Below are 57671 nucleotides of genomic sequence, written 5' to 3' on the forward strand. Positions count from 1 at the left end.
TCACACGGCGGCCATTCACTCTCTTTTAATATTTGATTTTGAATAAGACGTTGACGCTTACTTTCAATAACCTGTTTTAATTCATCTCTAATTAATCTTACCGCTGGCGTAATAAGATGCCGGCTAGGCAGCATGAGCCACATTTCAGTTAGCGGTACGTGGTAACCAGTCAAAATACGCTGCAGCTTTGTGCTCAGTAAATCCCCCGCAACGTCTATACATGACTTTTTAGCTATCCCCTCTCCATCTACGCACCAGCGCCGAACAATATCACCGTCATTCACAGCGCGATTACTGTTCACTTTCACTTTAACTCTCTCGCCCTCGTTGATAAGTTCCCACGTATTGTGGGTTTGGTCGTAGAGCTTATAAAGAAGTGCGTTGTGCTGCGCTAAATCAGTCAAAGTTGTAGGCTCACCGTTTCTTTCTAAATAATCGGGAGACGCGCAAATCACATGCGGAATATTGCACACTTTAAAACCATACATCTCCGATTCTTTAACCGCTTCTTTTGTCATGGCTCTAAGTGCTACATCTACACCATCGCGGTAGAAGTCCACCCGACTGTCGCTCACATGTAATCGCAATGAAAGTTCTGGGTTTTCGCGTTGCACTTTATTTAGCAGTTCACGCATTAAGTTGCGACCCATTTCCGAAGACATCGCCATGCGAAGCTCACCATGAATACTCTGCTTCTGCTCTGTTACTAATGCGAGGCCCTGCTGTAAGGTGTCGAGTGCCTGCTTTGCCATAGGCAAATATTGCTCTCCTTCAGGTGACAATCGAATTTTGCGTGTACTTCGCACGAATAGCGCTACGCCAAGCTGCTCTTCTAGACGTTTAACCGCCATACTTGCAGCAGATGAGCTAATATCAAGTTTTATCGCAGCAGTGGTTATCGAGCCCACTTCAGCCACCTTTACGAACACAGACAGGTCTTCGGTTTTCATACTTCCCTCAACGTTTATTTCACTCTTTTGATTTCATGGCAAGAAAGACAAAGCAAAATGGATCACCTCTATTATCCACATTTTCAGGAAAGTCTTTATTGATTTTGGTCGTTTATGAGACTTATTCGAAATAATAGACTGTGCCTGTCTGTTAAATAAAGCCTACGACCAACAATTAGGAGGTTTGAATGAAACCAACGAACCGAAACAAACTTACAATAGCATCGCTATTATTGAGCACCTGTTTTCTTCTTGTACCCGGCGCACAAGCACAAGACAAAGTTATTGCAGCCAAGGATGTAGAATGGGGTTACTTGAACCCAGCCCGTGGCGACAAAAGCCCCGGGGCAGCAGACTTGTGGGGAGACAGAACAAAAGACACGGCAACGGGGATGTTAGTGCGATTTAACAAAGGCTTTGAATCGCCACCGCACATTCACAACATAACCTATAGAGGTATTGTGATTGAAGGTGAAATGCACAATGACGATCCAAACGCAGCAAAGATGTGGATGCCAACAGGTTCGTTTTGGACCCAGCCAGCAGGTGAAAATCACACCACTGCAGCAAACGACAAAACCAACCTGATTTACCTGGAAATTGATGAAGGCCCATACCTTGTAAAGCCATCAAGAGAACATTTTGACAACGGTGAAAGGCCAATCAACGTTCACGCAGACAATATGGTGTGGCTGCAAAAAAGCGACCTTGTAAATATAGCGGCCGACGGTGTTTCTATTGCCTATTTGTGGGGCGAGACAAGTAGTGTATACGGCACCCTTATCAAGCTTCCAAAAGGATTTAAAGGTTCAATAAAATCTAATGGTGATGAATTCAAGGCAGTGGTTATCAAGGGTAGTCTCAATTATACCCAAAACAATACCTCCAGACAGATTGAATTAAACGCAGGAAGTTATATTGAATCATCAACTGCCGCACACCATTCTGTTGAAAACGCAAACCAGAGCGAAACCATTGTATACGTAAGAACGTCGTCAAAATTTAGCGTTGCAGATTAGTACGCTTTTTTCAGCTCACTTACGCGGGGCATTTCCACGCTTGCTTCGCGTATTTTCTAGGTATTCAGCAATCATAGAATAACCGTTTTGCCTTGCAAGCTGCTCTGGTGTATTGCCATCGTAACCTTTCAAATCTAACCTAGCTCCTGCTTCCACCAATACTTTCGCTGCCTCTAAATGCCCATGCCACACTGCGTCATGAAGCGGTGTATACCCGTTGTTAGGACCTTGCGCGTTAAGCACTTCCTGAAAGCCAGGATATTGACTAAGTAACGTCAGCATGTCTGCACGCCCAAAATATGCGGCTTTGTGTAAAGCAATTGCGGCCATGTAGGCGCCGGTAAGCGTTTGATCTGCGCCGTTATCTAGCAACAGCTTTGCTACTTTCAGGTAGCCTTTCATCGCTGCAAGCAGCAGCGCGCTATGAAAATCACTGCCTTGTTTCAATACAGGCGCAACCGCATTAACGTCATACCCTTTTTCTAGCAGCACTTTTATTTCAGCTACCATTTCTTCTTCAGACAGCGCTTGGTTAGCAACGATCATATAAATGGCTGCTTTTTCTTGCGCTTGCTGCAGCGTTTTCTCTTTATGAGCCGCAAATAGCGCGTTAATAGTGGCAACATCTTCATTTAACGCTTTATCGTTTGCTTTTGTACCGTTTCGATTAAACCCAAGAGCTGTAGCGCCTGCCGCTGAAATAACGGTGGTATCGATGTCGGGCAAACTTAATAAATATTCCACTGCGGGAATATTTCTGTGCCACACGGCCAATAGCAGTGGCGTTCCGCCCAGGCGTACTGACTGCAAGTTTACGAATGCTCCCTCTGTCACAAGCAGTTTAACAAGGTCTAAGTTCCTTCCTTGAACAGCCAGATGAAGCGGTGCTACCCCCATTAATCTATCGAGTCCGTTAACATTTGCGCCGCTATCTATAAGGGCCTTAACACGTTGTATATCGTTATCCCACACTGCTTTGTGCAGCGGTGTTAGGTTCTGATTTATGTTGCTTTCAAACTTACTTGAATAGAGCGCCCCTATTGCTTCGTTTGCCACGGCTTCGCTAAACGAAGCGGTAATGCCCATGCCAGAGAGCACAATTAACGCCAGAGACTGATACGCTTTTCTTGTATTTGGGATAGGTTTATTCATTGTCTCGCCTAACTTTTTAAATGCTTTTTGTATTGGTTTTAAATTCTGGTTTTGAGTTTTTAGCACGTTGTTAATCCCTACAAAGGGCTAACAACGTAACTGTCGATGATTACTTTACCTTCGGTATCAATATGCACTTGCCAGCGCTCTTTTACCTGTACCTCAACCGATTCCCCTTTAAAGTCAGACGATTCAAATGTGTCAGCGCGAAGGTTAATTCGAAGGTCTACTATAAACCCATTGGGCTTCGCTGAATCAGCATCGGGTTTGATATCAATTTGATCTACGCGGTGCTCACAGTTAGGTTTAAACGTCTTGCGTGCCCACGCGTACCAGTCGTTGAATCCAGCATGGCCTTGAAATCGTCCCTCTGGCGCTTGCCAGACAACCTCCTCGCTGAGATTCGGTAGAAACGCTTCACTTGACGCCGGTAATTGATCGAACTGCCCAAACCACGTCGTTACAAACTGTTTGATACGCAATTCTGGTGAGTTCATCAAAACATCAATAGCATCGGCTACCCGCTTACCATGTTGATCACCACGGGCCTGAACGTCTGAAAGCGTGTTGTAAACACCTTCAATGTACACCATGCGATGGCTGTAAATTGGCTTGTGGTACTGCATTTTTGCAAGGTAAGCGAGCTGTTCTAGCGGGCGTAAGAATTCTTCCACACTGAAATGGTTATAGCCTAGCGGTCCATAAGACTCTTTTGGACCACCTACCGAAATGGACAGTAAAAAATGTTTATTCGCCAGCTTGTCTCCTTCAGGGCCAAACGCAAAATTATAAGTAAATACTTGGTCAATCCAGCGCTTAAGTAAAGCTGGTACAGAATACCAGTAGAAAGGAAACTGCAGCACAATTACCTCAGCTTCAAGCAAGGCTTTTTGCTCTGCCTCTACATCAATTGGGTTGTTAGAATAAAGGGTGTCCAAACGTCTAACTTCAATGTCGTCTATGCGCTTAGTCAGGCTTTGCAAAATAGCGCTATTAGCATTGGACTGGTCTAAATTAGGATGGCCGGAGATAACTAATACTTTACTCATTACTTCTACCTTTGCGTGATAATTTTATGGTCGGTTCAAAGTGAACAGATAGAAGTTTATGCTTGAATGACCTTTAGTTTTAGATGATGATTAACTCAAAGATTATTAGTTTAAAACTAACAATTAAATTCTAGATATAATTTTGGGCTTGAAACCCTTCGACCAATTTGTCACTTAGACTTTCAAGAGGCGCTATAAGTGAACGGAACCACATTTCAACAACTTATTGTTTTTCATGCTATTGCCGATGAAGGCAGTATTAGTGGCGCTGCTCGTCAGTTAGAAATGGCACCGCCGTCTGTAAGCCACGCGCTTAAATCTCTAGAAGCAAGTGTGGGCGTTCCTTTGTTCAATCGAACCACGCGTAGAGTTGAATTAACCGATGCGGGAAAGTTACTTAAGCAGCAAACTCATCATGCTATCGACACGTTAGATATTGCATTTGAAGAGGTCAACGCCCTTAGCTATACCCCTAGGGGAACGGTTCGTATTACCACTCCCCGCTTCGCCTTCCAACAGCTTCTGGCGCCTTATTACCAAGAGTTTTGCGAGCGCTATCCAGACTTAAAGCTTGAGGTATCGATAAACGATGCAGCCGTAAATTTGATTACCGATGGGATGGATGTGGGTATTCGCTTTGGTGATAGGATAGAAGAAGGCATGGTGGCAAAGCGATTAACTAAAGCCACTAAAGAATGTTTGTTCTGCTCACCTCACTACGCTAAAAAGTATGGCCTTCCCTCGTCTATTGATAGCCTTCAGCAACACAAGCTCATTCAATATCGTTTTATTACCTCTAACAAACTTGCGCCACTTCATCTGTGGCAAAACCAGCAAGCTGTGAGTGTTTCAATGCCGATTGCTATGGTAGTCAACGATACAGATTTGATGATTGATGCTGCCAAAAAAGGGTTAGGTATAGGAAGAATTGTTGAACCTATGGTGGATGAATTATTTGAAACTGGCGAGCTTGTTCCCGTACTTAAAGAGAACTGGTTTCCTTATTCAGGGCTGTTTATGTATTTTCAGCAACATAGTCAAAAGGCCCAAAGAATTAGGGCCTTAATCGACTTTCTTGAAGAAAAACACGCCGTTTGACACTAGCCTGTTGTTCTTTACTGTGCATCAAATCTCAACAGGTGTTAGTAACTTGTTTGCTTTCAGTGCACTAGCGTATCGTTTTTAAGCTGCTGCAGATCCGCCAAGCGGTCTTTCGCATTTTCTGGCGCAATCGCTAAAATATCGCGACTGCCCACCTCCTCTCTTTTTTCTAATGTCACTGAAGTAATCAGCCATTGCCCTTCTATCTTTCTAAAAGTGAAGTGGTAGATGCCCGAAACTTGCCAAAAACCATCATGCCCTAGCCAATGACTGGCAGTAAAGGGCACGTTAGCAAACGCTATATCTTCTTTTCGATTAATACTTGGGTTTCCCAAGTTGTGGAATGTTTTGTCAAAGCCAGGCAAGAAAGCCGCCCAGTTTTGCATTAAGATCTCACGTTTTTGGGTTACCGCTTCGCCCCCAAACAAACTGGTGTAGTCTGTTGTTACATGTGGGGCAAACAGTAAGGTTAAGTATTCATAAGCATTGTTGTCAGCTAATGCTGAAAAGCTATTCAGGTTGCTGTGAATACTTGCAATGTCTTTATCACGGTTCGAATGGGATGTGGCGGCATGGCTCATAGTAAAAACTCCAACTAACATGACACAAATTATGGCTTTAAATTTCATTTCTGAGCCTTTAATAGGTAAACACTCGCCCTACAATGCGCTGTCGAAGTGAGAAACTGCGGCGTTAACGGCTTTTTCAACGGCTTCAGGTTGGTCGTAGAAGTCAAATTGATTGATGTTATCTAGCCAAATTGCATTTACCGAATCAGTCGCGTTTTCCAAATACTGATGTGCACCTTGTGGCAGCGCCATCGCTTCTGATGCAACCATTAAAACCGGTATAGTCTGTTTTGATGCACTTAACTGCGCATTATAATTAAGCCAACCGCTCCATGACGTCACGTTGAATTTGTTGTCGTAGGCAGGCAACAAACCTCGTGATTGCTCAGTGTAGTAAGGTGCGTTATACATCAAGGCGTTTTCATTGGTTAAACTTGCCGCTTCAATAACTAATGGCTCGGATTTGTCTTTCTCTGCCGCTGCTAACGCAAGTAATTGATTGCGATTTTCTTCACCGCCATAAATAGCTGTTGCCATTGCTTCATCGTGTAACCAGGGGGCCACTACTGCCACCGCACCTAACCGTGTATTTTGGCTTGATTGAGTATTTTGAACCGCAGCATCAAGCATATAGCCCGCTGAGGCACAAATGGCCAAGCCAGCAATACGGCTGTTGTCCACCTGCGCGACGTTTGATAGCGCTTTGATAACAGCCTGTATATCTTGCGTTTTACGAACAGGATCTTCAAGGTACGCGGTTTGGTTGTCATCAGTATCTCTTGACGCTCCCCAACCTCTAAAATCAAATGTAACAGCAGCGTAGCCTCGCTCGGCTAGTGCCTTTGCATAAACAGCTGGCATTTGCTCTTTTACTGATGTCCATGCACCTGTAACAACGACCACTGGTGGATTAGTAATACCTTTTGGCAGGTATAAATTTGCAGCCAAGTTGCCCACTTCTGTGTTTAACGTGATATTTTCCATTTGAAATCCTTGCTGGTTGTATTGACGATGACTATTTTTGTTTTCACTGCTTAACTGCGCGTGATTAGCGCTTAGTTGTTCAATGCCTGCTCGGGCTTGGTTTAACGCGTCTGTTTGCGATGGTTGTTGAGCGTGTGATACGCCCGGTTGTAATATGACCAGTGGCGATATCAAAAGTGACTGTGCAATTACTGTTATGGTAGGTTTAAGCATTTTTGCTGCGCTCTTTAAGTGAAGAATCAATGAACACAGAATATGAAATAGTGCGCCTTAGTTATTGCACATTAATGCTAATTATTTGTAGGTTATTGCTAAAGGAAACATAAAGCTTGAAGTCACGTTTAGCCTTTTTAGATCATGCGACACATCAACCTTCATCGTGCAAAGACGTACTAGATATTGCTTTTTCAAACGACGGTCTCGATTGGAATGGCATCATTTTAGAGAAAGGAAAGTCGCCTCACTTTTACCCTCAAAATGTGTATACCCCTTATTTCTATTTCGCACTCGCCCTTGAAAGCGACCTGAATTGGAACATAGAAGCGAATGGAAGTATGGTTTCTTTAAAAACCAGTCCGGGAAACATTTGGATAAATCCACCTAAAACGCCGTTTACACACGACATATCCGAGCCTTGTTATTTTGTTATTTTAGCGGTTGAAGAGCGTGTATTTTTAGACGCATGTCCGTTTAAGGTAGAACAAGATCAGCTGCAGTTTCTGAACAACTATAACGTGGAAGACGATACCATAAAGGGGCTAATTGAGCTTCTGTTATTAGAGACACAAGCAAAGGGTCGTAATGGGAAAGCCTATTTAAGTAACTTATTGTCTGCACTTTCTGCTCATTATATCCAAAATTATTCAAATTACCGCGACCTTCAAGATTCCTCAGCAAAGAGTGTCAAAATAGGCAAGTCACAGATAGATAAGATTGAGCAATACATTAAAGAAAATATAGGCAGTACCATTAGCGTAGATGCGCTGGCCGAACTCGTTTTTTGCAGCAAGTTCCACTTTTTAAGAGAGTTTAAAAAGAGTGTTGGGGAAACACCGTACCAATTTATTACCCAATACCGTGTTGAGCAAAGTAAAAACTACTTACTCGCGAATACTCAGTCCATGAGCGACATCGCGTTATTACTGGGATTCAATGACCAATCTCACTTCAGTCGTGTTTTCAAAAATCACGAAGGCATTACCCCAAGCCAATTCATTAAACAATACAGCACGTAGAATAAACTATTTTGGACACTACCTACTCAATAAAGCCCTTGCTAAGACTTTATGGGTAATTGCCCTAATGCCGCTGCGCATGCCAAACCAATGGCAAACGTCATCGCCACACTGGTGAAGGTGCCCAAAAGTACATATTCAGTTAGCTTTCTGTCTTGGTGTTTAGTGAGGTCGCCGAAGCGAAATATAGATTTAGCCGCAATAAGAAAACCTATGGCAGAAAACTGATTTAACAATACAAAGGTAAGCATGAGTACGCGCTCTAAATAGCCAATTCGTTGACCTGCCAGTGATAAAGTTTGTTGTGCCTCTGTACTTATTGTAGGCGGGTCATTGGGGTGAGAAGACGGCATTTTATTAGCTAATACTTCATCGCTCCAAGGCGACAGCAGCTGTTTAATAATAACTGAACTGGGCTTGAGTACCGCCAAATAGGCCAAGACCACCAATAGGTGCGTTGTACCTATCTGCTGAAGTAGTCCCACTGCCTCGCGCCACTGATTGGTGGCATACAAAAATACGCCTAAGATCACGACAATGTGCGCTATTTGATCGACAACAAAAGATGTAGTGTTTTGCTTACAATACGATTTAATCACGTCAATTTTGAAGTGAGAAACGGCGACTACAATTGCACCAACACCTATACTTGCGATACTTATCGTTGATGAAAACAAGAACATTGCTGCTGCCGCGAGTATACCGTGTATGATTGCGTGTAGGTATAAAGGCAAAGCCAGTGCGTGACGTTCGTTTCTTTGCTGTACCCAGGTAAACGGTTGAAAATAAAAGTCTGCTAATAGATGCGCTAACACGAGTGCCACCAGCAGTTGAGGTTCAGCAAGCATTTGGTTCTCCAGTCACAAGCATTATGTTTTTTGCATAACCCGTCATCACGTTAGTCTTCCTTGGTCAATTGTTCCGTTTTTAATGAGGTTCCACCTTGAACCCATAAAATGAGCGCTCTCTCCATATAGTCGAGATATTCTGCTATCAGTTTATAGTTACTGGCATTGAGGATTCGACTTACATTACTGCGATTTTTATCTAGTATGGCCGCTACACTTTCATGGCTCTTATCCGTGGCTTCAAGATACGCGAGTAAGGTTTGCGACTGGGTTTGTGTCAGTCCATTGATATGCGCGTCGGCAAAACGTGTTAAGAGCTGCGTTTTGTCGTCGAGTGTTTGTTCACCGCTACAAAAAGTAAGATGGTGCGGCTTTATGTTATCTAACCCTCGTCCTGACAACACAAATGCGTCTCCAGTGCCAGTTTTTACTTCTGAAGGGCGAAATTGCGCTTCTCCCACAGCAACACTCATTCGCACGTCCACACCTGAAGCGTGCGCCTTGAGTGCTAGCCGCAATCCAACTGCGGCTGCAATGCTATGCTGTGGTTGTGCAACAACTAGCTGGAATGCGTCTCCTCGATAAATATCAAAGTCTCCACCGTAGTACTCGGCGTAGTATGTTAAACGCTCTCTCAGCGTAGCAATTATCTCTCTGAATTCAGCATCAGAATAAGACTGAGAGTTGGAGACGTCACCGGTAATCACACCAGCGCGCTTTTTTGTATTGCTTGTTAAAGCACTCTTTCTTGTCATTTCACTATGCGCCGCGTTGTCTTTTCTACTTTCAATAGACACTTTTTTCCCGTTCAGGGGTCCACTATGACACGCTACCATCTCAAATTCAAAAACAATCACACAGCAAAATGTGATTATTATTAATCACAAATTCACATGTGACTAAATTGCGTAACGGAAAGCAAAATATAACAAAGAACGTATAGCGGCTGTTGATTAAGTAGAATACCTATTCTACCCTAGAGTAGAATATTCATTCTACTTAAAATCTGTTTAATTGGATAACAAGCGATGTGCCAAGCAGACGAAAATAACAAACGCTTTCGAGGAGACCCGGTATGACCGCGCCCAAACAATCTGAGTTAGCTTCGAAACTAGAGCAAGCTTTTGCCCTTTACGGATTCGCAGAGCCTAATGTGGCTAAACTCAAGGACTACACTGGCACCACACTTAAAACCTTGTACAAATACTTCCCTTCAAAAGAAGACATGATTATTGGCGCGCTTGACTATCGTCACAGCCGTTACATCGCGTTTCTGGAAGAAAACTGTCCCTCGACGCGTAACGAAGCAATTAACCACATATTTGAACGCTTGTCGGTGTGGCTAACGACATTCGCTCCCAGAGGTTGCATGTCATTGCAGGCTTTGGCGAGTTACCCCAATAACCTTCAAATTGAAACCGCTGTGAACAACCACAAACACGCGGTGCTAACGTGGCTGAATGAAAAGCTCGAAGACCCAGCCCTTTCAAACAGCGTGTTCCTGCTACATGAGGGCATGTCATCAGCATGGCCAACGATTGGTGATAAAGCGTTAACCGCAGCGAAAGGCGCACTAACAGTGCTACTTGATTAGCCCTTCTTAGCACTTGCATCAACCATTACCTTTCTCGTCTAAAGCAAAAATTCTGGAGGACAATATGAAATCATTGCCAAATGAAATGTACGGCGTGCAGTTAACCAAACATGGCGATCTCGACGCGCTTACATTTAACGAAAACATACCTTTGCCTACACTCAGCGACAACGATGTACTTATTGAAGTACGCGCTGCGGGGGTAAACAACACCGACTTAAATACGCGAAAAGGTTGGTATTCCAAAGGCGACAACAATGCAGAAGATGCTGGATGGGCCGGCAATGCGTTAAACCTACCTCTAATTCAAGGCGCCGACGTATGTGGCTATATTACCGCTGTGGGTAATAACGTGAGCAAAGAACGTATTGGTGAACGCGTCATCATTGAGCCTTGTTTGGTAGAAGTTGACAGTAAACCGCTAAGTACCCCTTGGTATTTCGGCTCGGAATGCAATGGAGGTTTCGCACAGTTTACTAAAGTCGCATCGCGCCACGCCCATGCAGTAAATTCAACGATGACAGATGTGGAACTAGCCTCGTTCCCCTGCTCTTACTCTACAGCCGAAAACATGCTGCACAGAGCAAACGTAAAAACAGGTGAGCGAGTATTTATAACCGGTGCCTCGGGCGGCGTAGGCTCAGCTGCCGTACAACTCGCTAAAGCACGTGGCGCCTATGTTGTTGCAGTAACCAGCGAACAAAAGCAATCAGCCATACAAGCATTAGGCGCCGACAAGACCGTTTTGCGTGATGAAGATTGGCAACACATGGCAGAAAGCGAGCCGTTCGACGTTGTTATCGACCTTGTTGCGGGCCCACGATGGCCTGAGCTACTTGAGATCCTAAAACCGTTTGGCCGCTATGCTACGTCGGGCGCAATTGCTGGTCACGACGTTTCTTTGGATGTTCGGACTCTGTATTTGAAAGATTTAACCCTATTAGGCTGCACTATTTTAGGACACGATGTATTTGCCAACTTAGTAAAACACATCGAAGCAGGCAATATTAAACCACTTGTATCGAGCACATTCCCACTAAGTGAAATACACCAAGCGCAGCAAGAATTTGAGCAGAAAAAACACATTGGTAAGATGGTATTGACGTTACAGCCCAAATAACGTCGATATGCCCGAAAGAACATAAACCAAAGTCCTTTGACGACGGGCGCTCCTATGAGCTTCGCCGAGTAAATGCTTGGCGAAGCTCTTAACACTAACTCTTACACAACTGAGCATAATTTTCTGCCAGCATATCTTGCGCGATAACGTGCTTCGTCAGCTTGTTCAACAAGCCAGGGCATTATAAGAAAAGCCACTGCTAATCGCGTTTTCAAACATAGGTATTTGTTTTTGTACTCTTTGTAACATTAGGTACTATTTCCTGACATTTTAGACCTGTACTTTGGTACAGCCTGTAAAACGCAGGCGTCTAAAAACAAAAGGAAATATAATGAAAAAGCTCATCGCGTTCACACTAACAATTTGCGCATTTAATGCGTTTGCTGATAACTGTGTTTACAACTGCCCCACTGGTCAATCTGGACAAACCATTACCCGTTCCATTTACACCCTAAACAATAATGCACAAACAAAGTTCGCCAACTGGGTGGCCTATCATGTAACCCCAAGCACTATTGACGGCCCATCAAGAAGTCGTAATTGGAAAGCTGACCCTTCAATTAACTCTGCGAATACTTTAGAGCCGAACGATTACAGCGGAGCATGGGCTACAATTGGCACTGACCGCGGCCATCAAGTTCCTCTTGCTTCGTTCAGCAACACAGCCGATTGGCAAATGCTAAATTATTTATCAAACATTACACCTCAAGATTCAGACCTAAACCAAGGTCCTTGGGTGGATCTAGAAAATGCGGTGCGTGATGTAGTGAGAACTGGGCAAGACGTCTATGTGGTTTCTGGGCCGTTATATGAGTGGTATTTCGCTACTCTGCCAGAGGCAGATGAGTCGCACAGCATTCCTAGTGGATATTTTAAAGTCGTCATTACCGATGTTAACGGCTGGGTGGAAGCCTCTGCTTTCATCCTAGAGCAAAACGCAGCTCGCAGTGATAACTTTTGCGCAACTGAGGTAACGGTTAATGAAGTTGAATCCAGAACAGGCCTAAACATTATGCCGTCACTACCAAGCTATAAAGAAAATGCTGTTGAAGGGGGATTAGGAGGCTTAACCGCTGCGCTCGGCTGTTAATAACCCATCTAAAAAGGCAGGGATGCCTACCTCTTTTTAAATGGCTGCTGTAAAAGCGCAATGATACTTGCGTTCTTCTTAGTGGCTGGCACGTCTTTTTGACCAATGGGCAATGTTTCGTCGCTAAACGCAGCGCGAGGCGTAAAACTATTAAAGAGCCTATCCCACCACGATACGCTAAAGCCATAGTTAGAATTAGATTCATTTTTAGCCTGGCTATGGTGAATGCGATGTAAGCGCTGTGTGATTAGCACAAGCCCAATTCTATCATCCCACTTTTGTGGCAACCTAATATTGGCATGATTAAAAAGGGCAAAGCCATTTAGCGCTACTTCAAAGATAACAATAGCAATAGCAGGCACGCCTAGTATCACTACCGCCGCGGCTTTAATCCCCAAGCTCATAGCAATTTCAACTGGATGAAAGCGAAGGCCTGTAGTGGTGTCGACATGACTATCGGCATGATGCATTTTATGAAAGCGCCACAACATAGGCACGGTATGAAAAAGTCGGTGCTGCCAATAGATAAGCATATCAAGTAGTAAAACACTTAAGGTTACGATGGCTATATGAACAAGATACGTTGAAGAATTACTGAGAGGCTCACCACTATTTAGCAGTTGATTAGAGCTTGAGGCATCAGCCGGCACGGCATCCAAAAAAACGTTGAACACACCTATGCCTTTCTGCTGCGCCCATAAAGACACACCAACGAGTGTGGCCGGAAGCAAAATACGCGATACCAACGCCCCCATTACCACCATGGACAAGTTACCCAACCAGCGTGTTTTCCTACTAAGCACGGCTTCACGCGCTGGCAACAGTGCTTCAAGTACTGCCATAAGCACAAAAACGCCAAGAAATACGCTTAAGCGAATAACCGCGGTATTATCCAAAGCAAATTACCTTTATCACGTTAATTACTTTCAAAACTCAGAATACTTTTACTGCTACGAGAACTTTCACCATCATTCATAACCTGAAGAAGGCACTGTACGTTCTGACTTAGCAGCGTCGCGCTCTACCCTATGAAGCGTAGAAAAGCCCCCTACTATGCGAGTAATGACTGTTACGGCACAGGCTGCAGCGAACACATAGGCAAGCGTTGCAAAATACTGCGGCCAAATACAGAACGCCAAAAACACCAAAATGGTTTCAGTGCCTTCGGTTAACCCCTGCATATAATAAAAGCTTTTGTTAGCAAACTGGGGCCTATCTATTTGAAACTTCTCTGCTGCAATGGCAAAGGCTAAAAAACTGCTGCCAGTGCCAATAAAGGTAGCTAACAGCACCATTGCTGGTATGCCCCACTCTTGAGGGTTAGCAATGCCAAACGCCAAAGGAATAGAAGCGTAGAATAGAAAATCTAAGCAAATATCTAAAAAACCACCCGCACTGCTGCTACTTTGCTGATAGCGCGCCAATTCGCCGTCAATTCCATCAAAAACACGATTCAATATGATGCAACCTAGCGCCATATTCCACCAGTTAAGAATAATAAAGGGAAACGCAAGAATACCGACGACAAACCCGGCAAGCGTAACCTGATTTGGGGTAACGCCCTTGCTGTCTAGCGCTTTTATCAACGGTTTTAAAAGTGGCTTTATAAAAGGGGTAACTTTGGCATCTAACATGACATGTCTCTTTACTCGCTCTGCAGTATTTTTTTACTATTTCAGTACTACCTTCGGCAGTACCTATGTAATACCGCTATAAAATTTCTATGACGTTGCCGCCTGCGGCTAGCGCATCATCTTTATCGTGTGTCACTAATACTGCGGGAATATTACGTGCTTTTAGCTGCGAAAACGTCCAGCTGCGAATTTGACTTCGAAGGGCTACATCTAGTTTGCTGAACGGCTCGTCAAGCAATACCACATCAGGCTCAGAAGCTAACGTTCTGATAAGGCTTACTCTGGCCTGCTGACCACCAGAGAGCGTATTCACAGTCCGGTCAGCGATGCCGTCAAGTTCGACGGCCACTAATAACGCGTTTATGGCGTCGTGTTTCAATTGCTTGTTTTTATATGCCTTATCAGGCATAGCGAACGCAATGTTTTCGCCCACGGTCATGTGTTCAAATAAAAGCGCATCTTGAAACATAATACCCACTTTGCGAAGGTGCGCATCGATTTCGTTTATCACCACGTGGTTAATTTTAATTTGTCCAGTAACGCTAAAGGGGGCCTGAAGCTGTCCGGCGATGGCTTGAAGTAAAGTAGACTTACCTGCGCCGCTAGGTCCCATAACGGTCAGCACTTCTCCCTTTGCTACCTCAGCACTTAACTGAAGCAGCGGCTTGTCATCGCGATAAATAACGATGTTTTCTAAACTAAGCACTATAAATTACGCCCTTGTAGTTTTTGTTCTTATGTTAGCCATGCGCTTTTACTGCACCGGGTCTGCGGAACGATTGCTGTGAGTATCTGATACCAGCATTTGCCTACTTCGTCTTCTCGTTGCAACTGAAGGCATGTACCAAGCGATCATAAAGCCAATTAACGGCATTACCGCTTGAATAATGACATACACCGCAGTAAGTCGCGTACTGCTCCCCGATACCGACGCTACAGCCTCGGTCGTAACAGTAGGGAGCGTCCCGCCAGACGCCAGCAAGGTAGGTAAATACTGGCTAAAACTAATCGCCAGCCCCAACGCCCATGCCACCATAATGGCGCTGAACAACGAAGGCAGCTTAACATGATAAAACACCTGCCACGGCGTTTTGCCCAAGCTCTGCGCCACCATGGCGTATCGGTTGTCGAACTTCCTATACGCCACCGCCATCGATAAAAACACGTAAGGCACAACATAAACCATGTGCGCTACATAGGTGTGAAACCATACGGCGTTTTGAAAAACAAGCTGCTGGAACCAGACCAGACCGTATAGGAAAGCTACGCCAGGTACCAATAGTGGCAAAAATAGAGAGACAGAAAATGCATTCGAAGCAACAACACGCGCTGGCTTTAACTGCTCGCTTTCCAGGGTAAATAAAACAAGTACCAATGAAGTTGTACTCACCAGCACGCCAAGTAATAAGGTATTAATAAGCGGTGTTGTCAGCGCACTTGTTGCCGTACTCCAGTGCAGTAGTGTTAGCCCCGATGGCAATAACAGCGGGAAATGCCATTGCTTAGCAAAGGAGTACACAACAACCGTGTATACCACCGCGCAGATCAAGATGATGTAAAACGCCATGATGACAAAGCCACACGCGCGTAACACTGCATCGGCAAAATATCGATTTCCACCTGAAAGGCTGCGCTTACCGGTGTATGCCACTAATCGCTCTATCCCCAAAAACAATACTACCGCCACCGCTGATACTGCCACTTGAACCACAGCAGCGCTACTTGCAAGCAGTCGCATGGACAAATCAATATGATTAAACCAGTGCATAATGGCGACAGCCAAAGTGCTCGGGTTATTTGGGCCTAGAATAAGTGGAATTTCTACATTTGAAGTGGCGAAAACTAGTACTGCTAAAAGCGGTAACTTTATCTGGGAAAAAATTGTCGGCAGCACCAGTTTAAAAAAGCTCGCAGTAGGCGAATAACCTAACGCTGTCCCCACCTTTACATACCCCGTGAGTTTCTTTTTCACCAGCGGCTGAGACATAACGCTTAGCGTCATTAACAAAATAAACGGCAGCTCTTTCAGGCTAAGCGCGATAAGTATACTTAGTCCTAGACCGTCATAAAGTAGCGTTCCATCATTCGCAGCGGGCAATGCCATTTCGCTGATTTCATTAACAAAGGGGGTTGTGAAAGCATGACTAAAATACGCATTCAAGCGCGTGGTAGTTGCTGCAAATATACCAGAAGGGCTAACTACAAATAAAAGGGAAATGGCCGCAGCCGCGTGGGGAAACACCAGAAACGGGCTTAACACACCCTGAATTTTTCCTAGCAGGGAAGATTGGTAAAACGTGGCGAGAATACAAAACGCTGCTATTACGGCTAAAAGGGTTGAGCCTACGCCCGTAAAAAGCGACAACCACATCATTTGCCAAATGTCTGGGAGGTCGAATAGCGTAGCAAACACTTGCGTTGAAAAGGCGTTTGCGCCGATAGCTGGGAAATAACCTAACGCAGGAAATATTACCCCTACCAGCCCTGCCAATACGGGAATACAAAGTAAAAGCAGCAAGCACCAGCGTGCAACAAGTGTAATGTGAGTAAACATTAGTAGCGAGCCCCGTAACGTTCATACCAGGCTTCGCGCAATTTATCAGTCCAGCTTGCATGGGGTTCGGCTAACAGCACCGCTGACTGAGATTTGTCGAGGGCAGATTTGTGCACAGACTCGTCTTTAAACAGCATAGCTTGTGCTTGTGTCAGCGATGCCATATCAAGAACCGTATCATCGCCCCACACCGTCAGCTTTTGCTTCTCGGCCTGAGCTTCTGGCGAAAGCAAAAAATTTACTACTGTCTTTGCTGCTGTTTTGTTTTTCGAATTGTAGGTCAGCCCCACAAAATGGACATTAGCAAGGCTACCGTCTTGCATGGCATAGGTGCGAACATCGTCGGGTAGATCAAAGCGATTTACCGCTGATGGAATTTCAGCGGCGGTAAATGAAAACGCGAGTGTTAACTCACCTGTGCCTACCAAGCGTTGAAGTTGTGAGGCTTGGCGAAGCATATACTTGCCTTGCTGCCACATAGTGGGATGCAATTGGTCCAAATAAGCCCAAAGTGCGGGCAATACAGCCTGAAGAGACGATTCGGTAACGGGTTGGTAAAACAAAGACTGCTTATCGCCGTTAAGAGCAATTGCTGCGTATTTTATAAAGCTAATGCCTAAATAATCGCTCGGCACTGGATAAGTGAAGCGTCCTGGCGCTTTTTGAGAGAACCGAAGCAGTTCATTAATGGTTTGCCCAGGCGCAGTGCCTAACGCTTTCATGTGCGCGCTACGATAATAAAACACCATCGACGCCTTACCCCACGGCGCTTCCATACCAAGCGTGGGTTCGCCAAAATCGGTTACCATGGCAGAGTTCTTTTCCGGGCGGGTTAGCGCGAAATGATCAAGTTCTTTAACCCAGTCTTTAGCGAGCAAGTTATGCTTTTTCATTGCCGCAAAGTTTTCGCCATTTATCCATATTAAATCTACGCTGCCGTTATCGTGATTACCGGCCGCTTTTTCTGCTAATACGCGTGACACGGCGTCACTGGTATCAGCAAGCTTAACGTGCTGCAGTTCAATGTTAAAACGCTGGCTAACTTGCGCCGCTACCCATTGCAAATAACCATTTACTTGAGCGCTTCCCCCCCATGCATGAAAACGTACCAGAGGTTTGCTTTGTGTGTCGTCTTTAGGCGATTGCGCTGAGGTGCGCTTGAGCACCGTTGACGCACGTGTTGGCGATTGAGGCTGGCTCTGTATTTCATTGCCAGAAACATCAACAATAGAGCTATCAACACTGGCAATATCAAACGGCACCGCAAATGAATGCGAAGCCGTGATTAGCTGAGAACTGAAAACAGCTGATGCCAGCGCCAGCCCCTTAACGAGACGACTAAACTTGCCAAAGCGGCGTAAACAAGCCGCTTTCGTGCTAACTAAAGCGCTATTGCGTGGCATTGAGTGCCCAGTCGTAATCTAAGAATTCTAACTCTGCGTTATCTTGCTCAAGCACTGAAACCTGCTGACTCGATAGGTTTAATGCATCTTTGTATAACAGCAAAAATTGGCTGATATTTTCCGTGTTTACGTTTTTAATACCTTGCCAACTTTCACTTTTCCGATTGGTGTTTTTTTCAAAATCTTCGCTGTACCAGTCGAATATTTTTGAAAGCTTCAAGGTGTTACCGTCCATTCTGTTGCGAGACGTATCGGCTAAAAAACGCTTGGTTTGTGCGTCAAGCTGGCTATCTAGCCTTGCGCCAACGTACGCTTCTTCTCGCAGCGCAGGGCAACCAATACTGGCACAGTTTACGGCGAAATGAATTCGAGGTTCGTTATATCCTTCCGTGGTTTTATTTTGTCCGCGAATAAGTTCGTGCTCTATTTCATCCAGCGTACGGGTTTTACCAAGTAGCGGCGCAATTTCCTTTTTCCATGGCGACGAGAAAAAGCTGCCTAAATCGCGAATAGAGTCTATGTCTGGGAATTCGGTGAGGATTAGCTCAACGGTATAAGCATTGTAAGCATTGATAAGAAATGCCAGTTGGTCGGCCTTGCTCCAGCCGTCAAAGGTACTTTTTTCTACCTTAGCTAAGCTATTTAAATACTGAGTTAAACGTTCCCTATCTTGTTTAAACCCATGGTAATCAACTTGCGTGCTGGCACCATTGTCTATGGTTTTCACATGCTCGCTTAGTAACGCACTAAACGGTTCGTGTAGCCTGTTCAATTGCTTTGGCACCGCTTCATCAGAGAGCGCTGAAAAGCTTACGCTTGCAGTAAGCAGCATGATGCTGCTTACTGCCAATCGACCAAATTTTCTAATAGTGATTCGTCTGGACATCGCGATTACTCTTGTCATTACTTGTTCGCTCGCCATCACCAATGCGTTTTTCACCGCAACTGCTTTTGTCACCGCTAATGCTTTTTTCACATTAACTATCCTCTGCGCCACGTGTGGAATTTCTCTACATAGCTGAGCAATTTTTCAGGCGCGTTTGCGCGCTTCCAATTCCCTGCTGCATACTTTGCGCCTTCAGCCCATGTTGGGTAAGCGTGGATAGTGCCAAGGATCTTGTTTAACCCCAGATCGTGCTTCATCGCAATAACAAACTCAGCCAGTAAATCTCCTGCGTGTTCCGAGACGATAGTGACGCCCAATATCTTGTCTTTACCCGGTGGCGTGAGCACTTTAATAAACCCTTTTCTGGCACTTTCCGCAACAGCACGATCTAACTCTGCAAACTCGTATCGCGTTACTTCAACGTCAATGTCTTGCTCGGCAGCGTCACGCTCGTTAATGCCCACCCGCGCTACTTCCGGATCGATGAAGGTTGTCCATGGAATAACGCGATAATCAACTTTGAATTTCTTAAACGTGCCGAAAAGAGCGTTGACTGCAGCGTACCATGCCTGGTGGGCGGCCACATGGGTAAATTGATAAGGCCCTACTACATCGCCAGCGGCAAAGATATTAGGCATCAGGGTTTGTAAGTATTCGTCTGTTTCAATTGTTCTATCAAACTGAATACCTAAGTCTTCCAGACCAAAACCATGTAAACGGGCTTTTCGTCCCACAGCCACAATGACTTCGTCGTAGGCAATGGTAGATTCAACACCCTCTTTCGCTACAACCAGTACTTTTTCACCGTCTTGTTGTTCAAAGCGAAGCGCATCATGGGACGTCAATACGTTTACGCCGCTCTCTCTAAGCACAGACTCAGCATACTCCGCCACATCCGCATCTTCCCGGCCCATTAAACGCGGGGCACGCTCAACTTGCGTTACGTCACTGCCAAGGCGTGAAAAGGCTTGGGCGAGCTCACAACCAATAGGCCCGCCACCTAATACGATTAAACGTTTTGGCGCGTCTTCAAGTTCAGCAAACTTGGTCCACAAGGTATCAGAGGTGACATAGCCGCTTTGCTCAATGCCTGGTAATTCGGGAATAAATGGTGCTGCACCTGTAGCAACCACAATATTTTTTGTGGTTAGTGTTTGGGTGCCGCCATCGTTCTTTTTGATTTCCACCGTCCAAGGGTCGATGATTTTCGCATAGCCTTTTACAACATCAACACCCAAGCTAGTGTAACGCTCTACACTGTCATTAGGCGCGATTGCCGCAATCACTTCGTGCACACGTGCCATCACCCTTTTAAACGACATAGCGGGTGTTACCGGCTCTAAACCATAGTTATCAGCATGACGCATTTGATTGGCCACTTTTGCCGTTTTTATAATGGCTTTGCTCGGTACGCAGCCGTAGTTGAGACAGTCGCCGCCCATTTCGCCGGCTTCTACCAGCGTGACTTTTGCTTTCACCGCAGCAGCAATATAGCTGGTAACCAAACCACCTGCACCCGCTCCAATAACCACTAAGTTGCAATCAAACTTCTTTGGCTTGCTGTAGCCTTTGTACACGCGACGGCGATTGACTACTGCTACGATAGCTTTAGCTATCCAAGGGAATATGCCTAAAAGTACAAATGAAAAGATAAGCCCAGGCGAGACAATGCCAGACAAACTGTCTATTTGGGCAAGTTGAGTACCCGCATTTACATATACCGCGGTGCCCGCAAGCATGCCCACTTGGCTTACCCAGTAGAATGTCCAGGTTTTAAGCGACGTTAGTCCCATCAACAGGTTGATCAGGAAAAATGGGAATACTGGCACCAAGCGCAGGGTAAATAAGTAAAACGCACCTTGCTTTTCCACGCCCTCATCAATCTTTTTAAGCTTTTCTTTAAACTTGTTTCGCACGGTGTCGCGTAATATGAAGCGTGAAACTAAAAACGCCAGCGTTGCCCCTACGCTCGAGGCAAACGATACAATAACTAAGCCTTGAACCAGGCCAAACAAAGCCCCTGCTGCCAGGGTCAAAATAGCCGCACCCGGCAAAGAAAGTGCAGTTACGGCAACATAAATGGCAAAGAACACACCTATACTTAATACCGGGTTTTGAGCAATCTGCGATTGAAACGTATCGAGTGAATCCTTCATACCTTGAAGGGTTAGATAGCTATTTAAATCAAAATAAAAAAAGCTAAATATGGCGGCAACAATAACCCCTAAAAGCGCTATTTTCTTAAACATAAATATCCTTAGCGCTTAAAACGCGTATTGCATGGTAACTTGAGCGTGACGAGGTACGTTTGGCATGACAAGTGTCGCACCGAAATACCCACCTTCAAACAGCGGCTGCCAGTTTTCTTCATCGGTCACATTAATGATATCTAAACGCAATCGAAGGTCATCTGTTACTTGATAGTCTGCATTTACATCAACCGTATATTGGTCGCGAATATGCACCGTTTGCAGAAAGTCTAGTGGGAATGACTTGGTATAGAGCGCACTTGCCCCCACTTGCAGGTCATCCGTAATTTGCCAGCCAGCGTTAATAGAAGCAATTTGTGGCGGGATCCCCTGAACGCGACTGTCTGATGCAGGGAACGCGGCAAAAGAAGGTGATCCTACTCCTGTACCTTCAATAATATCAGGACGACTATTATCAAACGCATCAATAACCTGCGCCGTACCTTGAAACGCCGCTGAATCATCAAAACGCGCGTCTAAATAGCTATACGCGGCATTGATCCAAACATCGTCTGCTTGATAGAACATTTGTAGTTCGAAACCTTGCGTTTTCACACCACTGTTACTGCCATCACGGTTACGTAGGCTTCGGGTTTGGTCAAACACAGCGGCCTCTGCATACCAGCTGCTGTTTGGCGCATATTTTACACCCACTTCGTACAGCGTATTTTCAGTAGCAAAGTTAAGCGGGTTAATCTCGTTATTACCGCCTAACACCGTGCCACCCGCCATGCTGTTCGATGTTGCGTCGTTTTCTGAAAACGCCGCGTAAACATTTACATCACCCGTTAATTTGTACACTGCACTTAACTGGTAGCTGGTTAATGTATCACTGTACGAATCTGAAGCTGCTTCAACACCAATCGGCGCTAGTGGGTCACGCGCGTCTACGTCATAGTAATCAACACGTACGCCAGCAATCGTTGAAAATTTATCGGTCCACGTCGAGCGCTGCTGAAGCGCCAGGCCTGTTTGCCATGCGGTAGAGTCGGTGGTGTCTGACAAGTTAAAATCGCCGTTACCATCACCGTCTACGTCGTATTGCGCCCCCGGTGAAACATATACGCCAGGACGCAGCTCAACTAATCGGGCTTTTTGGGCATCGGTAAGCGGAATAACGCGGTTTGAGATAGGCCCGGTTAAATCAATCGGATTATCGGCCTCAGTGGTAAACTGGCTATAGCCCAACACGTCGTTGTAGCGTAGCGCTAACCCTACAGTCGTGGTTTGGCTGTCGTTCCACTTATAATCTAGCTCAGTACGGTTTTCGAACGTGTCAGCCCCGTCAATGATCTCAACAAAGCTATTTTGCGCTATTTCTTCACGTTCAAGATATTGATAATAAGTAATGTTGCGAAGCGCCACGTTATCAGTCATTTTGTATTCGACACTGCTTCGAATAACCGTAGTTTCAGCACCGTTAATGTCGTCAGGATTTGTGAATACGCGGTTGCGAGGAATAACCACTTCTCCAGTAGGAGAAATGATAGCACCTGCCCCCGGTACTGTACTGCCATTCGGCTGAGTGCCTTGCCCAGTAATATAAATACCGTTATCGATAAGGTCTTGCGTTGGGCGGTTGATACCTGCGTTGTCTGGATAGTCTGTGTCATAATACTCCGCGCTGATATCCCACGTCAGTACATCGCTTGGCGTATAGCGATAGGCTACAAACAGGTTCGTGCTATCGCGCTCGGCAAAATCGTAGAAACTGCCATGGTCTAAGTACTCTGCACTAAAGCGAATACCACTTTTACCTTCTTCTATAGCTGTGCCGTAATCCACTTGCGCTGAATACTGATCCCAGCGCCCGGCGCGAAGGGTGACTTTCCCCTTGCTTTCTGTGGTCGGCGCAACCTTTGTTTGAAGGTTTACAAAGCCACCGTTGCGCTGCGTGCTACCAAACAACACTGGCGACGGCCCTTTCACCACGTCAATTTGCTCAACGCTATTGAACGACAAAGGCAAACCAAAGCCATTGTTGCCTGCTTGACGTCTTATACCATCTTGAAAAAGCTCACCTAATTGGCCGCGTATACTGGGCAGGCTTGGCGTGCCAAAGCCGCTAGAGGCGTACGCGTTGGGCGCCGCTTTTACGATGTCGTGTAAATCGTTAATGTTAAGTGCCTCTATCGCTTGTGCCGACAGTGACGTCACCGCTCTAGGTGTCTCAGCTGCACTTAAACCGCTACCGAAAATGCCTTTAAGTGTGTTATCACCAGGATTTAGCGTATCTAAACTCTGCTGGTTTCCGGTTACCTCAACCACTTCAATATCTGCCGCTTGTTGGGCATAGAGCGATTGACTGATGGCAAGTGCGAGTGTGCTAACGGCTAGGCCGATTACTTTTTTCATTAACAGATCCGTATTTTTAATTCTTGTTCGACAAGACCGATACGCGTCACAAAAAATTTCAGTACATTTAATTTTCAAAAAAATATTAAAAAACACAAAATTAATTGAAATTTTTATTTTGAACGGTCGTTCTAGTATGCTTGCACTATTATACTTTTGGAGCATGTATGCAAAACAACACCGATATTCAAAACCGACTACAATGGTCGTTACTCTCTCTTCGCGTAACAATATTTATCGTTATGTTCGTATGGACACTCGATAAGTTTGTTAACCCAGCCCACGGCATGGCCATTTTTGAAAAGTTCTATGGTATCGGCGGCGTGCCTGAAATGGCCGTTTACGTTATGGGCGCACTGCAGCTTGCGCTGGTTTTGGCATTCTTAGCGGGACTTGCGAAAAAATACACCTACGGTCTTATTTTTATTCTTCACGGTGGGTCTACTCTGTCTTCATTCCCGCAGTATCTAGATGCCTTTAATCACCTGCTGTTTTTTGCTGCATGGCCAATGTGGGGCGCGTGCTTTGCACTTTTCCTATTGCGCGATGCCGATACTAAATTTGCCTTTGGCAAGTAACAGCTATTCGTTAGCTAAACACGCTAGATACACAGCACGCTAGAAAGTTAGCGCATAGCGATAGCCCTTATATTTATCTTTAGCAAGCTAACAAGATATGACGGCTACGCTTTTTAGCATTTAACTTACTGTTTGGCAGCAGCATACAGTTGCTGCCATTCAGCCTCTTCTACAGGCATGATTGACAGTCTTCCACCTTTTTTGACCAATGGCAGTTCATTAATACCGTCCATCATTTTAATCACTGAAAGCGGCAGAACGCTTGAAAATTTCTCTACAAATTTCACGTCAACGCGATACCAGCGGGGGTTATCCTGACTTGATTTAGGATCGTAGTATTTTGATTCAGGGTTAAACTGCGTGGTGTCCGGGTAGCCGTCTCTTACCACTTCAGCAACACCTGCAATGCCCACCAGCTTGCAACTTGAGTGATAGATAAATACTTTATCACCCCGTTTAACGCCGTCTCGTAAAAAGTTACGCGCCTGGTAATTTCTTACGCCATCCCACGGTTCCGTTTGCTCTGGGCGGTTTGCCAAGTCATCGATTGAAAATGCATCAGGTTCTGTTTTAAATAGCCAATACGCCATAGTCGTCGTTAATTCTCTTCGTTGTAAATAGACAAGCCTGTCATTCGCTAAATGCGGGCATTTGAAGCGCTTATAAAAACCTGCGCTCATGGCTAGCTTTACAGCTTGTTGATTTAAGTGAGTATACAAAGCTCTTTAATTTAATGACAGTGCTATACCTTAGCTTGGCCAACACTGCTATAATTACGCACTTATTCTGAGCTACAGCCTAATTTAAGCTCAGCAACTCTCTGATTTATCTAGATGTGATTACTATGCAAGCCACCATTAAGGCCGATCGCGGTCTGTTTTCTTACCCTAAATATTGGCCACACTGCCTGGGTACTGCGCCGTTTCTCCCCATGTCGAAGGAAGAAATGGATGCCCTTGGCTGGGACAGCTGTGACGTTATTTTGGTAACGGGCGATGCGTATGTAGATCACCCTAGTTTTGGTATGGCGGTGATTGGCCGAGTACTTGAAGCACATGGTTTTCGCGTGGGAATTATTTCTCAGCCAGACTGGACCAGCAAAGACGACTTCATGAAGTTGGGTAAACCCAACCTGTATTTCGGCGTAACAGCCGGCAATATGGACTCTATGATAAACCGTTACACGTCTGACAAAAAGCTTCGTCACGATGACGCTTACACGCCAGGCAATGTAGGTGGCAAGCGCCCTGATCGTGCGGTTACCGTGTATTCACAGCGCTGCCGTGAAGCGTTTAAAGGTGTGCCTGTGATTGTGGGTGGCATAGAAGCCAGCTTACGTCGCATTGCGCACTACGACTATTGGAGTGAAAAAGTACGCCGCTCTGTACTGTTCGATTCCAAAGCGGATATGCTCTTTTTCGGTAACGCCGAACGTCCTCTTGTTGAAGTCACTCATCGCTTAGCGGCAGGTGAAGATATTGCCGATTTGCGAGACATTCGCGGTACTGCGATTATCGTTAAAGAAGCCTTGCCAGAGTGGCAAGGTGTTGACTCGACCTCTCTAGACAGGCCGGGCAAGATAGACGCCATTCCAAGCCCCTACCAGATGGAGCCCGAGTGCGATTCGCAGGATAAAGACGCCAAAAGCAGTGAAGCGCCAGAAGCCGCGCCCATTGTTATTCAGCCTGCGCAAAAAGAGAAAGAAAAGCGTAAGCCTTGGGAAAACGTGTACGTTAAGCTACCTGCGTACGAGACGGTGAAAGACAACAAGGTGTTATACGCACATACCTCTCGTATTTTGCACCAAGAAACCAATCCAGGTTGTGCTCGCGCGCTAATGCAGCGCCACGGCGACAGACACATTTGGATTAACCCACCGGCCATGCCGCTTGAAACCGAAGAAATGGACGCGGTATTTGATTTGCCCTATCAGCGTGTGCCTCACCCTGTGTATGGCGATGCAAAAATCCCTGCATACGATATGATCCGCTTCAGTATCAACATTATGCGCGGATGCTATGGTGGCTGTACTTTCTGTTCTATTACCGAACACGAAGGGCGTATTATTCAAAGCCGTTCTGAAGACTCTATTATTCGCGAGATAGAGCAAATACGCGATACGGTACCGGGCTTCACTGGTGTTATTTCAGACTTAGGCGGCCCGACGGCGAACATGTATCGCCTGCGTTGTAAGAGCCCTAAAGCAGAAGCTACATGTCGTCGTCCCTCTTGTGTGTACCCTAGCATTTGTGCGCACATGGACACGGACCATAAGCCGACTATCGATTTATACCGCCGTGCTCGTGAGTTGCCTGGAATTAAAAAGATATTGATTGCTTCAGGCGTGCGTTACGACCTAGCGGTAGAAGATCCGGAATACGTGAAAGAACTGGCCCTTCACCACGTAGGCGGCTACTTAAAGATCGCTCCAGAACACACCGAAGATGGCCCGCTTTCAAAAATGATGAAACCGGGCATGGGCAGCTACTACCGCTTCAAAGAGCTATTTGATAAGTACTCACAAGAAGCAGGTAAAAAGCAGTACTTAATTCCTTACTTTATTGCATCGCACCCGGGTACCACCGACGAAGACATGCTAAGCCTTGCGATTTGGCTTAAAGAAAACAAATTTAAGCTCGATCAGGTACAGAACTTCTATCCGTCGCCAATGGCAACGGCTACCACCATGTACCATACCGAGGTAAATTCCCTTCGCAAGGTCACTAAAGACAGTGAAGAGGTGCCTTCTGCAAAAGGTGAAATTCACCGTCGATTACACAAGGCGATGTTGCGTTATCACGACCCGAAAAACTTTGCGCAAATTCGTGAAGCACTTAAACGTATGGGGCGCGAAGATTTGATAGGCCGTGGTCCTCAGCACCTTGTTCCGCCAGAAACAGCAGATGAAAAACGCCAAAAAGCGCAAAAAGGCCGTCGTGGTGAACGCGCATTGACCAAACATACTGGGCTTCCTCCTACCTTTCAGGGCAAGAGCAGCAAAGGCGGTAACGGCGTAAATAAGAGCCGACGTAATTCCAACGCTAACAAGCAAGATCGTGGTAACACAGCACAGCAGCGTAACGACACCGGCGGGAATAAGAACAGAGGCAACGCTTCGAAAGGAAATAATAGCGGCGGCAACAGTCGCGGCCGCACGCAAAAGCAGCCAAGCATGCACAAACGATAGAAACAAAAACGCCCGGAGCTTGTAAACTCTGGGCGTTTTTTTAAGGCCTATTGTCAACGATGACATTGCGCTTTCGTCGATTTACCTCGACTTATGTCTCGTCCACTATATAACAGGTCACATTTTCAAGCTTGGTAAGTTCCCCACTTTGGTCGTTACGCAACACGCACTGTTCACCATCACTTAGCAGCGTAAAACTATAAACAGGGTTGTCGTGTCTTCCGTCAATAGGTAATCCCCTACTATCAACCTTTGCTTTACGCTCAATCGTTATGCTCGCGGTTTGACTGAATGCATCCTCGGCTATCGTTATGTTTAGACCACCAAACCAGTTGCTGATCTTACTTTCAATAGCTTGCTTTTGACTCACACTCATGGATTTGGTTACTGCCTCGTGTAACTCAGCCTCCTGCGTTGTCGCGCATCCGCTCGCCGAGAGCAAAAGTATGGCGAGAGGTGCAGCTAGCAGTCTTCCTTTTAGCAGTTTTCCTTTTTTATTAGGAAGCGACATTACTTGCGTTCCTGAATAACAGGCTGATTTATTTTGTTGTGTAAAATAAAGTTCTCTTTGCGTTGTTCAGGCTTGTCGATAGGAATGAGCTTTTCGCCCCCTAACGCACTTTGGTTACTGCGCAGTGCTTTGACATCCGCCACGCCGTTTGACGTGACAACTTCGGGACATGAGCCTGTAGCAGCATATTCCAATGCAGCTGACAGCATCCCTTCATTTGGATCACCCAAGCTTGCGGTAAAGTCATCTTCAACTTCACACCCCGGCAACTCAAAATCGAAATTAGGCGTGGTGGTAGGCATGAAACCATCAGCATAATCACCAAACCCTTTGTTATTCACCCCTTGGAACTGGATAGTAAAGTAGGTCTCACCGCAATTGTCTGTTGGGTAGAACCCATACGGCTTACCACAAGTAGTAGAGCCAATTTGCACTACTTCTACATCAATACCACGAAGTGCATTCATTACCGCTTCACTTGCTGAACATGTTGCACCCGTGGCTAAAACGTAAACCTTCGTCAGCGAAAGGCTAGGCAGAAGCGTGTCGGTAAGTTGCCCTGCGTTATAGTCAATAACATTGCGGTAAAACGGTGTTGGACGAATAGTCTCTCCGGTGACAGGGTTGGTGTTTGGGTTTTTATCGTTAAAACGCAATGTTTCAAAGGTTGCGTTATTGGTTTGGTTCGGACCCGCTATCATATAGGAAAGCTGTGAAGCTAGCGCCAAACGTCCTCCGCCGTTGTAGCGAAGGTCAATAACGAGCTCGGTCACATTTTCTTCAACAAACATATCGAACGCATCAATCAACCCTTCTTGCGCGGTAACGATAAAGGTATTGAATTGGAAGTAGCCCGTTTTGCCGTTTTCGGTATCGAGTACCTTTGCGTTTTGAACCGGCGTTACGCTGATATCGCCGGAGGTGATGTCTACTGAGAGAGTTGAACCATCAACCTGCACAAACTCAAAGCTTGTAACCGTACCTGCGTCTTCCGGAAACAGAGCAGCATTAATCGCGTTGACGCCCTGCTGCGTGTTGTCATTGACAAAGTCGACGCCGTTTATACGCGAAAGGGTCGCACCGCGAGGCACGCCAGCAGTAGCTGCAGGTGAACCCGGCTCAGTGAATCGCACTGTTAGTACTCTCGGCACGGTTGTTGAACCAAATTCCCAATCAAACCCATAGCCCGATGAAATCCCCGATTGAGACAGTTCGTTATATTCGGCAGTGTCTTGTGAAAAGTGGAAGTTATCTTTTGGCGTACCGCTTGGCGTTAGTTCATTGGTTTTAAGCTGATCAAAATATCCCAACACTGAGAAATTTGCAGGGTCATTGTCATCTACTTCGTCGTACCACAAGTAAGTGTCATTAGTCCAAGTACGTAGCCACAGCTTTTCATCCATGGCGGTACCTTGTGTATCTGGGTAAGCCCTATTAGTAAAAGGATCAATACCGCTTCTAGGAGTCTCACATTTCGCTAGATATTGAGATTGCGGTTCATACACCCCCGCTTCCCATTCTGGCTCTGTTGTTACAGGTGTCGTTGGCGTGGTAGGCGTTGTCACCACAGGAGGGGTATTAGACGAGCCTGAGCCGCCTCCACATCCAGCTAGAAGAGAAATCGTGACTGCAAGTGCAACAGAAGAATACGTATACGCTTTCATGATTTAGAAAATATCCTTTTAAAACGGCTAGCCCAAAACTACTAAACTTGTGCTAAAAACAACTTTTATTAGCATAGCCGATAGTGACATATCCTTCTAAGCGTAACTACATAACAAAAGTTTAAAATGTTTCGAAATGTAAGAAAACGTGTTGCAGAGTTGATGAGTAAGTTTCATTCGTGACGCGTATCGCTCTATCGCGGTAGAAAAGAAGACTACTTATTCTGCCGTAACAATATACTTATTATCGTCTCTAGTTTAACTGCAACACACCTACCGACCGTGCAGTTAAGCTACTCACATATACACCTTCATCTGTCTGTATTGCGCCTGTAACAAAGGGAAATGCACCACTAGGGTCTTGATAACTTTGTAAAACCTCTCCGCTTTCGCTTATTTTAACAAGGTGCCCGTATGCTTGGCCTTGTGGGCGCATGAACTGTGGCAGACGCTGTACAATTTTACGAATGAAAGGCTTGTCAGATAGAGCGTCAACGGGAGCGGAGCGAGGCGAAGCAAGACCCAGAAAGTAGGCGCCGCTAGTTGCCTGACTGATGTTGTCTGGGAATCCCGGCAAATTATCAATCACGACCTCCACTTGACCCTGTTTTGGCCCAACTAGCCAATAGCGCAACACGCGATATTTACCGGTTTCGTTGACCAACACTGAATTTTGATCATGGCTTATTGCGACACCATTCGCAAAAACCAAACCATCCATCAGTACATTACTCGTTCTACGTACTGGGTCGTACTCTATAAGCCTGCCATTGCCTCTATGTTCCAAAATTTCTAACAGGCTCGCTTGCAGCGTTCCCCCATACTCTTTGGCAGAGAACTTGGTAGTTGCATCAGTGAAGTAAATATTGCCGTTGTCGGCAATATCCACATCGTCCGCATATACAACGTTAGTGTTTTCTACTTGGTTAACCAATACCGTTAGCTCACCTTCAGGGTCTGCAATTAGCAATCCGCGATGAGCATCGGCGATTAATAAGTTGCCGTTGGTATCAAACTCGATACCGAGCGGACGTCCACCAGTGTTAATCCACGGAGTAAATGCTACCTCACCTTTTTTCTTGAGTAATACCGCGCCAGAATGAGTGGCGGTTGCAATAGTTCCCGCAGCGTTTATCGCAAAATCCTCCGGCCCTTTATCTGCGCCTAATTCAATAAGCGAAAGATCTGCCAGACGGTTGTTTTCCGCAAACTCCCCCGAAAATCCGCTACTGCTCGCTGCTTGCCAGCCTATTGGCGCAATGGGAACTGGCCACAATAGTAAATACCCTAAAACCAGAATGACAAAGCCACCGAATACCTTCATTTATGCTCTCCTACAAGCAACGCATGTTGTGTATCTATCAACCATAGCAAGCAACCCTCCGATACTCTGCTTTCGTTTATAAATAGAACACTATCATCCAGAGCTTTCTAAATAGCGCATATTTGAATATGCATTACAAATTCGTTAGGTAGCATCCATTCCCCCCTTCAGATCGTTTGTTTATAAAATGCTACAGAGGTACGTCATGCCATTTTATGCAAAAACACTCGGAGATAATCACGCTAAGCAAGTTGACAAAGAACTACGTGCGAGCCACGCGGGAGAGACGGAGCCGTTTGGATATACCGTGGTGCTCTATTCGCCGAATGTGTTTTAAAACTGGTTAATCTTTCTGGCACAAAAAGCGAGGCACAACCCTTCATACATGAGCACCTTAAAACGGAAAGACGACACCTCGCCGTCTTTGAAAACGAAATGCCGCTTTTTAGGGGAAGTTTTATTTTACCTGTATGGATAGCTTCTGGGTTTATCACCGGTTTTATTCCAAGACTTTGCGGTATTAATTGCTTTTACTACACCATTTACCGAGTAGAGCAGTTCGTAGATTCGCATTACGAAGAACAATGCAAGCGCATTTCTGCGTTAGCCATCCCCCCTTCAAACGTTATAAATCGGTTTAGACAATGCCAAGCAGATGAACAACATCACAGAGATGAAGCGCTGTTCCTAATGACAAAAAGGCCGTCGTTATTAATGAAATTATGGGGCGCAGCCGTTGAAAAAGGCTCTTCAATTGCCGTTGCAATCGCAAAACTGATTTAAGGTTTTGAGCTTATGTGCGGTGACCTGTAATTACAAAATAGGTATCAGTAAGTCTGTTAATTAAAACGAAAGAGACGTGCTTGAAGTGGGAAAAAAGAACAGAGTTAGGCCGTCAAGGCCCTGTGACAACTGCGGTATCAATGCCGACACACAGTTTCGTATTCGATGTGGTGATGAAGACACGTGGCGTATAGTATGCAAAGCTTGTCAAGAACGAGCAAAGGCCAGCAATGGCTATATGTATGGCGGTACGTGGAAAAGAAAGAAGCGTAACTAAGGGGCTTCCTGTGAGCCCCTAATAGTTACGATAAGATTTACGCATTCACTCTTTTTTCTTGCGCTGATTGAGGCGCGTTGTTACTCGCGTCGGCTTCAATCTGAGTTTCTGCATTTTTAGCTCGCTTAATCAGCGTATTAGCACGATAAACACTCCACACCACGTACACCGCCATAGGTATATTAAGCTGAAGTGACGCAACCGATAGCGTCGCGCTTTGGTGCACAGCCGCATAGGCTATGAGTAACACCATTACGCTTAGGCCTGATATAAGCAACCATATCGGCTTTGTGAGTGATTTAACTCCCACTGTAATGCCGGTATTAAATAGCATAAGGCACCAAAAAACGGCGATGAGCGAGCCTGTAAAAAACATATCTGCTACAGCAGTTAATGCGAGTGCACTCACACTACCCCACACCGCGCTGTACCAAAGCCTGCTTGCTAACGGCGGATGCGCCTTCTTAGACAGCCAAATCTCCATACCCGACACACAAAGCATGGTCAGCATGACACCAAGAACAAAGTAGAGCCATTTGCTGGTAAGGCCGGCGAAGTCACCGAAGTGCAAACGGTACATCGCCCATACCAACTGCTTACCCCATTCACCGAATTCATAGCCGGCTACACCGATAAAGTTACCCGCCGTATCGAATCGATAGCCTTCTGCGTAGATCATTCTATTGGGTGCCTTGGCATATATTTCGATGAACTGCTCTGGTTCACCGACTTCGTGTACCGTTAAAAATATTGGCGACTTTTCTGGCGCTAGCGTTTCCATTTGTGCAAACGCCCTACCAATAGCCGGTTTACCTTCCTGTGGCGCTAATACAGGGTCTGGCGTAAAGATTTTCTGGATAACCGCGTCGCGATCGCCTTCGTAGTTTAGTGAGGCAACAACCACCAAAATGATCCCTGCCATACCAAAATATGCGCCTGATATACCTATAACTAAATGAAAAGGCGCTGCCCATAGTCCAAAACGGTTGTGCAAATCAATTTGTGCTTGCTGACCGTTGCCACCCCGTCGAAGTTTAAAAGCATCTTTTGCTATTCGTTTGTGAGCAATAATTCCAGTGACGACAAGGGTACAGATGATAGCGCCCAAAGCGCTGACCAAAATCATTCCCCAACTTTGTGGCAAATTGAGATACAAGTGCAAGTTCACAAGCATTTCGGTAAAAGACACGCTTTCTTGCTCTAATAAGTTACCTTCACTGTCGGCAAAGTAAGCAGCATGATCGTTTTCTACCACCAACCGAGGGATATCTGATGTAGGGAAAACCACATAAAGATGGTGAGACTCTTGCGTATTCTGAGCCAAAAAGGTGTCCATCGCCTTTTCAACAACATCAGGAGAAACATTCTTCATTTCTTCAATATGCGGCTGTTCCCACCTTTCAAACTCTAAGTGAAAAACCGCAACGGTCCCAGATAAGCACACCAAAAAGAGAAGTACACTCAGAAAAACGCCTACCCAAGTATGTGCATTTAATGCATTTTGTTTTGTTATTTTATCCATCGATATTCACCTACATGGGGAGGAAAATAAGTATTGGTAGGCAAAGCGCAGCCAAAACTGCGTAAGCAACAACAACTTTAATTTTGTGGGCGGTAGCAAGGTAGTGATAAACAATAAGACCCCACAAAATTGGCAACAGCACGATACCTGTAGCCAACTTCCCTGCTATTGAGAATGGTAGTAGCGCACATAGTCCTAGCGTCAATAACACGCTCACAACCAATAAAACAACCAGCACCACGATGTAGTTTGCGATGTTCCCTAGAACTGTACGTCGCGAGAAATCAAAGCTCCTCGGCTGAGGTACATTTTTTGGCTGAGGCAAATGCGTTTGGTTAAACGCAATAAAAGGCCACACTAAAATGGAAGGGATACACAGCGCATATAGCACGCCAAACTCCCACCCCTGAGCATAAGACCAGCACACTGCTGCAACTAGCCATACGACAAGACCCAAATAAAGATACGTTGACGCTTGAGCGCGCCAACTTTTATAAATAACACCTAAGGCTGCAAGTGTTAAACCACCCGCTGCAACTGAAAGCATGATAAATCCTTAAAACGAATAGGTTAGCGACGCGTTCACTGTTCTGCGTACACCAGGGAAACAGTCACCTCTGAATAAGCAAGACGTGAGATATTTTTTATCGGTCACATTTCTTACATTCAGCTGCAAATTCAAATTATCTGAAAGCTCATACGACACCATCAGGTCACCAAGGGTGTAGCTAGGCGTGTCGTATCTGATGACACCATTCTCGGAAACTGATTCTCCCACGTAGCGAATACCAGCTCCTACGGTTAGCGCTTCAAGCTCAAGTGGAGAATAATTTACCCATAGGGATGCATTGCTGTCTGGCTGTGCTGACAACGAAAAACCGTTAGGATCTTCTGCATCCAAGACCGACGCCGCAAACTGCGCTGTAATTTGGCCAAAGTCTACGCGCCCTTCTAGCTCAACCCCTTCTATGGTTGTTACGCCTTGCTGTTGTGCCGCTTCGTCTGGTAATCCGTTGGGATTAGGAAGATTTGAAACTTCAATATCGTAATACGCCAGCGTGATAAAACCAGGAATTGACGAGAGTTCATACTTAATCCCTGCCTCGTATTGACGGCCTTCTTCTGGCTTAAGCTGGTTGTTATTGTTATCTAATCCCACCACCGTCTCGAATGACTCAGCGTAACTAAGGTAGGGAGAAATGCCGTTGTCAAAGCGATACAAAATTCCAGCTGAGTATGATGTTTGCGTGTCATCCTGCTCAGTTACGCCCGTATCATTATCAACGCGGTCGTGACGTAGGCCTAGCGTTACCCGCCAGTTTTCATAGGAAATTTGATCAGACAGGTATAACCCCGTGTCCGTGACTGTCTGTTCAGGCGCATCGTTGTAGATTGCGTCGAAAATGGCTTGCTCTGGTGCGCCTGTGTACTCAGGGTTAGCCAAGTCCAGAATGTACCTAAAATCACCTTGTAATACCCCACCACCAGCATAGTAAGCAGAGTTGGCGTCAGTCTTAACATGTTGATATTGTACACCCGCTAATAATTCATGTTCGAAAGCGCCTGTTACAAAGCCCTTGTTTACACGAATATCAAAAGCGTGTTGATTAAACGTATTGTCTGCTTGATAAAACGTTCTCGGCACAAAGGTATCGGTAGGCGCGACCGGTGCCCCTACAAAAGCGTTTAGATAGCGAGTACCGCCCGTAAAAGTGGGCCACGCTTGGTGGTAGTCTGCCTCACCATCTCGCCATAAGGCAGTAAATGAAAGTGACGTTGTATCGTTAATCAAGTGCTCGCCAAGCAAAGTAACTTGGTTCGACTTAGTATCAAATTTATTAAACCCTGGTTCACCTGCGTAAACATCTTGGTCGGGTAAATAAGTGCCGTCAGCCAAAGGCAATAATGTGCCTTCCACAGGAATAAACTGCGCTGCTGTATCACTATCAGTATCTTGGAATAACCCGATTAGCGTTAGCGTTGTATCGTCAGAAGGCATGAAGGAAAGTGACGGCATCAATACTTGGGTATCATCGCTAACATAATCAACCTGAGAGTCAGCATTACGATATATACCAACAAAACGCCCCATCCACTTATCATCTTCAGACAGGCTGCCGTTTACATCCACCCCAACTTGCGCGCGGTCGAAGTTTCCGTAGGACAACACCACTTCGCTTCCTTTGCCTAACGTGGGCGTTTTTGACACATAGTTCATTATGCCACCGGGAGAGCCCTGACCGTAAAGTACAGAGGCAGGCCCCTTAAGCAGCTCAACCTGTTCCATTGTGTAAATTTCAGCTCGCGTAGAATTATAGCTGCCAAACAACTCTTGAATTGAGTCGCGATAGCGCGGAATACTTAATCCTCTGGAAGAGATTGAATCGACTCGGGTGGCGTATCCGTATGACTCCCCCGTCACGCCCGCCATATAGGTGGCAGACTGAGAAAGATTTAACACACCTTTTTGCTTTAAATCTAATGCGGTTTCAATGGAAATTGTACGGGCGAGTTCAACAATCGGTGTATTTGTTTTTGTTGCGCCAAACGGAGAACGCATGCCCACTACTTCAATCTTTTCTACTGCATTCGCTTCTGCTTTTTCCCCTGTTGCTTCTCGCTTATCTATAGCTAAGCCAGCGCCACTTTCATCTTCCTGAGCATGTGCGTGAGACACTAAGATAGCCGCTACCGCCAAGCTGAGTAATTTCTTATTCATGTTGAGTGTTTTCTGTTATTAATTTTTAAGACCCATCAATTCGCCTATTACAAGAATGAAGTGAACTGAAGGCTGCATTAGTACTTTCGTCTAATTTAGCAAAAATTTACACAAATGATAACCAGTATCATTCACATTAACATCAATAAGTAACAGAAAACGCGTTAACCGAGGTTGTTAAGTAACATAAAGATACGCGCATACAAAAAAGCCGAACTAACAGCGTTAGCTCGGCTTTAACTCTCATGAGAACTGAAAGGCTAATGACTATGCCGCTTCACTTTCCTGTTCAGACTCAACCACTTCATGGCTTAATAAATATTCAAATGCAGCAAGCGATGCTTTCGCGCCCTCACCCATCGAAATAACAATTTGCTTATACGGTACTGTTGTTACGTCACCGGCTGCAAATATACCCGGCTCAGATGTATGACACTTAGTATCAACAATAATTTCGCCATACTGCGTCATGTCTACCGTGCCCTTCATAAACTGACTGTTTGGTACAAGTCCAATTTGAACAAATACACCTGCAAGTTCACGGGTGTGCACTTCGTTAGTTGAGCGATCTTGGTATTCAATTGCGTTCACTTTGCCATTTTCAGCAGTAATTTGGCGCGTTGCCGCGTTCTTGATAATGGTAATATTATCGCGCTTTTGAGCTTGATCGATAAGCACCTTATCCGCTTTTAGTTCTGGCATAAATTCAAATACCGTCACCGATTTTACAATGCCTGCAAGGTCAAGTGCTGCTTCAATACCTGAGTTACCACCGCCAATGACCGCTACGTCTTTACCTTTGAAGAAAGGGCCGTCGCAGTGTGGGCAGTATGCAACACCATTACCGATGTTCTCTTTTTCGCCCGGAACACCAAGTTCTCTCCATCGTGCGCCTGTCGCAACAATAACCGTACGAGTGCGGATCTGTTCGCCAGAAGAAAGCGTAATGGTTTTAATATTGCCTTTCTCAATGCTATCAACGCGTACGTGCTCTTTGAGCGTAATGTCGTAATCGCGTACGTGCTCCATCAAGTTACCAACAAGCTCAGGGCCCGTTGTTTTAGGTACTGAGATAAGGTTCTCGATACCCATGGTATCTTTAACTTGGCCGCCAAAAGTTTCAGCAACGATGGCAACTTTAAGGCCTTTACGGGCACTGTAAATCGCCGATGCAACACCTGCTGGGCCACCACCGATAACCGTTACGTCTTGAAGTGGTAACGCATCGCCTTTGTTTGCTTCTTTAAGGCTAGGGTCGCGTTCAATTAACTTGTTGATAAGCACAGAGGCATCAACTTTACCATTCGCGAATAGCTCGCCATTAAGGTATACGCTAGGAACACCTTGGATGTCGCGCTCTTGAATTAAATTTTGATACAACCCGCCGTCGATCATTTCGGTCTTGATATTAGGATTAATCAAAGCGAATTGATTAAGTGCCTGTACGACTTCAGGGCAGTTGTGACAGCTTAAGCTAATGAACACTTCAAAATTAAGTGGTTCATTCACCGCTTTCACCATCGACTTAACGCTATCGTCTAGCTTAAGTTCAGTACCCGCTGCATGCAGCATGGCAAGTACAAGCGAGTTAAACTCGTGACCGCCAGGGATACCAGAAAAACGAATTCCCGTATCTTCGCCGTCAGCTTCCAACAAAAAGCTGATTGCACTGCGCAACTCACCATTTGTGTCACGCTCTTCTACGTTTAATTTTTCGCTTACTGAAGCAATGTCGGACAGAAACGTCACAAGCTCTTCACGCTTGCTATGTTCACCGGTCTGTACGACAAAGGTTACGTTTTTTTGCATTGACTCTGCATATGATTTCAATGCTTGTAAAATTTCTTTAGTTAACACGGTTATTCTGCCTTATTTTCGACACGCCGATCCCCGCCAACCTTTTGAAGGGTCAACAACATAAGCGGAAATTGGAAATTAATATCAGGGAGTGGAGACCCACTCCCTACAAATTATTTGCTTAATACTGTGCAATGCACGAAGCGCTGAGCTTTCATATATTAAGCGCTAAGCGTGCTGCTTAGATTTTGCCTACTAGGTCAAGTGAAGGTGCTAGAGTTGCTTCGCCTTCTTTCCACTTAGCTGGGCAAACTTCACCTGGGTTGTTTGCAACGTACTGAGCGGCTTTAACTTTGCGTACTAGGTCATCTGCGTCACGGCCGATACCTTCAGAAGTGATTTCCATCGCTTGGATGATGCCTTCTGGGTCAACAACAAATGTAGCGCGGTCAGCAAGACCCATAGTTTCACGCATACAATCGAAGTTACGAGTGATTTCGCCTGTTGGGTCGCCAATCATTGCAAATTTGATCTTGTTGATCGTGTCAGAAGAATCGTGCCATGCTTTGTGAGTGAAGTGAGTGTCAGTAGATACTGAAAATACTTCTACGCCACGTGACTGAAGTTCTTCGTACTTGTCAGCGATGTCACCAAGCTCAGTTGGACAAACAAATGTGAAGTCAGCTGGGTAAAATACGAAAACTGCCCATTTACCTTTGATGTCTTCGCTGCTTACGTCTACGAATTCGCCGTCTTTAAATGCAGTTGCTTTGAAAGGTTTGATAGCAGTATTAATCAATGCCATGTTTAATTCTCCATTTGGTTTAAATTATTTTCGCACGTTAAACACATACGAGTACAAACTTTACGTTTATTGTGTCGACATGGTTTTGCAGTTTTGTGAAGATATTCACGTAACGCGAAATTCATGCCTCTCGAAACTGGTGATAAGAATAGCGCGCACAATCACAAAAAACTAATTGGTAAAAATGAATCGCTTAATCAGGTTATTGAATTGAACGATGAAAATTGAGCCAAAATAGATTGATTGTTTTGCAATACGGTTTCACCGGCTAAGCTCTGCTGAATGAGAAAACTATGACCCACTCCCGACTAAAGCGCATCTCCCACGAAATAATGCTAATCGATGGACACGCGCCATCTCGCACTTTGGCAAAGCATGCAAAAATGGAGGCCAGCCCCTTTGTTTTCTACAGAGGCAGTGCGCAGTTGTTTTACGCTGATATAAAAGCTGGCCTTATCAATTTTCCTAAAGAATGCGAGACAGTTCCCCTCACCAGCGTGATGGGAGACTGTCATACTTCCAATTTTGGCTTTCTCACAGAAGAAGGGTCTCACGGAGATACAGTGATCTTCTCACCCAACGACTTTGATGATGCGTGTGTCGGCAGAGCACATTGGGATGTGCTTCGTTATCTCACTTCATTGCACCTTGCCCAGATACATTGCCTAGGCACCGTTGATGGAAAGTATGCGTGCGATAACATCGACATCACTAAACCTGTTGTCAGCCACCAGCAGGTTATTAATGCGCAATACGCATTTATTGAGCGTTATGTAGAAACCTGTAGCCAAGTAGTAGAAAACGCCATGGTGATTAACGAAGCCGTAGACTACTGCCCAGATGCCGTGCCAAGCAAGCTGACCAAACTATATAAAAAAGCCAAAGCCCGCAGCGCAGGAGGAGAAGACTTCACGGTTAAAAGTGCGCTGGCTAAAGCCGTTCATTTTGATGGCAAGACCTTGGGGTTTAAGGCCAACAGTGAGAAATTTTCTACCCTAAGCCCACAAGAATACGCCACGCTACTAGAAGCTTTTGCTCCCTACATGGACGATGCGGTAGTCGATATAGTGAAACGCCTGGACGCGGGTACCGGGTCGGTAAATATGGCGCGCTACTACTTTTTAGTAGGACCAGCAAAACCACATAATTCAGCAAGCTTTGCGCATTGTCATATTGTCGAGGTTAAGCAACAACGTGTTGCGGCGCCTATTTATTACTTTCCAGATTTTAACCCGGTTAATCGCCTAAATGCTGCACACCTTACAGCTCGATGCCAACGAAGAATGCAAAGAAAACCCGACTTAGTGCTTGATGAAGTTAAGTTTGAAAATGCGCATTACCTGGTTCGCTCCCGACATCACGCTAAAGTGGGAATCGACCCACAAGATATTGCAATGGGAAATAAAGCGATAAATGGTGGCTTTGAGTATTTTGCCGAATTGTGCGGGTATAGCCTTGCGCTAGCTCACTGCCGAGGCGATAGAAGAAGTACACGATTCGCGTCGTCAGCATCAACATCTTTTTCTCAAGTAAAAAGCCTGCTCGTAAAAATAGCAAATCTTTATACAGAACAAGTAGTTGATGATCATGCGCTGTTCACTCGTGCGCTGAAATAAAGATATCAATAAAAAGCGTATTTTTTACCCGACGAACTGTTGTCATAGTCGTGTCGTTAGCATTACTTAACACCTATATTAGCTTTTGGTTAAGAGTTAAAGGTATGAGTAAACTTACCTGTAGATGATAAGAACTTGATATTTAAGCAATATTTTAAAAACAGCTTGAATAAGGTTAAGTCATTCCTATCCTTTACAAATGCCCTTAGTGTAGTTCAAGTAATAAGAAAATTGCGCTTCACATATCACTCTGTTTTTTCTATTTCGGCAAAAGCAGAAACAGTAATTATGTGAATTAAAAATAATGAAAACTACAAAGGGAAAATGACGTGAAAACATCATTAACTTTACTATCTGCAGGAATCATTTCTGCACTTTCTTCAACCGCCATCCAAGCTAACGATTTAGTCATTAGCGGTGTTATTGATGGACCGTTAAGCGGTGGTGTTCCAAAAGCAGTTGAACTTTTCGTAGTCAATGACATAGCAGATTTGTCTACCTATGCCCTTGGAACTGCAAACAACGGCGGCGGTACTGATGGCGAAGAGTTTACGTTTCCAGCTGGTGCGTCTGCAAGCGCTGGTACTTATATCTACGTAGCATCAGAAATTGATGGATTTACTGCGTTTTTCGGTTCTGCACCAGACTACGATACTTCATCAATGGGTATTAATGGTGACGACGCTATTGAGCTTTTTAAAGATGGCAGCGTTATTGACACGTTTGGCGATATCAACACCGACGGTAGTGGCACCGCGTGGGAGTACCTAGACGGTTGGGCATACCGGACGTCAGGTCAAACAGCAAATGGCGGCAGTTTCGAAGCATCTAACTGGACTTACAGTGGTGTTGACGCGCTTGATGGCTCGACCACTAACACTGACGCTGCAACGCCGTTTCCAGCGGGTACATTTACCACTGAAGGTGGCGGTGACGTTGTAGAAGTTCCAGAAGAGCCTGCTGTTGAGCTAGGTATTTGCGGTGCAGACGCGACACTTATTAGTGCTATACAGGGCAGTGAAAGCAGCTCTGCTGAAGTTGGCAATAACGTTATAATTGAAGCTATTGTAACTGGCACACGTGCTGGCGGCTTCTTTGTCCAAGAAGAAGCGTCTGATTACGACGCTGACGACGCCACGTCTGAAGGCTTATTTGTAGAAGGTTCTGTTGACGTTGAAACAGGTAACCTGGTTCGCCTTTACGGTGAAGTAGAAGAAAACTACGGTATGACCACACTTGCTATGGATAGTGATGTGGCTGCACTTGATTGTGGTACAGCGGATGCTGTAGCAGCGGTAGAACTTTCTATGCCGTACGAACTTGACCTTGAAACCGTTGAAGGTATGGTTGTTAGCGTGACTGATGCAACAGTGACGAGTACAAACAACCTGTGGCGTTTTGGTGAAATCGTTGTTAGCGACACAATTAAACGCCAACCAAGCGACGTAGCTGCGCCTCTGTCAGAAGCATATACTGCGGCAGAAGAAGCGAGCGAGACAAGCCTTCTTACAATCGAAGATAACAGCAGCTCGCAGTACCCAGATGCTCTTAATTACTTCCCTACTTTCAGCTACGCTAATGCCATTCGCATTGGTGATTCGGTTTCTGCTGCTGGCCCACTAAACTACAGTTTTGGCACTTACAGAATTAATCCAAGCGACGTTATCGAAGTAACGTCTTCTCGCGAAGCAAACCCAGTGGTTACAGAAGGCAACCTATCTATTGCTACGTTCAACGTGCTTAACTACTTTAATGGTGAAGTAGATGCAAATGGCGACGTAACTTTCGATTATGACGAAAACCGCGGCGCAGACGATGAAGTGGCGTTTGAATTGCAACAGGGTCGTATCGTTGAAGCTATCGTTAACCTTAACGCAGACGTTGTCGGTTTGATGGAAATCGAAAACGATGGTTTTGGTGAAGATAGCGCTATCCAATCTCTAGTTAATGCTATTAACGCCGAACTTGGTGAAACCGAGCAATACTCATTCATCGCAACCAGTGATGGCAGTGAAATTGGTACGGATGCGATTACTGTAGGCTTGTTATACAAAGCTACAGTAGTGACGCCAGAAAATGATGCCATGGTAGTTGCTATGCCAGAGCAACAAATTGATGAAGATAGCCTGGCACGCATGCGCCCAAGCCTTCTTCAATCGTTTGTACACACTGAAAGCAGCAAATCGTTCCTTGTTGCCGTGAATCACTTTAAATCAAAAGGTTCACAGTGTGCAGAAGATGTGGCAGAAGCGCCGTCTGAAATCACCACGATTCAGGGTAGCTGTAACGCACTTCGTGTATCGGCAGCTATCACATTAGGCAACGCGCTAAGTGATGAGAGCCTGCCAGAGCGCAAGGTTATCTTAGGCGACTTAAACGCTTATAGCGCTGAAGATCCAGTAGCTGTACTTACCGATTACACACCTGAGTCTCGTGGATACACTATTACGACTGCGGTCAATACAGGTATGGATGAAGGCTCGTCAGTGGACGTAGAGTCTAGCTTCGGCTATCACAACTTGGCTGAAGAGTTTGATGCAGAAGGCTTCTCATATTGGTTCTACGGAACTGAACAGGTAGGTAGTTTAGATCACGTACTAGCAAGTGAAGCCATGCTTGCAGACGCCATTGACGGTGCTCACTGGAACATCAACTCAGTTGAAGCTTACCAGTTGCAGTACGATCAAGCGCTTCGTTATTACCCAGACGAAGACGGTTACGCCTTTACTGATGTTGGTCCATTTAGAAGCTCAGATCATGACCCATTCATCGCAACCTTTGACCTACAAGCAGACGTAGTTGAAGAGGAAGAAGAAGAAAACAATGATAGCTCAGGTGGAGCAATGGGAGGAATTCTTGCCCTGCTAGCTGCAGCGATTGGCTTTCGTCGTCGTTCGACTACTGTTAAGAAGTAAAAAGTGAAAGAAAGAAGTACACGCTTAACGGGTGTGCTTCATTCACATAAAAAAAGCTGCCTCAATGGAGGCAGCTTTTTTATTGGTACTCTTTTCAATAACAGTCTGTGTAGTAACCGTTATGCTTTAACAGCCACCACACCAACTAAGTCAGCAGCGTTACTGTCGTCCACTTCTATACCTATTCGGCTTATGTACTGATCGCGCTTTTCAGCCTGGGTTGGCGACAAGTCACTGCTTAAAAGAAGCTTCGCCGCTTTATGGGCCGCTTCCATCTGCTCGTCTGTTAAATTATCCCCTAAGTGGATTTGAGTAATAACTTTTAACAAGCTCAGTGCAACTTGTTTGTCTTTCGGCGACAGTGTTAGTGCCTGGCGTAAATTGTTGAAAGCTGGCGACAACCGATTCTCTTTGTAGTTAACCGCAGCCATTTGCTTAAGCTCTTTTGTGGTAAATTGAATTTCAGTACGTTCAATCGACTCTTGATTCAGGTATTCATTTACCACTTGAGAAGTAAACGTGTCCCCTTCAATTTGCTTTCTAAGCTTATCTAAAATACTCACACAGTGTTCACGCATTCCTAACTCGTGAAATGCTTTCATTTTATCGAGGCTATCTTCCATCGAGAGTCCGTCGGTAGATGCCGAACGATCCTTCATCAACTTTTCAGCCCCTTTTTTGTCGTCTCGCAAGCACAAGACACGCGCTTTTACGACGTCAATCTGCTCGCCGAGCTGAGACTGCATGCCCTTTTGTTGTTTCAATTCTTCCAGTTCAGATTCTGCGCGTTTCATATAACGTTCGCCTTCTGTACTGCCAAGGCTTGTGGCTAAATCAATGGTTGAACGAATAACATTGAGCGTTAGCTGAGGTGAGTCATGGATAGAATTTTTAGCAAACTTTGCCATATTCTGAACGGCTGAAAGTTGTCCTGCCTTATCGTGGTTCAATCGAGCAAGATCCCATAACCGTTTGTTACGCTCAATATTGCGAGGTGCTAGCCTACTCGCCTCTTTCATTTGTTCGTAGGCAATATCGAACTGCTCTTTCTCTATGAAATACTGGGCAAGCAAGTCGAAGGTTAAGAATCGCGTGTCGTGGCGCTGCAATAAGTCATCAACCAGTAGCTGGGCTTCTTCTAATTCATCTTGTCGAAGCAACGACCGGGTTAAACCAATGTGAACCCACGCATGATCCATGCTCTGCAATAAGCTTCTAAAGTAGTCTTCCGCAGTTTGATAATCGCGAAGCTGCAATAAGCAATCACCAATTAAGCGTTTAATTCTGGTGTGATACTCCGATAGCGAAGGATCTTTTAACTGGCGCTCTGCATAGTACATAGCGGTGGAATAGTCCCCCACCTGCATACAATGAAGCATTTTATGTAGCTTTAACCTTATTTGGATAAGGTATTCCAAACGCAGCTCAATTTTGTTGCGCTGAAGAGGTTTGACCCAAAAGTCATCCGGTTGCAATTCAACAATACAATTAACCAATTCAGGCGATGTCTCTGCACTGAGAAAAATGACCGTGGTGGTGTCGTTGATGTGATTGAGGTGTTTTAATTCTTCAAAAAGGTGAAAGCCATCTTTGTCGTGACTGACGTTAAACGCCAGTAAAACAAAGTCGTATTGTCTTGCAGCACATAACCTTTTCGCGTGAAAGGCATTAAAAGCACTGCTTACGTTTTTTATTCCAATTTCATGCAAAGCTGATGACACTACATCATGTACAAGCCCCTGGTTATCGATAACCAGCACATGTAATTCTTCTCTTGGGGTTGGGGCAGGTATTTTTTCCAGCATTTACCAATCACTTCTAACGTCTTTTCCCTAAGCGTCGTAATAGAATACTTGCTATTGCGACGGCACAATGTTGCGCGAGCTGTGCGCGAGAGGAGCTGGCCCATAATTCAAACCAGTTTTGCAATAATAGCGCGCATACAACCTAAACTTATTATACATAAGTCTTGGTTTTTAGATACACGTGCGTTTCACAACGTGATTAGTGCTTTTATCGAGGCGGGTCAATCGCGTCGTTAACGCTTCCGTTAACCCTAAACCAACCTGCAACCGAGTGACGGCTGCGGGCAGCAGGTAATACTTCATGAGGGAATTGTTCGCTCAAAAAGACAACGAAAGTACCTTTCGTTGGCAGCACTCTTGTTCCAATTAGATCACTTTCATCAGCGTAGAGCACGAGTTCTCCCCCATCTTCTGAAGTCCAGTCGTCATTCAAATAGGCGACTAAAGACAACACGCGATTGCCCTGACCTTTAAACGCATCTACATGGCGTTTGTAAAATTTACCCGGCTCATAGCAGGCAAAATGACTTTCAAAAGAAAAAAGCCCCATAAAGAGCGAACGATTTACATACTGCTGCATGGCTTCACACCATGAAAGCCACAAAGCGCCTTCGCTAGATGAACCTGTAATCCAGCAAATCTCGTCCCCTCTAACTTTTTCAGCTTTTTGATAATTCTCTGCGCGACCAATACCTGCCGCTTGATATTCAGCTTCAGAGATCGAACGCTGGCAGGCCAAAAGTGCTTGTGTAATGAAATCAGGTAAACCATGCTCTTGAATAGAAAAGCCTTTCGTGACTAAGTCATCGACGATATTTTCAAATATGGCTTCATCGAAAACGTGAAGAGGCTGATACGACGCAAGTTGTTCTCTATTCATCAGAGCATTTCTACCTTTGAGCGGTTAACTAATCGTGTAGTTAGGAGCGGGTTGTGTATGTTAAAAAACTAGCGAACTTATACGCGGGGTTGAATCCTATAGCAATTGCATCACCACGCATTTTCCGCGCTATTTTTTTATCGATAAAAGAAAAATTATTTGTCGTTAAGAAGTCGCACGCTTCTTGCTTATTTAATATCAATTTTAAAGTGAGCAAATGACGGTAAAGGTAAACTAAATCAATAAGTAAACCGAGGTGTATATTTTAAGAGGGTTGATTGAGAGACTTTTCTTCTGCCCTTGTTTCCGTTGCCATTACGTCTGCACATACGGATTGTAATTAACAGTTGAAAAACGCATGGCAAGGCGGTTTAGTAAAGATATACGCAATGTACGTATTAAAATTTTTAGCAAAAAGAGTAACCCATGAGTCAAGATCAAACACAAATAGAAGAAACGGAACATCATCTAGACTTAAGAAACTTGAGACTGGACGACTACAACGATGTTAAAGCGTTAATGGATGAGGTATACGCCAACGTTGGAGGCGCATGGCCTTACTCTAACTATAAAGCCCAAGTTACTACATTTCCCGATGGGCAAATATGTATTGAAGATAAAGGCAAAGTGGTCGCTTTCGCCATTTCAGTGATTGTAGATTATGACCAGTTTGGGGATAAACACAGCTACGATGAAATTACGGGTGATGCTTATTTGACCACACACGATCCTAACGGTGATGTGCTTTATGGTGTTGAGGTAATTGTTTCACCCGAGTATCGAGGTCTACGCCTTGGTCGTCGTCTTTACGAAGCGCGTAAAGAGCTCTGTCGTAACTTGAATCTAAAATCCATTATGGCGGGCGGTCGAATCCCGAACTATAAAAACCATGCGCATGAGCTGTCGCCTTATGAATACATTGAGCAAGTAAAGCTCAAAGACATCTACGACCCGATTTTAACTTTTCAACTTTCAAATGGATTTGAAGTCAAGCAAGTCATGTCGGCTTACCTTCCAGAGGATGAAGCCTCACAGGGTTATGCGACGCTACTTCAGTGGCACAATATTTATTATGAACCGGGCACGCCTTCCCTCATCGCCAGCAGAAAGACCAGCGCGCGAATCGGATGTATTCAATGGCAAATGCGTTACTTCAATAATGTAGAAGAGCTTTTACAACAAGTAGAGTACTTCGTCGATGCCTTGTCTGACTATTCTTGCGACGTTGCCCTGTTCCCTGAGTTTTTCAACGCGCCATTAATGGGCCTAAGCCCGTCAGATTCATCAATTGACGCAATTTGGCATTTAGCGACCTATACCGATGAGATTTTAACTGCCGTGTCTCATTTGGCCGTATCGTACAATATTACGATTATCGCAGGTTCTATGCCTGTGGTAGAAGAGGAAGAGCTCTATAACGTCAGCTACATTTGCAAACGCGACGGCACGATTGAAAGCCAGTATAAGCTTCATCCAACACCTCACGAAAAAGAAGATTGGATAATGAAAGGCGGAAACAGCCTTAAGACATTTGATACCGACTTCGGCAAAATCGGCGTTTTGATCTGCTATGACGTGGAGTTTCCAGAGCTTGCGCGTATTCTTGCCGATCAGGAAATGCAAATTTTGTTTGTCCCCTTCTGGACAGATACCAAAAACGGTTATTTGCGCGTGCGACGCTGTGCGCAGGCCCGCGCTATTGAAAACGAATGCTACGTGGCAATTGCAGGTAGCGTAGGTAACTTACCCAAAGTGGACAACGTAGATATTCAATATGGGCAAACCGCGGTTTTCTCGCCAAGTGATTTCGCGTTCCCACATGACGCAATTGTCTCTGAGACCACCCCAAACACAGAAATGACGCTCATTGTTGATTTGGATTTGGATAAACTCACTAAGCTTCAAAATGAAGGCTCTGTGCGGAATTATCTTGATAGAAGACGAGATTTGTATCGCGTTGAATGGATCGGCGATAAGCAGTAGCGCTACGCTTTAAGGAAATTCTCGGATTTTATGGCTTATGTATAATTGACATTGAGCATAAGCCGTAGAATTTCCTTTAATTTAGCGATAACATGCTTTAGCGCGCAAATATAAATGTGCTGTCTTCTTATTGAGTTAAAGCATCTAAATGCGATGAAGTTAGTACTACATAACGAGATTATAAATTTACTATGGCAAATAATTCGAAAAACGATGAGTTTCCAACCATTAGATTGGATGAAGAAGACCGTCGTGATTACCAAACAAAACGTCAGGCGGCGCCAACAAAAGCAACGCCTCCACCTTCATCTGCCCCATCAGCAAACCGCCAACCCTCTGGTGGTGGAAACGGTAATGGAATCTGGGTTGTATTCGTTGCCGTCATCGCCTTAGCCGCCTGTGGTGGTTGCTATTACCTGTACACCATGCTTGAGCAACAAAAAGTGGTTGCTGAGCAAGCGGAGCAGCGCATATTACAGTTAGAAAACAAGTTATCTGCTACAGGTGAAGAAATTGGTGAATCTACTGTTGCCCTGCAAGTTAAAGTTACTGAGCTAACCAACAAGACAAACGAGCTTTGGGAACAAATGGATAAGTTGTGGGCGTCAGCTTGGCGTCGTAATCAACAAGAGATTGCTGATCTTGGCGACCGCGTAGGTAACGTTCAAAACGCCTTGAATAAGAACATCAACTCAGTTTCAGAAAATGTAAAATCGCAAGCAGCGGCCATTGGCTCGGTTAAGAATCAACTTGCTTCGTTAGCTGATGAACTGCTCGCTGTTAATGTTCAACTTGAGCAAGCAGCAAGCGATAAACAAAGCGCTCAGCAAAGCGTACGCAATTTAACCGACAAATTGTCTGTGTTAGAGCAACGCAATACGACCTTATCTGGCCGCATTACCAGTTTGGAAAACGAAATTCGCGATATAGCAACCAAAGTAGTATCTAGCGGTGGTTCAACGGGTGGAAGTGGTTCGGCTCCTTCAGCTGCAGGTAACCAGTAAACCAGATTAAATCTGTTGCAATAGTATACAACCGAGAATAAAAACCACGGTTTAACGCATAAAAAAGAAAGGGGCGAATCGCCCCTTTCTTTTTGCCGTGATAATATTGCCCTCTTTTGAAATATAGGACCTAATGCGCAATGAGTGAGCAAGCGCCCAAACGTTTAAATAAATATATTAGCGACACTGGCCTGTGTTCTCGCCGTGAAGCGGATAAACTCATTGAGCAAAATCGCGTTACCGTTAATAACCAACCACCTGAACTGGGTACGAAAGTGGGGCCTGGTGACACTGTAAAGGTAGACGGTAAAGTTGTAGGTGCCGTTGCCTCAGACAAGTCAGATCGCGTATATATTGTCTATAACAAACCCATTGGTATCACCTGTACAACTGAGCGTCATGTCAAAGGCAACATTATTGACGCTATCGGTCACAAGGAACGTATTTTCCCCGTAGGAAGGTTAGATAAACCATCGGAAGGCTTAATCATTTTAACCAGCGATGGGGACATCGTGAACAAGATCCTGCGCGCTGAAAATGCTCATGACAAAGAATACGAAGTTACGGTTAACCAACCAATCAGTGAGCGCTTCGTCAACCGTATGTCTCGCGGAGTACCAATTTTAGGAACCGTAACGAAGCCTTGTGTGGTTAAACCCACGGGCAAAAATACATTTACCATTATTCTAACTCAGGGTCTTAATCGACAAATCCGCAGAATGTGTGAGTTTTTAGGATACGAGGTCACCAAACTAAAACGAACCCGAATCATGCACCTTGAACTCGGTTCACTAAAACCTGGCCAGTGGCGTAACCTAACAAGCCGTGAACTAACTATTATGCAAAATGCAGTTCGCTCTTCTACAAAAACAGCGAGCAAAGTTGGGTTGCGTAAATAAATGAAACTACTACATTTAGTAGTAGTTTATTGATAAGACAATTTAAGACTTTGAAAAACGGACATTATCATTTTTTTTCGGTAAAGGATTTTCCCCCTAGTGCTGAAATATTGGCTAACTACGATGTATTTTTCGTGGTGGCTTCTGTTGTTATTGCAATATCTGCTTCCCTTATCTCTTTCGTTCTTTCTGCGAAGATGTCGCAAACAGAATTACAAAATGAGCGAGCATTTTGGTCGCTGGCATCAGCGTGCTTTCTTGGTTTTGGCATTTGGGCGATGCATTTTGTTGGGATGCTTGCCTATCAGCTCCCTCTTGAGGTTTCGTACGACCCTTTCATAACCCTACTCTCTGTGTTACCCGCGATTCTTGCGAGTATTGTTGTGATGAGTAAACTGCCACATAAAGCTAACTCGCTTTTGCTTCGCAGTTTATATATGGGGCTTGGCATTGGCAGCATGCACTACATCGGCATGATGGCAATGCAGATGAATGCCATCATGGCGTACGATGGCTGGTACTTCTCTTTGTCTATTGTGTTTGCCGTCGGTCTAGCAGGTATTGCTTTAAAAACCCATGAATATGTCACCACGTCGCAACTGCGAATACTTAAACAAATTGTTCCCGCCATTATAATGGGCAGTGCTATATCCGGTATGCATTACACCGGTATGCTGTCTATGCACGTATATGCACTGCCCTCCACGCAAATACTACAAGAGCCAGAAACCAAAAACCTCGCTTATTTGGTCATGCTAATGGTGATGCTTTTCGCGTTTACTATTCTCATTTTTATTGAGCTGCGAGCACGTACGTTATTGCTGGAACGCTATAACGCGGTGTTAAATACAGTACAAGAAGGCGTATTGACCTTCGACAGTGCCGGTATGGTTGAATTTGCCAACCCTGTCGCGTTAAGCATGTTTGGTCTCGACAGTTTTTCTCCTCAGACCATTCACATACGCGAGCTTGTGAGCCCTTCTGAGCATGCCCATGAGCCACTCCTGATAGGATTAAAAAAAGCGGCAAAGAATAGCGCAGCGCACAACGTGCCTTTAACTCTGGACGGTATTCGGAAAAGCGGAAAGGTTTTTCCTTTGACACTTCGCATTAATTTGCTGCCGGGAAACCATATTTCATATGTGTGTACGGTAAAAGATTTGTCTGACGTCAAGAACCAAGAAGTTTTTGCACAAACGGTTTTTGACGCACTGCCCAATATGTTGATTGTAAAGCGTGCCGACAGCCTTTCGATTACCCATGTAAATGATGCGGGAAGTAAAATATTGGGCACCGACAAAGCGTCACTTGTGGGGCTATCTGACTTTGATATATTCGACGAGGCGGAGGCCAAGAAATTTATATCTGACGATAAGCAATTACTTTCAAGTTCTGAAAAGCAAATCGTTAACGAATTCAAACTCAATATAGATGGTGTGACGCGCTTTTTTGAGACCAAAAAGATTGTCATTGATGACAACTACGGCACCCCTCAATACATATTGGCACTATCCGAAGACGTAACAAAATGGCGGGAAGCTCAACAGACGCTTAAAACGTTAAACCGCCGCATGTCTATGGCCGCTGACGCAGCACACATAGGTGTATGGGAGTGGGACATCGCTACTAACGAGCTCATTTGGGATGAGTGGATGCATAAAATCTACAATGTCTCCAAAGCTGGTTTTAGTGGTCAATTTAGTGACTGGGAAGACACAGTTCACGATGACGATATTGCCAATGTGAAGCAAAAGATAGAGCAATCAATAAAAGATAGCTCAGGATTTCACGCAATTTTTAGAGTGAAAGCCTCTGGCGACAAATATCGTCATGTTAGCGGTTATGGTCGCATTGAAGGCAACAAGATGTTTGGTATTAATGTTGATATCACCGAGCAAGTCGAAGCAGAACAGAAAATTAGAAAACTGGCAAATAGCGATACGCTAACAGGTTTAGCGAATAGGCTTGCCCTATCTACCTATATGCGAAATGAGCTTCCTCGATTAGAGAGAAACAATAAGGTGTGTACGCTACTTTATCTGGATCTCAATCGATTTAAGCCCATTAATGACGAATACGGCCATACAATCGGTGACGAAGTTCTTGTTGAGCTTGCACAAAGGCTTCAATCCATGTGTCGCGTGTACGATATTGCATCACGGGTTGGTGGTGATGAGTTTATCGTAGTAATCACCGAGCTAAGCACTGAATACAATGTAGAGACACTTAAAGCCCGACTTGCTAAAAAGCTTACACAGCCTATTACTACCACACAAGGCGCGTTCAGCGTTGGCGTTAGCATAGGTCACGCGAGCTATCCAGAAGAAGGCAAGACGCTAGAAGAGTTAATTTACATTGCAGATGAGCGGATGTTTGAAGCTAAAAAGCAAAACATACCGTCGAACTAACGCGTAGTACAAACACAAGGTTAATTGGCCAGCTTCATACATGTACTAGGGTGTATTGCACTTCGCTGTACATTTTTGCAAAAAAAAAGCGCCCATTGGGCGCTTTTCTTGAAACCTAGTCTTATCGACGTAGACCTAGACGCTTGATAAGGTCAAGGTAACGCTCTGCGTTCTTGCCTTTAAGGTAGTCTAGAAGCTTACGACGTTGGCTAACCATACGTAGAAGACCACGACGTGAGTGGTGATCTTTCTTGTGATCAGCAAAGTGACCTTGAAGCTTGTTGATGTTGTGAGTAAGCAAAGCAACTTGAACTTCTGGTGAACCAGTGTCGCCTTCTTTAACGCCGTACTCAGCAATGATTTTTGCGGTTTCTGCTTTAGTTAGTGACATATCATTCTCCTAATATTAATGCTTCGCCGATCACTAATTCAGCAAAGCGGAATGAGCGCCGTATTATAATGACGTTTACAGACTTAGCAAGCCATAAACCGTCTTTATTTACCGGCGCAGCTACAATGGATAAACAACTCGACGTTTTGGGTTAACAAACACTTCTTGTTTAGGGATACCTTGGTCTTTCGGGTCAAGAACCCCTTCCCCTACGCCTAAGAAAATACCACTGGTATCGTCGCCATGGTAAACGCGGTAAGACACGCCTTCACCCAGCGCTTCGCTACAAGTCCCTTTTACAGATTGGCCGTTATCAAAACGGTTTCTTTCAGCGTCGTTAATGGTCACAAAGGGCAAACGACTTACAGCGGAATCCATAGGAATCAATAAGTCATCCAGCGCTTTAAAGTCACCTTCTTCCAGTGATTCCTGAATTTCAATTAACTTATCCAGCGAGACCATTTTATCCGTAGGATAGTCTGCTACTTCCGTACGGTGTAAGCGAGTCACGTAGGCGCCACAGCCAAGGTTCTGACCTAAATCATCTACGATAGAGCGAATATAAGTGCCCTTGCTGCATTTAATGCGCATTTCTACAAACGGCAGTTCAATACGCAGTACATCTAATTCATACACTTCAATATCGCGGGGTTCCCGCTCAATCTCTATACCTTGACGTGCATAGTGATAAAGTGGCTTACCTTGATGTTTAAGCGCTGAAAACATGGACGGGATTTGTTTACTCTTACCTAGAAACGCCAAGCACGCATCACGTACTTGTTCTTCGCTTACATCAACAGGCTTTTCTTCAACCACTTCGCCATCGGCGTCAGACGTGGTGGTGCGAACACCTAGTTGAGCAGTTACCTCGTAGGTCTTTTCTGCATCCAGAAGAAACTGAGAAAACTTCGTAGCTTCCCCCAAGCACAGCGGCAACATGCCACTGGCAAGTGGATCAAGTGCGCCTGTATGCCCAGCCTTCGCAGCTTTGTACAGCCAGCGCACTTTTTGAAGCAGTTGGTTAGATGACCCACCAAGCGGTTTATCAAGCAATACTATGCCGTTAATCTCACGGCCTTTACGACGTCTTGCCATTTACTCCTGCTCTTGTGGGTCGTCTTTATCGCGCTTTGACTCATCTTTTGCGATGGTCTGAGACACAAGATTAGAGATACGCATACCTTCAACAATCGACTTATCTTCAAAGAAGTGAAGATCAGGCACTGAGCGCATGCGAATACGTTTAGCTAGAATACTGCGAATAAATTTTTTGTATTCTGCCAGTTGTTTAATTTGCGCTTTACCTTCTTCTTCGGTGCTGTTGTAGATAGTCACAAAGATTTTTGCATGCGCTAGGTCGCGCGACACATCTACGTCAGAAACCGTGATCAAGGGCATGTCGCCAACGCGGTGCTTGTATTCATTTTGCAGAATGCTCGCCACTTCTTTATGGACTTGCTGAGCGACTCTGTCGGTACGTGAAAATTCACGGGCCATTATACTCTCCTTTCCTTATTTAACGCAGGGCATGCGTGAAGCCTGTTTACTGTATACAGACAAAAACGGGAGCACTCGGCCCCCGTTTTTCACATGCCGAATTAACTAAGGCAATTAAATTTCGCGCTTAACCTCAACGATTTCGAAGACCTCGATTTGGTCGCCTACTTTCACGTCGTTGTAGTTCTTAACGCCGATACCACATTCCATACCGTTACGTACTTCTTGTACGTCATCTTTAAAGCGACGCAGTGACTCTAGTTCACCTTCGTAAATTACTACGTTGTCGCGAAGTACACGGATTGGGTTGCTACGCTTAACGTTACCTTCAGTAACCATACAGCCCGCAATTGCGCCCAGTTTCGGTGACTTAAATACGTCACGTACTTCTGCAAGACCAATGATTTCCTGCTTGAATTCTGGTGCAAGCATACCACTCATGGCCGCTTTCACTTCGTCAATTAGGTTATAGATAACGCTGTAGTAACGTAAATCAATTTCTTCAGCTTCTAGTACGCGACGCGCTGTTGCATCGGCACGAACGTTAAAGCCTAGTACGATAGCGCCTGATGCAGCCGCAAGGGTTGCGTCAGTCTCAGTGATACCACCTACACCACTACCTACAATGTTCACTTTTACTTCAGAAGTAGAAAGCTTAACAAGTGATTCAGAAATTGCTTCTACAGAACCCTGTACGTCAGCTTTAAGTACGATGTTAAGTTCGCTAACGTCACCTGATTCCATGTTCGCAAACATGTTTTCAAGTTTCGCTTTCTGCTGACGAGCAAGTTTAAGTTCACGTTTCTTCTGATGACGTTTCGCTGCTACTTCACGCGCTTTACGCTCGTCTTTAACAACGGCTGCGTCTTCACCCGCTACCGGAACACCAGACAGACCAAGTACTTCCACAGGCGTAGAAGGACCAGCAATCTTAATTTCATTACCGTTTTCGTCACGCATTGCACGAACACGGCCGTATTCTTCACCACAAAGTAGAATGTCACCAGCGCGTAATTGGCCTTCTTGAACCAATACAGATGCTACTGGACCACGGCCTTTATCAAGGCGAGATTCAATAACAATACCGCGACCTGGGCCTTCAGCTACTGCTTTAAGGTCTAGAACTTCAGCTTGTAGAACGATAGCTTCAAGCAGTTCGTCTACGCCCATACCTGTTTTCGCAGAAACGTTACAGAACTGGTGCTCACCGCCCCACTCTTCTGAGATAACTTCTAGTTGAGATAGCTCAGTTTTAACGCGATCAGGGTCAGCTGTTTCTTTATCCATTTTGTTCACTGCAACGATAAGAGGTACGCCAGCAGCGCGAGCGTGCTGTACCGCTTCTTTCGTTTGAGGCATTACGCCGTCATCTGCAGCAACAACAAGAATAACGATATCCGTCGCCGTAGCACCACGAGCACGCATTGCGGTAAATGCGGCGTGTCCAGGTGTATCTAGGAACGTGATTTCGCCATTTTCTGTTTCTACTTTATATGCACCAATGTGCTGGGTAATACCACCGGCCTCACCGTCTGCAACTTTCGCGCGACGAATGTAGTCAAGCAATGACGTTTTACCGTGGTCAACGTGACCCATGATAGTTACAACAGGTGCACGTGTGGTTTTTTCACCGCCAGTGCCATCTGCCAACAACTCATCTTCAAGTGCGTTGTCGTTAACAAGCTCGTACTTATGACCCATTTCTTCAATTACTAGTACCGCTGTATCTTGGTCTAGTACTTGGTTAATGGTTGCCATTTCGCCCATCTTCATCATCGTTTTGATAACTTCGTTAGACTTAATTGCAAGTTTACTTGCAAGTTCGCCAACTGTGATGGTTGCGCCAAGCTTAACTACACGCTCTACAGGTGCAGCTGGCTTGTTAAAGCCTTGCTTAAGATGCTCACCCGCATTTTTCTTCGACTTACGACGACGGCGTGATGAACGCTCAACCTGCATGTCTTCTTCGTCTTCAGCTTCTTGAGCATAACGGTTAGAGTGCAAGTGAACTTCTTCAGCTTCTTCTTTCTTACGACGCTCTTCTTCTTCCTTCCAGCGACGCTCGTTCTCTTCAGCAAGTTTGCGCGCTTCATCAGCCGCTTTCTTCGCGTCTTCTTCAAGCTTCTTCTGCGCTTCTTCTTCTTGCGCTTTGCGCAGACGCTCTTCTTCCTGACGCGCAGCTTCAGCTTCAGCCTTTTCAGCTTCAGTCAGTTCTGGCTCGTCTGCCTTACGTGCTTCAGCTTCTTTTTTCGCTTGTTCTGCACGGCGGGCACGCTCTTCTTCAGCGGCTTTCTTCGCTTCTTCAGCTTTACGCGCTTTCTCTTCAGCGGCTTTTTTCGCTTCAGCTGCTGCTTTTTCTTCCGCTTCGCGCTTCAGACGTGCTTCTTCTTCAAGACGCTTCGCCTCTTCTTCCGCTTGACGCTGCTGTTCTTCAACATCGCTACGCTTAACGTAAGTGCGCTTTTTACGTACTTCTACTTTCACTTCTTTAGACTTACCAACACTTAACGTGCTTGTTGTCTTACGCTTAAGTGTCATACGCGTTGGTTCAGCTGCGCTGCCGTGTTGCTTACTTAAATGATCCAATAGTTTTTGTTTCTCGTCTTCGTTTACCTGATCGCCGGCACTCTTAGTGATACCCGCGTCTTTAAACTGGCCAACCAATCGGTCAACGGTCGTACCAATGTCGCTGGCGAGCTTTTCAATAGATACATCTGCCATTACGTAATTTTCCCCCTGTTGACCTTACTCTTCTTCACTGAACCATACGATATTACGAGCCGCCATGATTAACGCACCGGCTTTCTCTTCGTCTAGTTCATCGATATCACTGATATCATCGGTACCTTGTTCTGCTAATTCTTCCAGGTCGGTAACACCGCGGCTGGCCAACACATAGGCCACGTGTTTACTCATACCTTCAAGATTTAATAAGGCTTCTGTAGGCTCTGCACCTTCAAGCGATTCTTCGTTTGCCAGTGCACGCGTGGTTAGGAAAGCGCGCGCTCTGTTGCGCAGCTCTTCAACCATTTCTTCATCTAACCCTTCAACCGCTAGAAGCTCACTTGCAGGCACGTATGCCACTTCTTCTAACGTTGTAAAGCCTTCATCTACCAAGACAGACGCGAATTCTTCGTCAATGTCCAAACCAGCAGTAAATAGATCAAGTACCTTCGCGTTTTCTTCTTCGTGCTTCTTGTTGAGATCTTCAACCGTCATCACGTTAAGTTCCCAGCCTGTAAGCTGGCTAGCTAGGCGAACGTTTTGACCACTACGGCCAATTGCCTGTGCTAGGTTGTCTGCTTCAACCGCTA

At 45.2% G+C, this 57671-nt stretch carries 46 protein-coding genes (2 of these 46 cut by a window edge); 15 read left to right on the forward strand and 31 right to left on the reverse strand.

Going from position 1 to position 57671, the window contains the following annotated elements; genetic code table 11:
- Window positions 1-950, reverse strand: partial view of a LysR family transcriptional regulator gene (locus MHN00_RS12925; RefSeq protein ID WP_239301370.1) — the 5' portion only. 10 nt of this gene lie to the left of the window's left edge; only the first 950 of its 960 coding nucleotides appear in the window; the start codon lies at window positions 948-950; the stop codon falls past the left edge of the window.
- A 188-nt stretch (window positions 951-1138) separates the two neighbouring features.
- Here MHN00_RS12925 and MHN00_RS12930 point away from each other — a divergent pair, with 188 nt between their 5' ends.
- Window positions 1139-1969 carry a DUF4437 domain-containing protein gene (locus tag MHN00_RS12930; protein WP_239301371.1) on the forward strand — a complete coding sequence of 277 codons (831 nt, stop codon included), beginning with the start codon at window positions 1139-1141 and terminating at the stop codon, window positions 1967-1969.
- A 15-nt stretch (window positions 1970-1984) separates the two neighbouring features.
- Here MHN00_RS12930 and MHN00_RS12935 read toward each other — a convergent pair whose 3' ends face one another.
- Together MHN00_RS12935 and MHN00_RS12940 are read right to left on the reverse strand one after the other, a co-directional pair.
- Complete coding sequence (locus tag MHN00_RS12935; RefSeq protein ID WP_239301373.1) at window positions 1985-3121, reverse strand: ankyrin repeat domain-containing protein; 1137 nt, start codon at window positions 3119-3121, stop codon at window positions 1985-1987.
- Window positions 3122-3198: 77 nt separating this feature from the next.
- On the reverse strand, window positions 3199-4170 hold the full coding sequence (locus MHN00_RS12940) for an NAD(P)H-dependent oxidoreductase (RefSeq protein WP_239301374.1): 972 nt from the start codon (window positions 4168-4170) through the stop codon (window positions 3199-3201).
- A 198-nt stretch (window positions 4171-4368) separates the two neighbouring features.
- Between MHN00_RS12940 and MHN00_RS12945 the strand changes: the two genes are divergently transcribed.
- On the forward strand, window positions 4369-5268 hold the full coding sequence (locus MHN00_RS12945) for a LysR family transcriptional regulator (protein ID WP_239301375.1): 900 nt from the start codon (window positions 4369-4371) through the stop codon (window positions 5266-5268).
- 62 nt (window positions 5269-5330) lie between these two features.
- On the opposite strand, the gene MHN00_RS12950 is transcribed toward MHN00_RS12945, so the two are convergent.
- Both MHN00_RS12950 and MHN00_RS12955 read right to left on the reverse strand, forming a co-directional pair.
- On the reverse strand, window positions 5331-5852 hold the full coding sequence (locus MHN00_RS12950; RefSeq protein ID WP_239301376.1) for a nuclear transport factor 2 family protein: 522 nt from the start codon (window positions 5850-5852) through the stop codon (window positions 5331-5333).
- A gap of 78 nt (window positions 5853-5930) precedes the next feature.
- On the reverse strand, window positions 5931-7037 hold the full coding sequence (locus tag MHN00_RS12955; protein WP_239301377.1) for an alpha/beta hydrolase: 1107 nt from the start codon (window positions 7035-7037) through the stop codon (window positions 5931-5933).
- A gap of 116 nt (window positions 7038-7153) precedes the next feature.
- On the opposite strand from MHN00_RS12955, the gene MHN00_RS12960 reads away from it, so the two are divergent.
- Entirely contained in the window at window positions 7154-8059 is a 906-nt protein-coding gene (locus tag MHN00_RS12960) for an AraC family transcriptional regulator (RefSeq protein WP_239301378.1), read from the forward strand.
- A gap of 41 nt (window positions 8060-8100) precedes the next feature.
- Here the strand turns inward: MHN00_RS12960 and MHN00_RS12965 are convergent, their stop codons facing one another.
- The gene (locus MHN00_RS12965) at window positions 8101-8907 is read right to left on the reverse strand and encodes a DUF3307 domain-containing protein (protein WP_239301380.1); all 807 of its coding nucleotides are present in this window, start codon (window positions 8905-8907) and stop codon (window positions 8101-8103) included.
- A gap of 50 nt (window positions 8908-8957) precedes the next feature.
- Window positions 8958-9704 (reverse strand): hypothetical protein, encoded by a 747-nt coding sequence (locus MHN00_RS12970; protein ID WP_061094891.1) that lies wholly within the window; start codon window positions 9702-9704, stop codon window positions 8958-8960.
- A gap of 278 nt (window positions 9705-9982) precedes the next feature.
- On the opposite strand from MHN00_RS12970, the gene MHN00_RS12975 reads away from it, so the two are divergent.
- The 3 genes from MHN00_RS12975 to MHN00_RS12985 all read left to right on the forward strand — a co-directional run bounded on the left by MHN00_RS12975 (window position 9983) and on the right by MHN00_RS12985 (window position 12711).
- Window positions 9983-10501 (forward strand): TetR/AcrR family transcriptional regulator, encoded by a 519-nt coding sequence (locus tag MHN00_RS12975; protein ID WP_014949290.1) that lies wholly within the window; start codon window positions 9983-9985, stop codon window positions 10499-10501.
- A 64-nt stretch (window positions 10502-10565) separates the two neighbouring features.
- Window positions 10566-11621, forward strand: coding sequence for an alcohol dehydrogenase family protein (locus MHN00_RS12980; protein WP_039232619.1), 1056 nt, complete (start codon window positions 10566-10568; stop codon window positions 11619-11621).
- Between the two features lie 331 nt (window positions 11622-11952).
- Entirely contained in the window at window positions 11953-12711 is a 759-nt protein-coding gene (locus MHN00_RS12985; protein WP_014949288.1) for a DNA/RNA non-specific endonuclease, read from the forward strand.
- A 26-nt stretch (window positions 12712-12737) separates the two neighbouring features.
- Here the strand turns inward: MHN00_RS12985 and MHN00_RS12990 are convergent, their stop codons facing one another.
- From MHN00_RS12990 to MHN00_RS13025, 8 genes are all read right to left on the reverse strand, one after another.
- Window positions 12738-13607, reverse strand: coding sequence for a sterol desaturase family protein (locus MHN00_RS12990; RefSeq protein WP_239301381.1), 870 nt, complete (start codon window positions 13605-13607; stop codon window positions 12738-12740).
- Between the two features lie 72 nt (window positions 13608-13679).
- Complete coding sequence (locus tag MHN00_RS12995; protein WP_239301382.1) at window positions 13680-14345, reverse strand: CDP-alcohol phosphatidyltransferase family protein; 666 nt, start codon at window positions 14343-14345, stop codon at window positions 13680-13682.
- Between the two features lie 76 nt (window positions 14346-14421).
- Complete coding sequence (locus MHN00_RS13000) at window positions 14422-15051, reverse strand: ATP-binding cassette domain-containing protein (protein ID WP_014949285.1); 630 nt, start codon at window positions 15049-15051, stop codon at window positions 14422-14424.
- Window positions 15052-15099: 48 nt separating this feature from the next.
- Window positions 15100-16899: an ABC transporter permease subunit gene (locus MHN00_RS13005; RefSeq protein ID WP_239301383.1), complete on the reverse strand. Its 1800-nt coding sequence runs from the start codon at window positions 16897-16899 to the stop codon at window positions 15100-15102.
- Window positions 16899-18302 carry an ABC transporter substrate-binding protein gene (locus MHN00_RS13010; RefSeq protein WP_239301384.1) on the reverse strand — a complete coding sequence of 468 codons (1404 nt, stop codon included), beginning with the start codon at window positions 18300-18302 and terminating at the stop codon, window positions 16899-16901. The genes MHN00_RS13005 and MHN00_RS13010 overlap by 1 nt, the downstream gene beginning before the upstream one ends.
- Window positions 18289-19278, reverse strand: coding sequence for a DUF547 domain-containing protein (locus tag MHN00_RS13015; protein WP_239301385.1), 990 nt, complete (start codon window positions 19276-19278; stop codon window positions 18289-18291). Before MHN00_RS13015 ends, MHN00_RS13010 begins: the two co-directional genes overlap by 14 nt.
- A 5-nt stretch (window positions 19279-19283) precedes the next feature.
- Window positions 19284-21437 (reverse strand): bifunctional TVP38/TMEM64 family protein/FAD-dependent oxidoreductase, encoded by a 2154-nt coding sequence (locus tag MHN00_RS13020; protein ID WP_239301386.1) that lies wholly within the window; start codon window positions 21435-21437, stop codon window positions 19284-19286.
- Window positions 21438-21452: 15 nt separating this feature from the next.
- Window positions 21453-23792 carry a TonB-dependent receptor gene (locus tag MHN00_RS13025; protein ID WP_014979159.1) on the reverse strand — a complete coding sequence of 780 codons (2340 nt, stop codon included), beginning with the start codon at window positions 23790-23792 and terminating at the stop codon, window positions 21453-21455.
- A 167-nt stretch (window positions 23793-23959) separates the two neighbouring features.
- On the opposite strand from MHN00_RS13025, the gene MHN00_RS13030 reads away from it, so the two are divergent.
- A complete protein-coding gene (locus MHN00_RS13030; protein WP_014976366.1) occupies window positions 23960-24370 on the forward strand; it encodes a hypothetical protein in 411 nt (136 codons plus the stop codon).
- Between the two features lie 125 nt (window positions 24371-24495).
- Here the strand turns inward: MHN00_RS13030 and MHN00_RS13035 are convergent, their stop codons facing one another.
- On the reverse strand, window positions 24496-24960 hold the full coding sequence (locus tag MHN00_RS13035; RefSeq protein WP_239301445.1) for an EVE domain-containing protein: 465 nt from the start codon (window positions 24958-24960) through the stop codon (window positions 24496-24498).
- Window positions 24961-25214: 254 nt separating this feature from the next.
- Here MHN00_RS13035 and MHN00_RS13040 point away from each other — a divergent pair, with 254 nt between their 5' ends.
- Window positions 25215-27557, forward strand: coding sequence for a YgiQ family radical SAM protein (locus MHN00_RS13040; RefSeq protein ID WP_239301387.1), 2343 nt, complete (start codon window positions 25215-25217; stop codon window positions 27555-27557).
- 91 nt (window positions 27558-27648) lie between these two features.
- Here the strand turns inward: MHN00_RS13040 and MHN00_RS13045 are convergent, their stop codons facing one another.
- The 3 genes from MHN00_RS13045 to MHN00_RS13055 all read right to left on the reverse strand — a co-directional run bounded on the left by MHN00_RS13045 (window position 27649) and on the right by MHN00_RS13055 (window position 31056).
- Window positions 27649-28068, reverse strand: a complete 420-nt coding sequence (locus MHN00_RS13045) for a hypothetical protein (protein WP_239301388.1) — start codon at window positions 28066-28068, stop codon at window positions 27649-27651.
- Window positions 28068-29732 carry a S41 family peptidase gene (locus MHN00_RS13050; RefSeq protein ID WP_014949275.1) on the reverse strand — a complete coding sequence of 555 codons (1665 nt, stop codon included), beginning with the start codon at window positions 29730-29732 and terminating at the stop codon, window positions 28068-28070. Before MHN00_RS13050 ends, MHN00_RS13045 begins: the two co-directional genes overlap by 1 nt.
- 253 nt (window positions 29733-29985) lie before the next feature.
- On the reverse strand, window positions 29986-31056 hold the full coding sequence (locus MHN00_RS13055) for an SMP-30/gluconolactonase/LRE family protein (RefSeq protein WP_239301390.1): 1071 nt from the start codon (window positions 31054-31056) through the stop codon (window positions 29986-29988).
- A gap of 339 nt (window positions 31057-31395) precedes the next feature.
- On the opposite strand from MHN00_RS13055, the gene MHN00_RS13060 reads away from it, so the two are divergent.
- Window positions 31396-31839: a demethoxyubiquinone hydroxylase family protein gene (locus tag MHN00_RS13060; protein ID WP_239301446.1), complete on the forward strand. Its 444-nt coding sequence runs from the start codon at window positions 31396-31398 to the stop codon at window positions 31837-31839.
- A 314-nt stretch (window positions 31840-32153) separates the two neighbouring features.
- Here the strand turns inward: MHN00_RS13060 and MHN00_RS13065 are convergent, their stop codons facing one another.
- The 5 genes from MHN00_RS13065 to ahpC all read right to left on the reverse strand — a co-directional run bounded on the left by MHN00_RS13065 (window position 32154) and on the right by ahpC (window position 38959).
- Window positions 32154-33638, reverse strand: a complete 1485-nt coding sequence (locus MHN00_RS13065) for a PepSY-associated TM helix domain-containing protein (RefSeq protein ID WP_239301392.1) — start codon at window positions 33636-33638, stop codon at window positions 32154-32156.
- Between the two features lie 10 nt (window positions 33639-33648).
- The gene (locus tag MHN00_RS13070; protein WP_239301393.1) at window positions 33649-34185 is read right to left on the reverse strand and encodes a hypothetical protein; all 537 of its coding nucleotides are present in this window, start codon (window positions 34183-34185) and stop codon (window positions 33649-33651) included.
- A 9-nt stretch (window positions 34186-34194) separates the two neighbouring features.
- On the reverse strand, window positions 34195-36357 hold the full coding sequence (locus tag MHN00_RS13075; RefSeq protein ID WP_239301394.1) for a TonB-dependent siderophore receptor: 2163 nt from the start codon (window positions 36355-36357) through the stop codon (window positions 34195-34197).
- 267 nt (window positions 36358-36624) lie between these two features.
- Complete coding sequence (gene ahpF, locus MHN00_RS13080) at window positions 36625-38214, reverse strand: alkyl hydroperoxide reductase subunit F (protein ID WP_014976359.1); 1590 nt, start codon at window positions 38212-38214, stop codon at window positions 36625-36627.
- A gap of 181 nt (window positions 38215-38395) precedes the next feature.
- Window positions 38396-38959: an alkyl hydroperoxide reductase subunit C gene (gene ahpC, locus MHN00_RS13085; RefSeq protein WP_014949268.1), complete on the reverse strand. Its 564-nt coding sequence runs from the start codon at window positions 38957-38959 to the stop codon at window positions 38396-38398.
- 293 nt (window positions 38960-39252) lie between these two features.
- Between ahpC and MHN00_RS13090 the strand changes: the two genes are divergently transcribed.
- Complete coding sequence (locus MHN00_RS13090) at window positions 39253-40575, forward strand: DUF2252 family protein (protein WP_239301395.1); 1323 nt, start codon at window positions 39253-39255, stop codon at window positions 40573-40575.
- 329 nt (window positions 40576-40904) lie between these two features.
- A complete protein-coding gene (locus tag MHN00_RS13095) occupies window positions 40905-43490 on the forward strand; it encodes an ExeM/NucH family extracellular endonuclease (protein ID WP_239301396.1) in 2586 nt (861 codons plus the stop codon).
- Window positions 43491-43609: 119 nt separating this feature from the next.
- On the opposite strand, the gene MHN00_RS13100 is transcribed toward MHN00_RS13095, so the two are convergent.
- Together MHN00_RS13100 and MHN00_RS13105 are read right to left on the reverse strand one after the other, a co-directional pair.
- Entirely contained in the window at window positions 43610-45295 is a 1686-nt protein-coding gene (locus tag MHN00_RS13100; protein WP_039229600.1) for a response regulator, read from the reverse strand.
- Window positions 45296-45503: 208 nt separating this feature from the next.
- Complete coding sequence (locus MHN00_RS13105) at window positions 45504-46175, reverse strand: 2OG-Fe(II) oxygenase (protein WP_014949263.1); 672 nt, start codon at window positions 46173-46175, stop codon at window positions 45504-45506.
- Window positions 46176-46601: 426 nt separating this feature from the next.
- On the opposite strand from MHN00_RS13105, the gene MHN00_RS13110 reads away from it, so the two are divergent.
- The 4 genes from MHN00_RS13110 to MHN00_RS13125 all read left to right on the forward strand — a co-directional run bounded on the left by MHN00_RS13110 (window position 46602) and on the right by MHN00_RS13125 (window position 52469).
- On the forward strand, window positions 46602-48158 hold the full coding sequence (locus tag MHN00_RS13110; RefSeq protein WP_014949262.1) for a bifunctional GNAT family N-acetyltransferase/carbon-nitrogen hydrolase family protein: 1557 nt from the start codon (window positions 46602-46604) through the stop codon (window positions 48156-48158).
- 191 nt (window positions 48159-48349) lie between these two features.
- Window positions 48350-49162 (forward strand): hypothetical protein, encoded by an 813-nt coding sequence (locus tag MHN00_RS13115; protein ID WP_039229603.1) that lies wholly within the window; start codon window positions 48350-48352, stop codon window positions 49160-49162.
- Between the two features lie 140 nt (window positions 49163-49302).
- On the forward strand, window positions 49303-50061 hold the full coding sequence (gene rluF, locus MHN00_RS13120; protein ID WP_239301397.1) for a 23S rRNA pseudouridine(2604) synthase RluF: 759 nt from the start codon (window positions 49303-49305) through the stop codon (window positions 50059-50061).
- A gap of 50 nt (window positions 50062-50111) precedes the next feature.
- Entirely contained in the window at window positions 50112-52469 is a 2358-nt protein-coding gene (locus MHN00_RS13125) for a diguanylate cyclase (protein ID WP_239301398.1), read from the forward strand.
- A 121-nt stretch (window positions 52470-52590) separates the two neighbouring features.
- Here MHN00_RS13125 and rpsO read toward each other — a convergent pair whose 3' ends face one another.
- The 5 genes from rpsO to nusA all read right to left on the reverse strand — a co-directional run.
- Window positions 52591-52860, reverse strand: a complete 270-nt coding sequence (gene rpsO / locus MHN00_RS13130) for a 30S ribosomal protein S15 (RefSeq protein ID WP_012518257.1) — start codon at window positions 52858-52860, stop codon at window positions 52591-52593.
- A 120-nt stretch (window positions 52861-52980) separates the two neighbouring features.
- Window positions 52981-53955, reverse strand: a complete 975-nt coding sequence (gene truB, locus MHN00_RS13135) for a tRNA pseudouridine(55) synthase TruB (RefSeq protein WP_239301399.1) — start codon at window positions 53953-53955, stop codon at window positions 52981-52983.
- Window positions 53956-54357: a 30S ribosome-binding factor RbfA gene (rbfA, locus tag MHN00_RS13140; RefSeq protein WP_014949257.1), complete on the reverse strand. Its 402-nt coding sequence runs from the start codon at window positions 54355-54357 to the stop codon at window positions 53956-53958.
- 114 nt (window positions 54358-54471) lie between these two features.
- Complete coding sequence (gene infB, locus MHN00_RS13145; RefSeq protein WP_239301400.1) at window positions 54472-57078, reverse strand: translation initiation factor IF-2; 2607 nt, start codon at window positions 57076-57078, stop codon at window positions 54472-54474.
- Window positions 57079-57102: 24 nt separating this feature from the next.
- A protein-coding gene (gene nusA, locus MHN00_RS13150; RefSeq protein ID WP_014949255.1) for a transcription termination factor NusA crosses the window boundary here: on the reverse strand, window positions 57103-57671 show its 3' end. 928 nt of this gene lie beyond the right edge of the window; only the last 569 of its 1497 coding nucleotides appear in the window; the start codon falls outside the window, past its right edge — the gene reads right to left on this strand; its stop codon occupies window positions 57103-57105.

The sequence above is a fragment of the Alteromonas sp. Cnat2-8 genome (assembly GCF_022348355.1).
GTDB lineage: Bacteria > Pseudomonadota > Gammaproteobacteria > Enterobacterales > Alteromonadaceae > Alteromonas > Alteromonas macleodii.

Bases quoted from the DNA above. Each gene is read 5' to 3' on its own strand.
- MHN00_RS13010 (WP_239301384.1), bottom strand. From the start codon at position 18,302: ATGCCACGCAATAGCGCTTTAGTTAGCACGAAAGCGGCTTGTTTACGC.
- MHN00_RS12965 (WP_239301380.1), bottom strand. From the start codon at position 8,907: ATGCTTGCTGAACCTCAACTGCTGGTGGCACTCGTGTTAGCGCATCTA.
- truB (WP_239301399.1), bottom strand. From the start codon at position 53,955: ATGGCAAGACGTCGTAAAGGCCGTGAGATTAACGGCATAGTATTGCTT.
- MHN00_RS12995 (WP_239301382.1), bottom strand. From the start codon at position 14,345: ATGTTAGATGCCAAAGTTACCCCTTTTATAAAGCCACTTTTAAAACCG.
- MHN00_RS13020 (WP_239301386.1), bottom strand. From the start codon at position 21,437: ATGTTTAAGAAAATAGCGCTTTTAGGGGTTATTGTTGCCGCCATATTT.
- MHN00_RS13065 (WP_239301392.1), bottom strand. From the start codon at position 33,638: ATGGATAAAATAACAAAACAAAATGCATTAAATGCACATACTTGGGTA.
- rpsO (WP_012518257.1), bottom strand. From the start codon at position 52,860: ATGTCACTAACTAAAGCAGAAACCGCAAAAATCATTGCTGAGTACGGC.
- MHN00_RS12985 (WP_014949288.1), top strand. From the start codon at position 11,953: ATGAAAAAGCTCATCGCGTTCACACTAACAATTTGCGCATTTAATGCG.
- MHN00_RS12975 (WP_014949290.1), top strand. From the start codon at position 9,983: ATGACCGCGCCCAAACAATCTGAGTTAGCTTCGAAACTAGAGCAAGCT.
- MHN00_RS13115 (WP_039229603.1), top strand. From the start codon at position 48,350: ATGGCAAATAATTCGAAAAACGATGAGTTTCCAACCATTAGATTGGAT.
- MHN00_RS12940 (WP_239301374.1), bottom strand. From the start codon at position 4,170: ATGAGTAAAGTATTAGTTATCTCCGGCCATCCTAATTTAGACCAGTCC.
- infB (WP_239301400.1), bottom strand. From the start codon at position 57,078: ATGGCAGATGTATCTATTGAAAAGCTCGCCAGCGACATTGGTACGACC.
- MHN00_RS13090 (WP_239301395.1), top strand. From the start codon at position 39,253: ATGACCCACTCCCGACTAAAGCGCATCTCCCACGAAATAATGCTAATC.
- MHN00_RS12980 (WP_039232619.1), top strand. From the start codon at position 10,566: ATGAAATCATTGCCAAATGAAATGTACGGCGTGCAGTTAACCAAACAT.
- MHN00_RS13100 (WP_039229600.1), bottom strand. From the start codon at position 45,295: ATGCTGGAAAAAATACCTGCCCCAACCCCAAGAGAAGAATTACATGTG.
- rluF (WP_239301397.1), top strand. From the start codon at position 49,303: ATGAGTGAGCAAGCGCCCAAACGTTTAAATAAATATATTAGCGACACT.
- MHN00_RS12930 (WP_239301371.1), top strand. From the start codon at position 1,139: ATGAAACCAACGAACCGAAACAAACTTACAATAGCATCGCTATTATTG.
- rbfA (WP_014949257.1), bottom strand. From the start codon at position 54,357: ATGGCCCGTGAATTTTCACGTACCGACAGAGTCGCTCAGCAAGTCCAT.
- MHN00_RS13050 (WP_014949275.1), bottom strand. From the start codon at position 29,732: ATGAAAGCGTATACGTATTCTTCTGTTGCACTTGCAGTCACGATTTCT.
- MHN00_RS13040 (WP_239301387.1), top strand. From the start codon at position 25,215: ATGCAAGCCACCATTAAGGCCGATCGCGGTCTGTTTTCTTACCCTAAA.
- MHN00_RS13070 (WP_239301393.1), bottom strand. From the start codon at position 34,185: ATGCTTTCAGTTGCAGCGGGTGGTTTAACACTTGCAGCCTTAGGTGTT.
- MHN00_RS13110 (WP_014949262.1), top strand. From the start codon at position 46,602: ATGAGTCAAGATCAAACACAAATAGAAGAAACGGAACATCATCTAGAC.
- ahpC (WP_014949268.1), bottom strand. From the start codon at position 38,959: ATGGCATTGATTAATACTGCTATCAAACCTTTCAAAGCAACTGCATTT.
- MHN00_RS13045 (WP_239301388.1), bottom strand. From the start codon at position 28,068: ATGTCGCTTCCTAATAAAAAAGGAAAACTGCTAAAAGGAAGACTGCTA.
- MHN00_RS13030 (WP_014976366.1), top strand. From the start codon at position 23,960: ATGCAAAACAACACCGATATTCAAAACCGACTACAATGGTCGTTACTC.
- MHN00_RS13075 (WP_239301394.1), bottom strand. From the start codon at position 36,357: ATGAATAAGAAATTACTCAGCTTGGCGGTAGCGGCTATCTTAGTGTCT.
- MHN00_RS13025 (WP_014979159.1), bottom strand. From the start codon at position 23,792: ATGAAAAAAGTAATCGGCCTAGCCGTTAGCACACTCGCACTTGCCATC.
- MHN00_RS12950 (WP_239301376.1), bottom strand. From the start codon at position 5,852: ATGAGCCATGCCGCCACATCCCATTCGAACCGTGATAAAGACATTGCA.
- MHN00_RS12935 (WP_239301373.1), bottom strand. From the start codon at position 3,121: ATGAATAAACCTATCCCAAATACAAGAAAAGCGTATCAGTCTCTGGCG.
- MHN00_RS13035 (WP_239301445.1), bottom strand. From the start codon at position 24,960: ATGGCGTATTGGCTATTTAAAACAGAACCTGATGCATTTTCAATCGAT.
- MHN00_RS13055 (WP_239301390.1), bottom strand. From the start codon at position 31,056: ATGAAGGTATTCGGTGGCTTTGTCATTCTGGTTTTAGGGTATTTACTA.
- MHN00_RS13105 (WP_014949263.1), bottom strand. From the start codon at position 46,175: ATGAATAGAGAACAACTTGCGTCGTATCAGCCTCTTCACGTTTTCGAT.
- MHN00_RS13005 (WP_239301383.1), bottom strand. From the start codon at position 16,899: ATGTTTACTCACATTACACTTGTTGCACGCTGGTGCTTGCTGCTTTTA.
- MHN00_RS12955 (WP_239301377.1), bottom strand. From the start codon at position 7,037: ATGCTTAAACCTACCATAACAGTAATTGCACAGTCACTTTTGATATCG.